Annotated in this window: 43 protein-coding genes (1 of these 43 running past the window's edge); 1 reads left to right on the top strand and 42 read right to left on the bottom strand. The window is 40.2% G+C overall.

What is annotated here, in order from left to right; all coding sequences use genetic code 11:
* From DMI82_RS04235 to DMI82_RS04155, 15 genes are all read right to left on the bottom strand, one after another.
* A protein-coding gene (locus DMI82_RS04235; RefSeq protein WP_110102585.1) for a hypothetical protein crosses the window boundary here: on the bottom strand, positions 1-79 show its 5' end (the start). The gene continues 494 nt to the left of window position 1, outside the view; 79 of the gene's 573 nt are visible here — the first part of the coding sequence; it begins with the start codon at positions 77-79; the stop codon falls past the left edge of the window.
* 11 nt (positions 80-90) lie between these two features.
* Entirely contained in the window at positions 91-378 is a 288-nt protein-coding gene (locus DMI82_RS04230) for a hypothetical protein (protein WP_110102584.1), read from the bottom strand.
* 12 nt (positions 379-390) lie between these two features.
* Positions 391-1365 carry a hypothetical protein gene (locus DMI82_RS04225; RefSeq protein WP_110102583.1) on the bottom strand — a complete coding sequence of 325 codons (975 nt, stop codon included), beginning with the start codon at positions 1363-1365 and terminating at the stop codon, positions 391-393.
* On the bottom strand, positions 1362-2522 hold the full coding sequence (locus DMI82_RS04220; protein ID WP_110102582.1) for a ParM/StbA family protein: 1161 nt from the start codon (positions 2520-2522) through the stop codon (positions 1362-1364). The genes DMI82_RS04225 and DMI82_RS04220 overlap by 4 nt, the downstream gene beginning before the upstream one ends.
* A gap of 168 nt (positions 2523-2690) precedes the next feature.
* A complete protein-coding gene (locus DMI82_RS04215; protein ID WP_146207130.1) occupies positions 2691-3365 on the bottom strand; it encodes a hypothetical protein in 675 nt (224 codons plus the stop codon).
* A 16-nt stretch (positions 3366-3381) separates the two neighbouring features.
* Positions 3382-5154, bottom strand: a complete 1773-nt coding sequence (locus tag DMI82_RS04210) for an NlpC/P60 family protein (protein WP_146207129.1) — start codon at positions 5152-5154, stop codon at positions 3382-3384.
* Between the two features lie 111 nt (positions 5155-5265).
* Positions 5266-12711, bottom strand: a complete 7446-nt coding sequence (locus DMI82_RS04205) for a phage tail tip lysozyme (protein ID WP_146207128.1) — start codon at positions 12709-12711, stop codon at positions 5266-5268.
* Positions 12712-12725: 14 nt separating this feature from the next.
* Positions 12726-13142, bottom strand: coding sequence for a hypothetical protein (locus DMI82_RS04190; protein ID WP_110102576.1), 417 nt, complete (start codon positions 13140-13142; stop codon positions 12726-12728).
* 401 nt (positions 13143-13543) lie between these two features.
* Positions 13544-14368: a hypothetical protein gene (locus DMI82_RS04185; RefSeq protein WP_110102575.1), complete on the bottom strand. Its 825-nt coding sequence runs from the start codon at positions 14366-14368 to the stop codon at positions 13544-13546.
* On the bottom strand, positions 14362-14886 hold the full coding sequence (locus tag DMI82_RS04180; RefSeq protein ID WP_110102574.1) for a hypothetical protein: 525 nt from the start codon (positions 14884-14886) through the stop codon (positions 14362-14364). Before DMI82_RS04180 ends, DMI82_RS04185 begins: the two co-directional genes overlap by 7 nt.
* The gene (locus DMI82_RS04175; RefSeq protein ID WP_110102573.1) at positions 14853-17048 is read right to left on the bottom strand and encodes an AAA family ATPase; all 2196 of its coding nucleotides are present in this window, start codon (positions 17046-17048) and stop codon (positions 14853-14855) included. Before DMI82_RS04175 ends, DMI82_RS04180 begins: the two co-directional genes overlap by 34 nt.
* A 64-nt stretch (positions 17049-17112) precedes the next feature.
* The gene (locus DMI82_RS04170) at positions 17113-19761 is read right to left on the bottom strand and encodes a type IA DNA topoisomerase (protein ID WP_110102572.1); all 2649 of its coding nucleotides are present in this window, start codon (positions 19759-19761) and stop codon (positions 17113-17115) included.
* A 14-nt stretch (positions 19762-19775) separates the two neighbouring features.
* Positions 19776-20027 (bottom strand): hypothetical protein, encoded by a 252-nt coding sequence (locus tag DMI82_RS04165; protein ID WP_110102571.1) that lies wholly within the window; start codon positions 20025-20027, stop codon positions 19776-19778.
* Between the two features lie 144 nt (positions 20028-20171).
* On the bottom strand, positions 20172-22721 hold the full coding sequence (locus DMI82_RS04160; RefSeq protein WP_110102570.1) for a VirD4-like conjugal transfer protein, CD1115 family: 2550 nt from the start codon (positions 22719-22721) through the stop codon (positions 20172-20174).
* Positions 22711-23811: a hypothetical protein gene (locus DMI82_RS04155; protein WP_110102569.1), complete on the bottom strand. Its 1101-nt coding sequence runs from the start codon at positions 23809-23811 to the stop codon at positions 22711-22713. Before DMI82_RS04155 ends, DMI82_RS04160 begins: the two co-directional genes overlap by 11 nt.
* Positions 23812-23945: 134 nt before the next feature.
* On the opposite strand from DMI82_RS04155, the gene DMI82_RS04150 reads away from it, so the two are divergent.
* Positions 23946-24599: a hypothetical protein gene (locus DMI82_RS04150; protein ID WP_110102568.1), complete on the top strand. Its 654-nt coding sequence runs from the start codon at positions 23946-23948 to the stop codon at positions 24597-24599.
* A 58-nt stretch (positions 24600-24657) separates the two neighbouring features.
* Here the strand turns inward: DMI82_RS04150 and DMI82_RS04145 are convergent, their stop codons facing one another.
* From DMI82_RS04145 to DMI82_RS04015, 27 genes are all read right to left on the bottom strand, one after another.
* Positions 24658-25809, bottom strand: a complete 1152-nt coding sequence (locus tag DMI82_RS04145) for a DNA polymerase III subunit beta family protein (protein ID WP_110102567.1) — start codon at positions 25807-25809, stop codon at positions 24658-24660.
* Positions 25810-25974: 165 nt separating this feature from the next.
* Entirely contained in the window at positions 25975-26844 is an 870-nt protein-coding gene (locus DMI82_RS04140) for a hypothetical protein (RefSeq protein WP_110102566.1), read from the bottom strand.
* A 180-nt stretch (positions 26845-27024) separates the two neighbouring features.
* Positions 27025-28122 carry a hypothetical protein gene (locus tag DMI82_RS04135; protein ID WP_146207127.1) on the bottom strand — a complete coding sequence of 366 codons (1098 nt, stop codon included), beginning with the start codon at positions 28120-28122 and terminating at the stop codon, positions 27025-27027.
* 100 nt (positions 28123-28222) lie between these two features.
* Positions 28223-29077: a single-stranded DNA-binding protein gene (locus DMI82_RS04130; RefSeq protein WP_110102564.1), complete on the bottom strand. Its 855-nt coding sequence runs from the start codon at positions 29075-29077 to the stop codon at positions 28223-28225.
* A gap of 158 nt (positions 29078-29235) precedes the next feature.
* On the bottom strand, positions 29236-30300 hold the full coding sequence (locus DMI82_RS04125; protein ID WP_110102563.1) for an SPFH domain-containing protein: 1065 nt from the start codon (positions 30298-30300) through the stop codon (positions 29236-29238).
* 1903 nt (positions 30301-32203) lie between these two features.
* A complete protein-coding gene (locus DMI82_RS04120; protein WP_110102562.1) occupies positions 32204-33220 on the bottom strand; it encodes a sigma-70 family RNA polymerase sigma factor in 1017 nt (338 codons plus the stop codon).
* On the bottom strand, positions 33183-33479 hold the full coding sequence (locus tag DMI82_RS04115; protein WP_110102561.1) for a hypothetical protein: 297 nt from the start codon (positions 33477-33479) through the stop codon (positions 33183-33185). Before DMI82_RS04115 ends, DMI82_RS04120 begins: the two co-directional genes overlap by 38 nt.
* A 127-nt stretch (positions 33480-33606) precedes the next feature.
* On the bottom strand, positions 33607-34683 hold the full coding sequence (locus DMI82_RS04110) for a hypothetical protein (RefSeq protein WP_110102560.1): 1077 nt from the start codon (positions 34681-34683) through the stop codon (positions 33607-33609).
* Between the two features lie 2 nt (positions 34684-34685).
* The gene (locus DMI82_RS04105) at positions 34686-35924 is read right to left on the bottom strand and encodes a BspA family leucine-rich repeat surface protein (protein WP_158526422.1); all 1239 of its coding nucleotides are present in this window, start codon (positions 35922-35924) and stop codon (positions 34686-34688) included.
* Between the two features lie 13 nt (positions 35925-35937).
* Positions 35938-36834, bottom strand: coding sequence for a hypothetical protein (locus DMI82_RS04100; RefSeq protein ID WP_110102558.1), 897 nt, complete (start codon positions 36832-36834; stop codon positions 35938-35940).
* Positions 36835-36896: 62 nt separating this feature from the next.
* The gene (locus DMI82_RS04095; RefSeq protein ID WP_110102557.1) at positions 36897-38765 is read right to left on the bottom strand and encodes a hypothetical protein; all 1869 of its coding nucleotides are present in this window, start codon (positions 38763-38765) and stop codon (positions 36897-36899) included.
* 264 nt (positions 38766-39029) lie between these two features.
* Positions 39030-39890 carry an LPXTG cell wall anchor domain-containing protein gene (locus DMI82_RS04090; RefSeq protein ID WP_110102556.1) on the bottom strand — a complete coding sequence of 287 codons (861 nt, stop codon included), beginning with the start codon at positions 39888-39890 and terminating at the stop codon, positions 39030-39032.
* A 74-nt stretch (positions 39891-39964) separates the two neighbouring features.
* Positions 39965-43393, bottom strand: coding sequence for a hypothetical protein (locus DMI82_RS04085; protein ID WP_110102555.1), 3429 nt, complete (start codon positions 43391-43393; stop codon positions 39965-39967).
* A gap of 453 nt (positions 43394-43846) precedes the next feature.
* Complete coding sequence (srtB, locus tag DMI82_RS04080) at positions 43847-44683, bottom strand: class B sortase (protein ID WP_110102554.1); 837 nt, start codon at positions 44681-44683, stop codon at positions 43847-43849.
* Positions 44684-44749: 66 nt separating this feature from the next.
* Positions 44750-45979, bottom strand: a complete 1230-nt coding sequence (locus tag DMI82_RS04075) for a hypothetical protein (protein WP_110102553.1) — start codon at positions 45977-45979, stop codon at positions 44750-44752.
* Between the two features lie 180 nt (positions 45980-46159).
* Complete coding sequence (gene lepB / locus DMI82_RS04070) at positions 46160-46732, bottom strand: signal peptidase I (RefSeq protein ID WP_110102552.1); 573 nt, start codon at positions 46730-46732, stop codon at positions 46160-46162.
* Between the two features lie 18 nt (positions 46733-46750).
* On the bottom strand, positions 46751-48133 hold the full coding sequence (locus tag DMI82_RS04065; RefSeq protein ID WP_110102551.1) for a peptidoglycan binding domain-containing protein: 1383 nt from the start codon (positions 48131-48133) through the stop codon (positions 46751-46753).
* 54 nt (positions 48134-48187) lie between these two features.
* Entirely contained in the window at positions 48188-48853 is a 666-nt protein-coding gene (locus tag DMI82_RS04060) for a hypothetical protein (RefSeq protein WP_110102550.1), read from the bottom strand.
* A gap of 217 nt (positions 48854-49070) precedes the next feature.
* The gene (locus DMI82_RS04055) at positions 49071-49460 is read right to left on the bottom strand and encodes a hypothetical protein (RefSeq protein WP_110102549.1); all 390 of its coding nucleotides are present in this window, start codon (positions 49458-49460) and stop codon (positions 49071-49073) included.
* A 226-nt stretch (positions 49461-49686) separates the two neighbouring features.
* Complete coding sequence (locus DMI82_RS04050; protein ID WP_110102548.1) at positions 49687-50415, bottom strand: NAD-dependent protein deacylase; 729 nt, start codon at positions 50413-50415, stop codon at positions 49687-49689.
* A gap of 94 nt (positions 50416-50509) precedes the next feature.
* Entirely contained in the window at positions 50510-51112 is a 603-nt protein-coding gene (locus DMI82_RS04045) for a hypothetical protein (protein ID WP_110102547.1), read from the bottom strand.
* Positions 51099-52922: an ATP-dependent metallopeptidase FtsH/Yme1/Tma family protein gene (locus DMI82_RS04040; protein WP_110102546.1), complete on the bottom strand. Its 1824-nt coding sequence runs from the start codon at positions 52920-52922 to the stop codon at positions 51099-51101. Before DMI82_RS04040 ends, DMI82_RS04045 begins: the two co-directional genes overlap by 14 nt.
* A gap of 664 nt (positions 52923-53586) precedes the next feature.
* Positions 53587-55047, bottom strand: a complete 1461-nt coding sequence (locus DMI82_RS04035) for an RNA-guided endonuclease TnpB family protein (protein WP_110102545.1) — start codon at positions 55045-55047, stop codon at positions 53587-53589.
* 424 nt (positions 55048-55471) lie between these two features.
* On the bottom strand, positions 55472-55690 hold the full coding sequence (locus tag DMI82_RS04030; RefSeq protein WP_110102544.1) for a hypothetical protein: 219 nt from the start codon (positions 55688-55690) through the stop codon (positions 55472-55474).
* A gap of 133 nt (positions 55691-55823) precedes the next feature.
* Entirely contained in the window at positions 55824-56579 is a 756-nt protein-coding gene (locus DMI82_RS04025) for a hypothetical protein (RefSeq protein ID WP_242981804.1), read from the bottom strand.
* A gap of 6 nt (positions 56580-56585) precedes the next feature.
* Positions 56586-56963, bottom strand: coding sequence for a hypothetical protein (locus DMI82_RS04020; RefSeq protein ID WP_110102543.1), 378 nt, complete (start codon positions 56961-56963; stop codon positions 56586-56588).
* A 110-nt stretch (positions 56964-57073) separates the two neighbouring features.
* Positions 57074-57253: a hypothetical protein gene (locus DMI82_RS04015; RefSeq protein ID WP_110102542.1), complete on the bottom strand. Its 180-nt coding sequence runs from the start codon at positions 57251-57253 to the stop codon at positions 57074-57076.
* Positions 57254-57671: the final 418 nt, after the last annotated feature.

The following is a 57671-nucleotide window of genomic DNA, read 5'->3' as shown; positions in this document are numbered from 1 at the left end:
TGCCAATTCCCTGCATCTTTCCAGGTTCGTATTTGTTTGCTCCTTTCTCAGCAATGATTATGATTTTTGTTTTTGCCATTTGTATTCACCTTAATTATCATCAATATCATCCATATAATCATCAGCATCAATATTGTCACCAGGTGGAACCGTCTGGAATCCATTTGATACATTTACATGTCCGCGTATCTGGTCATTTGATAAACGAATACCGTTTGATGTGCTGCCATAAATATAGTTTTTATAATCAGTAGAAACCCCGTTATCTTTAATGGCAAAAGACATAAAAGAAACCACACCAAGTGTTTTACAAAGGTCGTTTAACTCTTCTGCCTTTTTTTGAATATGCTTTTTAAATACATCCTGTCTGTTGTACATATAATCATCTCCTTAATATTGTTCTGTCATTTCGTCAAGGAACTCGTCGAAATCATCCTCATCGCTATAGGATTGAACGCTATTCGCTATATTTGGATGTGCGTCAGTGTGTGCGGTTGTCATGGTTTTATTGTTTGACAATTCGAATGAATCTTCTTTTATCTTGTTGTTATTATCTTTGGAGCCAGGCTCAATACTCTTTGCCTTATCATTTATCAGGGCCTTGTGTTCAGTATTTTTTACGATATCTGCTGGTTCTGCTTCATGCTTTTCTGTAGGCAGCTCAACATACCTGGATTCATTCTCATCTTTTACATTGTCCCATAAACTCCGTTCATCAGTGTCAACCGTGTCATCTGTTATTCCTTTTTTTTGTTTTTCTTTTAGTTTAGCTCCTCTGCTTGCTGCTTTTGTCAACTCGCCGGCTCTGCCGGATTCGTTACCAGATTCTATTGATAACTCGCCGACAAAGTCGGACTCGCTACCAGATTCTATTAAAGTTCTCGTCGTCACATCAGGGCTTTTGAGTTCTGTTTGGGTGCATTTATCTCTTTCTTTTTTTGTCTGTCTTATTTCTTTCTCATCTCTTCCACCCTGAAATTTTCGTGACATTTCATTGAAAAACGATGTATCCCCATTGACACAGTACTCTTCAAGAAAAACACCGCAAAGATATTGACGTAGTACGACTTTAATGAAATTGTTTCTGTATCCTGGTGTTATTTTATGCAGCAAGGAAATCGCATCAGAGTCTTCCTTTCCATCCAGTACCACATGATAGTGATAATACTTCCGGAAGCTCGTCTTTGGATACTTGGCGAGCCTTTTATCATTCGTGTGTAATAATTTGACTTTATACACTTCGCCACGGGCATAAGAATTTAGTACTTGCCTGGTTGTTTCAGGAAAGGAAACTTTCCCTGTTTTATACAGGCCAACCAGGTCCATGTCATGATAGGAATACAGTTTTACTTCTACCTTCATCATTCACTTTTACCTGTCCTCTCTTTTCTCAATCGTCTATAAGCGGACATATAATATCCCCTTGCGTTTGCGTAATAAATTGGAAGCTCGTTTCCATCGTTTCCAGGAATAATCTTCAAATCTTCCAATCCTGATAACGTCTCCCTGAAATATTGAATCCATGCTGCACCGGTTCCACCAGTCACAACAAGTACATCGTAATCGGTGAAATATTCTGCCATTTCATACAGTTTCTTCGCCGCCTGCGTTGCCACTTCCTTGCACGCCTTTTCAATGTATCCGTCCAACGGGATTTTTTTACTGGTCATCTGCCGGATATCAACCACCTTGAAATATCCGTCTTTCATGTATTTCCTCATTTGTGGAATACGGATATCCATCTGATAATCTTTAAAAATATACTCAGCCGCCGTCTCCAATACTCGTTTCATTCCGAGATTGTTGATAGATTCCTCCAAAACCTTCTTCCTATTGATGATTCCGTATGGGTCAAACGTGCCAAATCCAATATCAGCGATGATGATATTTTCCGCCATCAATTCTTTAGCTTCATCTCGTCGTTCTCCTTCATCATTGAACAGAATGGAATTTAAGGTTCCGGCTGGCTGAGACATGACGCTCACATCACTATTTCTTAAATTGTTTTCAAAACGAATCCATCTACCAGTACCGATTTTTACCTCATAAACACCCTGTGCTGTGAATGCGCTTTTGATTTTCGGCGCATCTGCTTTCAGGTATGCGGCTGGAAGTCCAGTTTGGATAAATGGCTTAATCTGTGGCCCTCCCTCTCTTACTTCATTGCTCATCAATCCGATAGCTACAGCCGTCCTGGCAAGAATGATGAATTCCTTTGTAAAATATCGGTTTCTGTCAAACGTAGAACCTGTATCGTTAGTATCATCGGCTCGGACAAGGTCCTGTGCTTTTGTTCCAATCATATACAGGCCTTCTTCATCCCTATAATAGATATCCTCTTCATCTACCGACATCAGATTGCTTTCAATCTGTTTAACATAAGACGGAAAGCAAAACCTTTTATTCGGAGACATTCCCTTTACTCCTGAAAAACCAATATCAACAGCAATGACCCAGTGTGACACCATTGGGTTTTTACATGCAATAATTTCCTGTGCTGTATTAAATGCTTTTAAATCCATTTTTATCCTCCTCTTTTTTCTGCAGTTGTAATTTCAAAACTAAGCAATATATGCTGTGCATTTCCTGTTCTCTTTTAATATGCAGAAAAAATTGCAGAGTGTTATATGATTTATTTTTTTTATACAAAAAAAAGAGAGCCGTATATTTTTGGCTCTCTTTTCCTTTTTTTAGAATTGTTTTTTATAAATAGAATATGTAACAAGTGCAATGCCTACTGCTAATAATACCATAAACACAAGTTTTATGCGGTTTGCAAGAGAACTTGGTTTTTCGTCTTCCTTCTCTGCTTGCTCCTCTTCTGGTGTTACTGTGATTGTATTATCATCTTTAGACGGTGATTCTGAAATCTCAGCATTACCTTCGCTTGAAGATTCACTTTCTGTTTGTGTGTCAGCGTTGCTTTCGTTTTTGCTATTTTTATTTTTGCTGTTCTCTTCTGATAACCTTTTCCATTCATCATATGAAATGTACGGATTGTCTATTTGTTTCATTTCGCCATCTGCAACCCTCTGTTCTACCGTTCCTTTGGCATCTTTATTAAGTGTTTCTAATGTTTCAGCATTCATGTTATCAATATAATTTTGAGCCGCTGGTGTCCAATTATAGTTCTCATCCATATATCCATGTCGGTACATTTCTTTGCAATATTCTTCATAATCATAAGAAGAAGTAAAAGTTGATTTAGGACGATAAAAAGTATCTGGTAACTCATCATCTTCATTCAAATCCTCTTCGCTTGTTTCACTTTCATTGCTGTTTGCAAATACATTCGTTGATTGTATGAAAAATAAGGCAACAAATCCAATTATCAGACTAAATCTCACTATTCTTTTTAATTTCATACATTTATCCTCCATATCATAGTCCTGGGTACTGTCCATACGCTTTAAAACCTTTATAGTCATTTATAACAACGCCTTTTCCTGGTGCATATTTTGTATTTGGTGCTTCTGGAGACCAGCTTGTACAGTGAAGCCAGTACATAGTACCATCGACCGTTCCAAGATATATTCCAATATGTTCATTGCCACCGCTACCTCCAGGTGTCCATGTCTTTTGTCCAAAGTCACCTGGTATCAATTGAGCAGCATCTATTTGCTTAAACCCTTTACCCGCTTCGCAAAAATCTCCGGTACACCAACTAGCTGCACTTTTATCAAGAACACCAGCCCTCCAATAACTTTGTCCAACGAAAGACGAGCAATCGAGATACTTTGGATTATCAATGTCAGTTCTGGCATAGTCCATCGAATACGTCACGCCATACAGCATAACTCCCTGCTGTATAATCTCACGCCTTTCTTTTGTCACCTTACTATCCCATGTCGCCATACACTTTTTCAGTATCTCTTTCATATCATCCGGTAATTGTCCCATATCCAGGTTTCCAGAACCACCGCCAGAGCATTTATAATTTTCAAATACCTTTTGATAAAACTTCTGGTCCGAATATTTATATTTGCCATTTTCATCATCAGCATTAGCTCTTTCTTCACCATGGGCGATTACTTTTGCATAAGCCTCAATGATAGAGTCATAATCCACCTCTTCTTTTTCTGCGGATTGGTTTTTACTACTTGACGCCTTGTTGCTACAATAGTCCGTAAATGTAACAAATCCGGTTTCTTCATCAAGTTTTAGTGGCGACCTATTATATTGATTTTTTATTGCTTTAGAACTTCCACCAAATTCAAATCCCTGGACAACACACATCAATGAATCAGTATTATAAGGTGATGGATAGACTGCTTCTTCCACTATATTCGCAAAGGCCTTTGCCGCGGCATCTATGGATTCCTGCACTGTGTATTTTCCAGCCTCTTTTTTCTTATTTGCTAGGTTTAGCCTTTCATCTTCTCCATATTCGTCTTTTGGCGAGACATTTGCTTTGCTGCTTACCGGAGTAACGTCTCCGTTGCTTGAATCTGCCAGCCATGAACCATTGATATGAAATAAATCAAACTTATCGCTGCCCTCTCCTTTTATATCTTTTTTCATGGCTTCATACTCATCTTTATGCTCATTAAACCTTGCTTGCGCAATTGCCTTAAATATCTCCTTATACGTTTTAAAACCATTATCTTCCGCCGCTTTGTCCATCAGGTCTTCATACTTCGCAACCTCATCAGACAAAACCGCTTCGCAGCTATTACTCAGCTCAACTGTTTCATACATTCCTTCAAATTCATTCCAATTCGTAGAAGAGTAAAAATCTTTCATTTCTGATTCTGTATCTTCATTTTTCCAAAATATTGGCGTTTTTGTTCCATCAGTATTTAAATCAGATATATTATAAATCCCCTCCGCCAAAGCGAACGGCATGCCTCCGACGGTTAATCCCGCCCATTCGTATGCTTTATAATGAAACGTAGATAATCCTTTCATTATTTTTTCCAATGCTTTTTTTTCTTTTTTTGGCATTGTCGTTGGTGTTGGGGTCGCTTTTTTTTGCCCGGATTTATTTGCTTTTGATTTGACGGTTGAAGTTCCTGTAGTAGAGGCCCCAGCCGCATAAACCGGTACGCGAGACGCGGCAATACTTGTGAGTATAAGTGCTAAAACAAGGATTATGGCCACGACTCCCGCAATTAAGCGTTCTCTATGTTTATTTTGTTTTTGTTGTTTTCTCAATTTTATCATCCTCCTACCGCTTACAAACACAGCTTGCGGTTTCCTTGCCTGACGCAATGACGGGCGGAGTGCTCCGCCCGTACCACAATCACGCGTCGAACATACACAATATTACGACTGTAACATTGCCTGAATAGTAGCGATATCTGAATCCATCTCGGCTAAACGCTGCGCTTTATATTGTGCACCAGGCCTTTCGTAATTCGTAATAAAGAATTCGCCTGCTTCTCTTGCAGTCGTACATGCATAGAATCCTTCTACTCCGCTCGGGGACCAATCACTCGTATCTTCCGTAAATTCGCATTCCAAACGTTTTAGCTGGCCTTCAAGCGTATTGTACTGATATCCATTTGCGTTACACCATTGAACAAGTTTTGTTCTGCGTCCAAACGACCATTGAGTTAAGCCATATCCAGTACCGCCAGTTTCTTCTTCTGTATAATTGAATGAGCATTCTCTATAGATATTTACCAATACTCCCATTGCCTGTTCAGAGGTTAATTTTCTCGACATTTTTGTTGTCAGGAATTCATATACTTCTTTAGCAACTTTTGCTTGGTCTCCATCCCACGTTCCAGGATTGAAACTGTCTGTGGTAGAGTTTTCTCCTTCTGAGCATGTTCCACTCAGACTCTTATAATAATCCGGCTTTTTAATATACTGGATTGTACGTTTTAGCGTATTCTCTTTAGCTCTATATGTATCTGCACTTGCGTCACTGCTTTCATAGTTAGGGTTTTCCTTATCAAAATCATCTACTCCATAGATGTTTTTCTCCCACCAGTCATCAAGATTTAACAGACTATCAAAATGCAGGGTAATAACTGCTCCACTGTACTTTGTATGGCCCGGACACGGTGCATACTTTGTTTCATAAACGATGTTTCCATCCGAGTCCGTTTTATATCCGGTGTAGTATTCGATTTGGATATCTCCGTGTTCGTTTCTGACTTGTCTTGTCTTCGTTTCCATAACCGGCACTTGATAAGACATACCATCGGTATTATTTTGACCAACAATCCTTCCATCATCGTTATATACTGGATTGATTGTTCCGTCTGGGCCTGCATGGTACTGCTTAACGGCTGTTCCCGTGATAATATGTGAAGCATTAAAAAGACCAATCAAAGCCGAATATCTCAAATCATCATAGCCGCCTGCTTTGTAATTTGTCAGGTCTAAGCCTTTTTCATTCAGGTATTCTATCAGCTTCCATTTATCATCAACTTCTTTATCCGTCATACCTTTTTGATATGTGTCGTTTGTTTTTGCCTCGTCAAAGCCGGAAGCATCTTTTTTGCTAATGATTGTGCTTTTTGTTGAAGTACTAGAACTTGCCTCAAAATCAAACATAGCCATTACCATAGAAATCAGCTCTTGATTATTATTATAGAATCCATACACTTCACCTTTTGCATCTGCTTTTACATATCCTTCCGGAGTAGGTGTTGGGGTAATACCATCTGGTACTTTTTGCTCTTCCGGAAAAGTGTAGTATATGTTTTTATCCCTATTTAAAATATCACGATAAACATCCTGGTCTATTTCCTGACGATACAGGATATCGGCATTTACGCTTACCGACGAAGCAGCTGCCCCAGTGCCAATCGTTGATGAATCAAATGTCCCATCCAGGATGCTTCCCATATTTGTTGCAGTAGTAGGAATCAATCCATTTCCATTCAATCCTGCAGGTTTAGAGCCATAACCAATAAATTCTGCAAAATCTCGGTGGCTTCCTAAGTGATGTCCATATATTCCTTCTTGCTCTGCTGGATAACCAGTATCTTTCCAAGCCTTTTCATCCGCAATAATAATGTACATAGTATTGGATGCAGGCTGACTGCCTATTGTGAATTCGTTATTAAATTCCACTTTAAGGACATCTCCTACTTTTCCCCAATACGAGCCAAAAGCCGCCATATACATCTTTGTTCCGTTCTGGTCGACGACAGCGTAATTTCCATTGCCTTCAACTGTTACCTTGTTATCCAACGCCTGTTGCCGTGTTCCGGAAGCCCAATTACCATGAATATATTGGTATGTAAACTCATAATTCCACCAGGTCCCCTCAGTCACATCATATAACCCCTGAACCTTAGAACTATCACCCTTTTGTAGCTGTGGTGCATTCATCGTTGAGCCATCTGTACCAGACGCCGAGCCTGTGCTTGACGTTCCACCAAAATGATTCGATAATTCACTTCTGAACGAATTGTGACACAAGGTTAAGACGTCAACCATTTCTTGTAAAACTTCAGTAGTGTCTTCATCGCCTGCATCATAATAGACTTCATTTCCTGCGTTCTTCACATATGAAATAATGCAAAGGATGATTGCCAATACAATAATCAATGCTATGATTATAGGCCCTAATGCTGCTACTAATGCTGAAATCAATGTCTGTATCAACTTTATCGCAGCCTGGATTGCTTTAATCGCGGCCTTTTGCGCTACTTTGGCAACTTTTAAAACGCCTTTTCTGACAACTTTCGTGCCTTTCATCCGTAATTTTTTTACACCTTTTTTTAGCGTTTTTTTAAGTCCGTTTTTTCTAAGATACTGGAAGCCTTTTCTCGCCGCTCTTCCGCCCATATGAACTGCATGAATACCGGCTTTTGCACCTCTATATCCTGCGACCGCAGCATTCCCTATTGACTTTCCAAGCCTGATTGAGGAATTTAGCAACCTTCCAGCGTTCTCTCTCATCCATTTTATTTTTCTTGATGTACGATACGCTTTCATAGCAGAGCCAACAATGATTGACTCCATCATGAGGAGTCCTCGCATCGTATAATCATCGCCCATATATCTATTAGCCAATGATTTTATTTTTCGGTATCCATTTTTAACCGCTTTGACAGCACCTTTGGCATATGCCGTTAATGTTGTTTCTGTCAAATTAAGCAAAAACATCCTTCTTTGCAGTTTAAATACATTTCTTATCAACTCTTTCGTTTCTTTTGAAGTTGTTCCTGCTTTTAATAATTTTTTTAACGCCTTTTTATCTGATGGAAGCCCCCTTGCCTGAAGCACATATGGCAGCGCAGCAGCATAAAACGCTCTTTCTACTTTGAAATCGCCTACGCTCTGGTCCCCGAGCACACCCTTTCGTATAATTTTTTCTCTTGTATTTTCATATACATTCAGATAATCCGTTATTGCACTTGCTGCTTCTGGAGACAATCCGCCGCCAGCCAGAAGTTCTTTTAATGTATCTGTATTCTCAGTAAGACCAAGGTGTTTAAGTTTTGCCTTTGCGTCAAACAGATATTGACGTTCAATATCGCTCAAATAGCGTGTTTCCAAAAACACATTCATTTGATAAAACTGCTTGCTGTTTCCACTGATTGATGTCAATATTTTATCGTAATTTGCAACCAGCGTATTTAGGTCTAATTTCAAATCAATCGACTTCATATTAGCTGCTGCACCTGCAAGCAGCTGTGCTCGAAAGACTGAATGCATTGCCATTTTTTGTTTAAAAATAAGTTGAGAGACTTTGCCTTTGTTTAATGCTTTCTGGTATAAAAGTCCACTATACGATTCTGTTACTTTGTTTGATATAAACTTATCTCCAACTTTCACAAAATCTGCGTCTGTAATAGGCTGGTTTAATGCCGGGGCTATTGTCATCGCCATTGTCATTTGTCTTGCATTGACCTTAACATCTCTTTTAATATGGAATTCCAGGCCAGCCAACGTTTTGGTCGTTCCTATGCTTCCATCCGTACTTATATCAAGGACAGTGCCTGTAGCCGTATAAATCTTGCCGCCATATACAGCCGCGTTTTTCCAACCAACAAAAGCTCTGTCTTTGTCTACTGAATATACGTTCAATACAATTCCATCTATTCTGATAGTCCCGTCAGAACGGACTGTGTATCTTTTTGATTTTCCATTTCTGGATATAGTTACCTGATTTCCTTCTTTTAGGACAAACATCCCAACGTCTGTGAAATTTGAGTTCTTTACGACGCCTGGAATTCCCAGTGTATGTATAGACGGTCTCGTTATATTAAAATTCTGTGTTGCACCAGATGAGGCTGGCCCCACTGGGCCAGATATAGCACCTGGAACGTTCAATCCGGAGCGAGTCCCCGCTGCTATCTCTCTCGCATTTGCAAGGGCCTGCTCTACATTCATCTTTATCGTTTCTGCATCAGCCTGACCTGCCAAAGCATAGGAATCGGCAATTTGTTTTCCGCTTATCTGCGTTGCTGCCTGCGCACTGTTCACTGCACTGGCATATGCAGCAAGTTCGCTAGCCGACATGATTGATGTATCTTTCAGCATCACCATACCTTCCGCTTTGTCTGTAGCAGTCTTTGCGGCATCAGAGGTGGCCTTTGCAGCTTCTCTTGCCGCTAACGCGGCTGCTACTGCAGTTACAGCTGCAGCTCCGGCAACAGCACCTCGTACAGTATGCGTCTGGCCTGAGCCTGACGGTACTGGGATTTCAATAACTTTCGTTTCGTCCTTTTTTTTGATAGATTGAAGGCCATTTTTACTTTCACTCGCAACCGAAGAACTTCTCTTTTGTGGATACACCACATCAGTTTTATCAGACTTTAAGACACGGTTTTCGGCGACTTTTCTGTCAGCCTGTCCATCCTTTCTGCCAACGTAGCTATAGGTCTCTCCTTGGCCGTATGGTTCTTTCCTCTTCTCATCTACTGGGGCCTGTCCTGAAGATTCATATGAATCCCTGCTATATGTCTGCTTTCGTTCAGTGATGCCGCCAGACGGCCTATCCGCATCTTGATTTTCTTGATTAGCAGCCCTATTCCTGAGAACCTCTTCAACAACACTCGCTCCAGGCTTTTCATCCCGATGGTTACCTACATCTTGCTGCCGGTCATACACCATTGCTTTTGCTTCGGAAGGCTGGTGACTGTCCCCATCTAGTCCTGGATATTGATTCGAGGCAGTATGTGAATCTGGCATCTGAGAGATTGGTCTTCGGACAATGTTATCGGCCTGGAACCTTTCACTTTTAGATAAATCATCTACTGCAGATTGACGCCTAGATGTCACCTCTGATGCACTAATTTCTCTTGTACTACTCTTTTCATATTTTTTTTCTACTTCTCCAATTCCGTCAGAGAATGGTGGCTGCACACTTCCTGTAGGCTTATCCACAAGCCCCTGTCTTTCCAGATTTTCATAACCACGGTCTTTACGCTCGGCTTCTTTCTGTCCAGCCATTTCATATGAACTGCCTACATATCTTTTTGCATTTTCTGAAGCCGGTTCAGCAGACGGACGTTTATCTGCGCCAGAGTTTAAGACAGAGTGTGAATCTCCATTTTCTTTTCTGGCGATGCTGTCTGTACTATTCGCTGTGGCGTCATAGGTTCTTCTTTCATTCCGTGCTACGAATGACGAAGATTGGTCTTCATTCTTAGTAGCATCATCGATGGACGGGAAACCGCGGTTAACCTTCGGTTGCCCGTCGGTCTGGAGGTCACCAGACGTGTACGTGGAGCTAGAAACCCCGTCCACGTCTGGTGAAGGTGAACGCAAGTTCACCGAATCATATGTCTTGGGTTTAAACGATGCGTATGTATCCTCACCGGTACCCTTGTGAGATTGAATATCAGCAGATTCCCGTTGTCCAGCCTGCTCATATGAATCATTAATGTATTTTTTACTTTCTGATGCTTCTCTTTTATATTGTGCGGTTCCATTTGATGCGTTTCCTGAGTCTGGATTACTGATGGCATTCCCGTCATATACTGATTCCTTTTCATGCTGAGGAATGCTGCTCGCTTTATACGGTTCACTGCTATTAGGCTTATCGAATCCCTGTGTGCTTCTATAATCTTCTGTGTCATGCTCTCTGCGTTTTTCTACAATAGAGCCCTCTGACTCCGTGTGTTTGTTTATACCGGCATCCTTCTTGTATATAAAACCTTCGTTATATTCACTGCCTTGATTTGGCCCAACCCTTTCAGTATTGCGATTTGTATGGCTATTCTCAGCTTCATATAAACGGTTTTCCTTATCAGTACCACCATAACCTTCGTCATATTGATGGCGCTTATAAGTTTCACCGGTATCTCTTTGTCCAGACTTTTCATACGAATCAGATATATATTTGTTTTCCGATTCAGTCCTTCTTGTATTATCTACTGCCGCTTCTGAGCCTGCCTCTGAATGATATTGAGCCGTATCCTCAGCCTTCTTCCTGTCAAGTATGCCAGCACCCACCGAACCCTCACGGATTCCCCGCGATGACTGGCACCTTGATTCGTTATGAACGTCTGCACGATTTCTTTCATCCCTTACCTCGGGTCTGTCCTGTTCAAAAAAATCAGAATAAGTATCTCCTTTTACAACATGACTTACATCCTGAGCGCTTTTCGTGTTAAGTTCTTCATGACCAGATATTTGTTCTACATTTTCCCGCTTTGGTTCAAATACTTGAGGACCAGTTCTATTTATGTCTTCTGTAATATGGGAATCTTTTTCCGCATAGTCATTTGTGATACGAGAAGAATACTCATTTGTCGCAGACCTGTTATTATCTTTCTTTTCAGGCTCCGGCCTTTCATCTCTCTTATCATACTTATGCGACCTGTCTTGTGCATCTGATAATGTGTCATTGTCCTTGGTCTGCATCTGCTGATACAAATCAGACGGCTTATTGATAGTTCGAGCTTCGCGCTCGTACCCAGACGCTGAACGTGGATTCAACCCCTCGTGAGAAGTTAAAATTGAAGTATTTGACTCATGGGCGGATTCTTGCCGGTCATGGATTTCCCGTTCTTCGTTAAACGTATCTGGTTCATAATACTGAGTTTTACTCTCATTGTGTTTTGTCGATTCGTCTGGAATATTACCTTTCACCACATTTGTAACACCATCTGCACTTTTACTCTTATCGTGTATACTTGTAATATTAACAGTTGTTTCAGGTCTCTCAGCCAGTTCCTTTTGCCTTAAAGCTTCTCTTTGCCGTTGCTGTTCTTCAGCCCTGGCTATGGCCTCTCCACGTTCGTCTTCAAGTTTGGATTCCAGAGACATACGATGTTCATTATCATATCGCTCCTGTTCCGCAGCACGAGACAATGCTTCACGGCGTTCTTCGTCAAGACGAGCCCGCATCTCGTCACCTTTTCGGTATTTCTCACTGTCTCTCTGGTTTCCGGTATGTTCTCCATCTACGATATTCTTTAAAACTCGGTCTTTCGTTGAAAGCCCCTGTGGCTCTTCCGGTCCTGGCTCCTCTTCGCCCTCTTCTACCTCTTCATCTGCAGAGACATCCTCAATGGTTCTTTCACCATGTCCATCTTCTTGTCTCTCAAGCTGAAGTTCTCGCAGATATTCATAAAATTCCGGATACTTATCTGGAATTTCTAAAATTTCCGCATTATCAAAAAGTTCATCCAGGTCAACTCTGCTTAAAGCCTCATCTGCCGCTTTAAAGCTAATCCTTTCCTCGTCTGATATATCTGGGGAATCCTGTTTTCCGTCTATATCTATCATATCCAGACATAAACCTCTCTGAAACAGATTGGCCAATAAGCTTATATATTCTTCTTTTGGCAACATCCTTTTCACCTCCCTTAATCTGAATTTTTTGCTGCTGCAATAATCTCCGACAGCCTTAGTGTATGGATATTACGACCTTTGAACATCTCGTATTTTCTCGGGTCATCCAAAATCACATCAATTTTATTTGTCATTGCATAAAGTATTGCATATGCTTCATCTTCCGATAATATTTCATCATTTCCGATAATACTTCGGAGAACTATCTTACTCGTTATAAGCTCTGCTCTTTTGATTTCGCCCCTGAATATCTTTAGACTGTCTAAATCCAGGTTCTTCGCAAAATAGTCGTATATCTCCGGAGTCGTGTAGACCTCATCGTATAGATTCAAAATCAGGTATTCATAGCCTGAACGAAATAAAGTCTGTATAATTTCTTTATCAGCAATGAGTGCAGATTTTGCTTCTGGCAAATCACTGTATTTTGTCAATTTCCTTTCCTCCTTGCCTTTGCTTTTTCTTTTTTTTGCATTTTGTGGTTGTCCCTGTTGCTATTTCAGAAACAGGAATTAATTACCGCTTATTCTAATATGCTAAATTTTTTAAAAAACGAATGCATTCTGTGCGCAAAAAAAAGAGAAAGATAAGACTTCGTCCTCATCTCTCTCCTTCCTTATTTTTTTCGTTTTTGCTATCTCGATAACTCGCCGGCTTCGTCGGAGTCGTTACCAAGCGGTTTTTGCCGCTGACAAGCGAAGCCGTAAGGCTGAGTGCAGAGATTAAAATTGATATCTCGCCGTTCCGGCTCGTTCCCAAGCCTCGCAGAGACTGACAAACGAAGCCGCAAGGCTGAGTGTAATGCACGAATGGGGATTCAGACCCGCGTGCGAAGTTAAGACCTGAACCTTTGACCCACGGACGGCTTTTTGTCAGCCAGGGATTTTCGCCCTTCGTAAATACTTTGTTTCATTGCTGTATCTAGCGCTATAGCCCATATCACTCCAAAGCACATTGCGCTTAGCATAAAAATACTTGCGCCCATATTCACGAACAGTCCTGAAATGCAAGCAACAGCAGAAACTAAAGTATTTGCCCAATTTCTTTTCAATAGAAAGATAAACAACACAATTAGCATCCCTGCAATTGGAAGATACGCCAACCATCCTTGCTGCAATGGGCTTAACATTAAATGACAGTCTCCTACATGTAAAATTTCAAAAATGGCTTTTTTTACTTTTTCGAAATACCATGCACCTTCTCCTGTATTATTAAAAACAGAATCCCACTGCTTATCGTTTAAATACAGCGCCATTTTAAACAATGATTTTTTATTCTGTACATTGTCTGGCAAATTTAATGCAAATAAAAACGCATGGCGGTTTGTTTTAAATGACAGCACGTATTCAAAATTCGACATCACGCGCTGTAGCTTACTGTTCCATGTATACGCTGTATTAACAAGATAATTTATAAAATACGTGATTAACAACATGATTCCAATATACACCGGAAAGAATAAATTTACTTTTGCTGCTTCCGTCTTTTTTTTATTCTTTTTTATCTCTATTACCCAAAATAGTCCCTTCACAGTTGACCCGATAATCACTGCCGAACAAAAAGCGACAAAAATAACAGACCATGCGATTGACGTTGCACCAAAATATTTTTCAAAGAAATAAGAAGACTCAGCAAGCAACGATTTTAATATTCTCAACACATCCCTGTCCTCCTTATGTCTTCGAAAATCTTACAAATTGACTCTCTGCATTTTGAGCTTGGATGCAGCGTGTCCAGATTTGAAAAATAGAATTTCGACAATTCAATTATCATAAGTTCAACATATCTTTGTTCCTTTTCTGTCATCTCCCCTCTTTCACTTATATCTTTAAACCATACAGCCGCATCCATATATTGTTTTACTTTTTCCTCCGCTGCAGCTACCTGTGCAGTTCTTTTTTCTGATTTTTTTCTTTCTTTTTCTTTCTTATCTTCGTCACTCCAGAGGTCGTCTTCTGTGGATTCATCTTCATCAACAATCTCATCATCTCTGTTATCTTTATACATCCACATGCGGTCCGTTTCGTCTTCGCACTTTTTATCAATCTTTGCCTGCGCATGAGATGCAATAAGAGCCTCTCCGCTCTCATTATCAACAAACTCCATGTCTGAATAATCAGCTATATGCTCTACCAATGGATTAATCACTTTTCTGCTTTTTTTTCTTCCTCTGGACATATTATTTCCCCCATGTTTTTTAATTTTTCTTTTAATCTTGTTATCCTGTTCCTCTTAAAACGATTACTTGCTGCAGTCTGTAAAGCGTCATTAACCACTATAAGAACAACGCTCTTGCGCGCCCTGGAAATCGCTGTATTCACCATATTCCTTGTTAACAATGAAACCGGCTTGTCCGGGAGCATAATATAAATATCATTATATTCGCTTCCCTGGCTCTTATGGATGGTAATCGCATCTGCGTGTTCCATGTCCACCGCATCATCTTTGTTTATATCTATTACTTTATCTTCACCCTGCATCCTGACTTTAACTGGATTTGTCAGCGTTTCAATAAATCCAATATCACCATTACAATACCCGGAATCGTAATTATTTTTTGTAAAAACAACCTTGTCTCCAATCTTAAAATGGTCTCCGTGAAACCAGATACCGGGTTGCTCCACATCCTCAAATTCTTTATTTAAAGCCATCGTACCGACCACGCCCTTTTTGGTCGTGGATAAAATCTGCGTATTGTGAGGGTCGCCGTGATACCGTGATTTTAAATAGGCCCTGGCTTCCTCTTCCGACTTACATGTTCTTACCACAAATGATTCATTTTCAATGAAATTGCTCTTGCCAGCAAGCACTTTCCCGCAGTTATCAATAACCGCTGAGCCTTCTCCCTGACGCATGATTTTTTTGAGTTTCACCTTTGGTATAACGTCTGAATCAATCATATCTCTTAAAACTGCACCGCATCCAACACTTTCAAGCTGGTCAGGGTCTCCGCTTAGAATCAGTTTTGCACCTGATTTGACAGCTTTCAAAAGATGATATATCAGGTCTGTATCTACCATCGACATTTCATCAACTATAATAAGTTTTTCATTTAATGGGTTTTCTTCATTCTTACCGGCATCATCCGGCATATATGGATTCAACTCAAGCATTATATGTATTGTTGAAGACTCATGCCCTGAATGCTCTTTCAGCACACCTGCTGCACGTGCAGTTGGTGCGCATAGCCGTATCTCTTCGTCTGGGTATCTTTTTTTAAAAAGGTCAATAGCGCCACAGATTGTATGCGTTTTCCCGGTTCCGCCTCGTCCAAGGAGCAAAACAACACTGTTTTTATCAAAACTTTTCAGAAATTCGAGCTGTTCTTTATTGTATTTATCTTTGATAGATTCAAATACATCTTCCTTTGTTCCCATCTCGGTATTTATCTGCATCAACCTGCTAATCTGGAACGCGATATCGGCCTCCTTATCCATTGTCCGGATAAACCCAAGCATGCCATTTTCACAATACACGCTCTTCATATCTACAAGAGTCGCCAAAATGTAATATGGAGACACAACATAATCCTTCCATGCTGAATATCGATGAAGCCTCGCGCAATTGATATAAAAATCTTTCAATTTGATTGCTGTGTTTCCAGACTGTTCGTTATTTACCAATACCTGATATATCATTGACCTGACCCGTTCTGTAGACAAATATCCAAAGCCGAGGTCCTTTGCAAAATTATCTGCGACCTGAAAATCCAGTTCCATTTTTTGCAAGACAGCATAAGGGTTCTGACACAACTTTTCTTCTGCTTCCAGCCCATACCATGCAGTCAGCATATCTATTTGCGGATACCCGATTCCATACTTTTGATACTTTTTTACGAGATGGTCTTTTTCCATCATCGCTCCCACTGTCTCTTTAAGTTCAGACAAGTAACGCTTTGAGCCCTTCAGTCCTTTCCAGAATTCCTTGTCATTCCACACATCAGAAAGCCTGCTTATGTCACCATCAACAGCATCCAGTATTCGGTTTGCAGTTTTACTTGATATTCCTTTCACCTTCACCAATAGCGTTTTTGCGTATTCTTCGTCGTTATAATTAATACACGTATATGCGACTCGGTTCATGTATTTTTCTTTTACATATTTTGTAATTTTTTCAATCTTCAATTCACGAAAATCTATCTTCAAAATCTTGTCCATATTATCTGCTGCAAATTCTGTAGTAATCGGGACACCTGGGACAACATCCGGGATTTTTCCGGCGCACAACGCTTCAAATCGCGGGCAGTCTTTATCGTAATCACTTTTAAATAAAAATTCAGCATACCCGTCACTACAACGGTCTATTAAAAAATCGACAATCCTACCTCTTACTGGAATCATTGATGATATGCTCCTTTCCTGTCCTTTCTGCAAAACCAGTATGCTGAATTTTTTTTCGATGATATTATTTTTGCGGTTTCTTTTTTCTCTCTGTGTCTGCGAATTCCATACCTCTTGTAAAATCGTCTTTTAAGGTTATATAGGCATTAAATGTGTTTCCACCTTTACTTTTCAAATCCTTTTTGAGGCCTGTCTTTTTCTTTTCAAGCAAATCCTTCATATCTTTTTCTGTCAATACGACCTTATCGCCTGGAAGCATTCTCCAAATCTGAAAATCGCACTTACCGTCTTTTTTATCTGCGCAGGAGAAAGCCTTGTCTGTTGCAACAATTGGCTTTCCGCATTTCGGACACTTGAGACCGGTATCTTTTGCAATGCTATGTTCCCATTCCAGTTTTCCATCTTTCATTATCAGACTGGCATTAAAGGATGTACCATCTTTTTTCTTAAATCCTTTGATTGCTCCGGTAGACTGCCCGGAAAGTAATTTTTTCACCTGTGTATCTGTCAATGTTTTTCCACAGATTTTTGTCCAGAATATGAAGCCGCACTCGTCGTCATCACATTTATAAGACATAGGAGTCTTAACCAGAGGCTTTCCACACTTTGGACACGTCAAGTCTGTCTTACTTTCAAATGGAGCCCATGTAATTTTATGTTCTTTATTTAGTATTAACGCGGCAGAGAAAGTGCTCCCATCTTTCTTCTTGAAACTCATAACTCTCGTAGCCTTTCCGTTCAACATATCCGCCATATCCCTATCTGTAAGGTCTGTTCCTGCAACACGTTTAAATACGGAAAAATCACAGTCAGGATAACCGCTGCAGCCGTATCCTTTTGGCAGGGCAACGACTGGTTCTCCGCATTTCGGGCATTTGCCGACCTCTTTTCTGTTTCCTGCAGTCACTTTCTGGATTTCCATCCCTTCCAGTTCTTTTAAAGCCTGATATACATAATCAATGACCTTTTCATAGACTTCATCATATGTCTTGGTGCCTTCACGTATATCATTCATATATACTTCCCACTGTGCAGAAAGTTCGGGGCTTACAATAGAACTGCTGCCAAGATTCTCTATGTAACGTTTACCGGAATCTGTAATATGGAGGCCCTTTCCTTTCCCAGACTTTACGTCATCAATATATCCAGTAGAAACCAGTTCTGAAATAATTGCGGCTCTGGATGACGGCTGGCCAATACCTCCGGCTTTTTTCATTGCTTTCTTTAGCTCTGTCTCATCAGCCGCCATGTATTTCTGGACATTCTCCATCGCTTTGATAAGTGTTGCCTGTGTAAAGCGCGCAGGCGGCTTGCTTATGATTTCGTGCAGGGATTTTTCTTTTTCTTTTAATTTCTGCCCTTTTTTAAGGTCTGGAAGCGGTGCTTCCTTTGGCTTTGATGTAAGGACTGTAAAGCCAGGATTCACAACTTTGGAGCCGGTGCAGGAAAACTTAATATTGTTGTCAGTCAGCACTGCTTTTGTTTTCTCTTCTTCCAATGGAGGGAAGAATATTGCAAGAAATCTTTTGAAAATCATTTCACAGATATGCATTTCGTCCATTGTTAAATTACCGAGTGCTGCTGTATCGCCTGTCGGGATAAGCGCATCATGCGAGGATTTCTGCACTTCAACATCATTCACAAATCGTTTATTCCCCTGTGCAGCAGCGATTGCTTCCGGAGTAACCGTTTTTACTGCTGCAGAAAGACTCGGCATAGCCTCTACCGCTTTCAGTAATCTGGCAAAGTCTTTTGATTTTTCGGTAGACACATACCTTCCATCAGTTCTTGGATATGAAATAAGCTTATGTCTTTCATACAGAGACTGAATCAGCTCCAGAGTCTTTTCCGGGGTATATCCATACTTAGAACCGGCTTCGACCTGGATGTCGGTTAATTTATATAACTGGTCCGGCTGCGTTTTCTTTGCTGTTTTTTCAAAATTCAGCACCTCCGCTTCACCGCTTAATGTAGTCAGAACTTTCTGGGCTTCATTTTTATCAGCATAAGACATTGCCTTGCCTTCATCGTCAATCATATATGCGGTAACTTCCGGGTTTTCTGTTACGATTGCCGGCTGATATGCCGTCTTAGAGCTAAATCCGTCAATTGCCTTACAGTTGTCATACACGAGTTTTAATGTTGGCGCCTTAACTCGTCCAACCTTCATCAAAAAACCTGATTTCACTGTATATGCGACAGTCATATTAAAACCAATCAGCCAGTCGAACCGGCTTCGGATTCTAAAAGACTGTGTCATTCCTACATCACGTGGATTTGTATGATAATCTGTCAGGTTATTCATTGATTTCATGATTCCAGCCGGCGTCAGGTCAGATTCAAAAAATCGGTAAGTCTTATAATTCTGCAGCCCAAGGTAAGTTTCAATCAGGTCATAGATTCCGTTACCTTCCACATCACTATCGGTGCCGACAATGATTGCATCGTATTTAACTTTTTTTAGCTGTTCTTTTAAGTCTTTTACTTTGTTATCTGTCAAGATTCCAACCCTAAACGGATTCGGAATCATTGGCAGCTTTCGGTCTGCCCATTTTACATCCCAGTCTTCATATTCTTTTGGTTCACATAAACGGCAGATATGTCCGGCGAGAGCGAAAAAATCAATATCGCCGAGCGGCTTATTGCTTGCATTATAAGCAGCCTTCACCGATTTCATAGCAGATGGCTTCTCCGCCAGATATAAATATCTCATTTTTTATTCCCTCCTTATAAAATCTTGATTGTCTGATTAGTTATCTTTGTAATTTTTTTTAAAATCTTTTTTTCTTCCTCTGTCTGAGGCTTCGGCTTATGTTCGCTATACCAAAGCAAATACAGGTAATATCTTTCTGGATTTTTTTCAATATAATCAAAAACGTCTTCCTCTGACGGAATATATCCATCGTTTTCCATTTCAATTTTTTCCAGTTTATCCATTAAGGCATCAAAGTCATGCTCTGTTATTTCAATATGTTGCATATCTTTCTCTCCTTTTTTTTATTTTTGCGGTTTGCCTTCAATATGCCGAATTTTTCATTTTTCGAACGGAGTAAAAATGCTTTTTTTTGCAAAAAGAAAGGACACCGCGTATTTTATACGCGGTGTCCTTTCTAACCAGCAATGTCAATCATTATCATCATCATAATCATCAAAATCTACATCGTTATTTTTTTGTGAAGCCATACAATGAGCACCATTTTTACATCCTTTTTTTAATTCTTCAAATTTATCTTCTGACAGGATATCATTAACTTTATATAAATCCTGCCTGGATATGTTTCCTCGTTTTTTCTTGGATATTGACAACTGTAATCGTTCTGCTACTTTAACGATATTACACTGGTCATTCTTTGCGCCGAACCAGCACACATGTCCATCACTGATTCCGTTGCAGGCAACGACTAAATCCTCAAATTCCCCGTCGTGTTGCTCAAAAGCCCTGTTTATCAGACCTTTTGCAAGAGCAATATCCATATTTTTTCCGTCAAACAATATCGTTGTTTCGTCGTTACCCATAGACATCTGGATTGTGTCTTCCAGCAATTCACTGTACTTTGTAATCATTGAATTCCTTGTTTTGTTATTATCTGCATCCTTAATCAGATAATATCCATCTTCTTCCGGATAGTTGACCAGAATTCCGTCCAGCACTTCTTCCAGTGTTTTAGGCTGGTACTTTTCGCTTACTGTATCATTATTTTCTTCCTGCTCGGCTATCTCCTCATATTCTACTGACTTATCAACGCACGAAAACTCTTCGTCCTGCTCCAGGAAATAAAAGTTTTCTTCATCCCCATCACCTGTTTTCATAAACTGTGGATGCTTTTCCAGTGGATATTTACTATCATAAAATGGGTCGATTCCTCGCATCATGACAATACATTTGTCAAACGGCATGGTCATTATCTCATCTGGAAGCATCAATTCACGTCCTGTTTGGTTAAACGATAGATTGCCTCCGCTCTTGCCCACGGGCGTGGATTTACTTCTCGACGTGATGGTACCTTTTCCAAGTTTTTTACTGAAATAATCTGCCGTAGTCTGCTCATTTGTACCAAGGCAGATTGCGGTGTCACAGTTACCGATGATTGTCTCATAGTCATCCTTATACAGCATTTTTATCTGTGCAATAGACTGCAGGACAATCGTTGTTGATATATTATATTTTCGGCAAGTGGAAATCTTCTGTGGGAATTCCGGAATCTTGCCGATGTTGGCGAACTCATCGAGCAGGAACCTTACATGATATGGAAGCCGGCTATTCGGTATTGTGGCACCCTTATAATATAAAGATTCAAACATCTGAGAGAACAGCATGGAAATCAAGAAGTTAAATGTGCTGTTCGTCTGCGGAATGATTGCAAAAAAGCACGTCAATTCATCGCCCACCTTCTCCAGTTCCACGTTATCATCATCTGTCAGATTCTGGATTGCCGGAATGCTGAATGGGTTCAGTCTAACAGCAGCTGAAATCAAGATGGATTTCAACGTTTTTGTTCCACCAAGTTTGAACGTCTTATAGTTGGTGAGGCAAAGTGAAGTCTCTATTTTATCACGCAGCCTTCCAATTTCTTTTTGGTCCGTAACTTCCACAGCATCCAGCACCGTCTGTTTCTTTCCTGTCTTTTTATCTGTAATCGTTTTTTTACCGATTTTTTTTGTTCCATCAAACAATTCATCAAGCGGCATATCTATAGAGAAGCCAAATTCAGACGATGGCTTTTGCCCTGGCCGGCCGTTTTCATCCATCTGTGCCAACTGTACCATCCACAAAATGGTTGAGAACTTCCTAAACTCTGCATCAGCAATATCAACAAGATAAAATACCAGCGCTGAGAGCAAAGCCTTTTCCGATTTATCCCAGAACGGGTCGCCGCTTTTTTGGTCCGGACCTGTTGTGTTTGAAATAAAACAGTCCACCAGAATACTGACATCTGTTTCGCTCCTGACGTATCGGAATGGATTGTACTTATTTGAATGAGACATATCGACCAAGTTAAATACTTTTATCTTATACCCATTCTCAACCAATACGTTATGCATTGATTTCAGAAGCTCTCCGGAAGGGTCTGTTACTATGTAAGAGCAGTTCATCTGTAATACGTTTGGCTTTATAAAAAATCGTGATTTACCAGTACCAGCACCACCGACAATAAAAACATTGTTATTCAAATGTGTTTTCATATCAGCTGTTGACAGCCTTACCAATTCCGATTCTATCATGTTAGGGTTCCCTGGTACTGGTGGTGTCTTTTTATTGTTCAGGTTTTCCCCACCCATTTTTTTTGTCAGACCAGGCTCGTCACTAAAAGTCTTTTCACCAAACGGCTCCGAATGTCCTTGGTTAAATTCTTCAACTTTCTTATTCCAATGAGCCGAGCCGGCCTCTTTACCGGCCGCATCATGTTTCCATTTTTGCTCATATATCATGAAAAGCGCTACACCAATCCAATATATAAACGTCCATCTTAAGCATGTACCCCAGCTTACCGGATTTAACCAATAGAAGATACCAAAATGGGATACCGTTTCCACTGCTGAAAAGATACTTGCTCCATCCTGTGTATGCTTCTGATAGCCAAATGCACCAGCTATCATCAGTCCAATAAACCACAAGATGCCATACAAGACAAAGGCAAGCTTTTTCTGTTCAAGTTCTTTATCATCTTTCATCTACCAGCCCCTCCCTGTCTTGTCTACATCCTTTCGCAAATTGTTTTATATGTTGTTCATGCATCTGTTTATAATCCTGCTTATCCTGCTTAGACATCTTGTACGCTTGGATATCTTCTATCTTGTAATCCCGACATACCCGCATCCGCATCAAAGAATAAATCGCTTTTCTTTCGCGGTCTCCATAGTCCTCAAGATTGTTTACCATCTTTCCAATTTCATCAACAGAAGGGATATCACTTAAATTTAATATATCCAATGCTTCTCTTTTTTTTAGCATCAGAGGGGATTCCCGTAAACTTTTACGTGTCATGTCCTTGCTCATCGCATCGGCGAGTTCTCCATAAAAAACTTTCACAGGAAATTCTTTTCCGTTCATCGTATTCAGAATTTCACTCAATACTTTACGCTCATAATCCGGGTCATTTTTTGGAATAAAACGTCCTTTTTTTAATGGATTCATACTGATTGCTCCATTTTTGTCAACTCTTATTCCACGTGTCCCTGCTTCACTTCCTAAAAATACAACGCCATCATGATTTAGCGCCTTTGAAGCCTGGTTGATGGCATAGCGCCAATACAAATTCTGTGATACGAAATGTTTTTCGCCAACTTCCGTGGTTTCTTCTCGCTTTATTGTATCTATCGCGTTTTTAAATATATATTCTTTATTTTCTGCAAGCAAAAAGCTAATCCTTCCATCCTCTCCGATAGACTGCTTATAATCCACTCCTGCTTCCTTAAGAAAATCTATCATACCTTTTGCTTCGCTGTGCGAAAATCCTCCATACTGCACCAGTTTTTCTCCAAGCACCAAATGTGGCTGAATTTCCATGTATTTTTCTCTTTGTTCTCGTGGATATATTAAAACCAAGTTTCCAGCAATATCCAACAGCCATGAGTCAAAAGCATCATTTATATCTGCTTCTTTTAATATTTTTTGAGCCAGTCCTTTATCTTTCATATCAAGGACCACTGCATCAACTCCGCGATTGTAATGGATGCATTGAGCAAGAGTTTCTGCATGTCCGTTTTCATTTACTTCCTGTCTGGCTTTAAAATATCTGTATAAAATATCTGTTGTCGCCATATATTTTTCCTCCTTTATCTTTATCTCCAATATGCAAAATAAAAAAAATATCGGCACGGCTAGGTTAAAAAGGGATTCATTTCGCATATTAAAAGAAAGAAATAAAAAATATCGGAAAAAGGAGTTAAAATACAATGGGAATATTAAACGATTATGAAGATGTCCTGCTTGGAAACCGGCAGCGCATACCGACAAGCTATTTTTTGTTTGATAAAAAGGGAAACGAGAGGATTGCACTTTCTGTAATCCGATATGCGATAGAGAATTTATTAGGATGGGATATCCACAATGCAATAAAGCTATTTAATAAAAATTACATTTCGTTTATGAAACTTGACCAGATGGTAAAATACATTGCGTTTCCATCTGATGTTACCAAGGATGATACAGAATATATCCTTTATCTTCTTTATCCTCGCTATGTAGATTACGACGTAAAAAGGTATACACTTCGTGTATATGATAAGGTAATGGCAGGAGAGGGGCGATACCCAAAGGACTATATGTACGGATACTTAGGTATGCTTCGCGCCAAAATATGTCTTCAATACGTAATCAACAAAACATGTATGTTCAAATCAGAAGATGAACTATACAGGTTTTTTTCTTCAAAAGAGTGTATTAAATATTTAAAACAAAATAAATTATATCAATTATATATCAGTTTTTATGCAACACCGCTGGAATACATGCACGACAGCATGCCGTCTGCAGTGAAAAATGATTTTCTTTTTCATAACTATATGTTCATGTCAAAATATGGACAATTAGAAAACGCGCAAGAATAAAAAAAGCAAGAGGGCTGCCCTCTTGCTTTTTTATTATGTTAACTTTTCTATTCTTATCTTATTCGCGTTTTCTTGGAAGCACACAGTAAACATATTCATTACTGTCCCCACAGCACATCCAGATTGGCGCTTTCGGTCCAATCACTCCGATTGTAATTTTGTCCTTAGGATAAATGCTTGCTGCTTCTTTCAGAAAATCCGGGTTAAAATAAGCAGGCTCTGGAACTTCTCCGACTGTCTCAGCCTCAATCTTTTCTCCATACTGAGAAAGACCGATTCCTCCAATCTCGAGTTCTTTTTCTTTGAATTTCAGCATCGCTGATGAGTTCACTCCAGATGCCCCGGTCTCCTGAAGTACATACTGAACACAGGAGATGGATTCAATAAAATCTCTCTTGTCAATTGTGATAGAGAATTTGCAAGCATCTTTTCCGATTTCTCCGTCAATCATTCGCTGTACGGCCGGATATTTTTTATCCAGGACCGGAATGCACACATGCTTTTTACTGTAATCCATATATAATTTTCCGCTATCGATAGTAATATCGATATTAGCATCATCATCTGATGCATCTACAATGTCAATCATTGTCTTAAACTGCTCAGGCGGAACAATCACAGTTCCGGTGTAGTCTCCATTCTTGACAGCATATGCAGTTCGCTGAGCCACGCGTAAGCCATCAAGACATGTAATCGTAAGAGCCAGCAGTCCGTCCTCATCTTCACGGATATTCAGATGTACGCCATACCCTGCATTTGTCTCCTCACGGCTTGCAGCAAAAATTGTTTCTGCAACCATTTTCTTTAATGTTGCAAACGGAAGCGCAACCTTCGGTGTATCTTTTTCAGGCTTGGCTACGTCATTAAATACAACATCAACTCTTGTGAGTACAGTCTTTGCATTTCCGTCTCTGTACATCATGGTCATAGCGTTGCCATCATCACTTGATGACGCAGAGATTTTTCCGGTGCACTTTCTAAGACTAAAGATGTTAAGTTCTGAAAATGACACGACAAACTCTCCATCTTCTCCATCTGTCAATTCAACCTGGACGATGCATCCAATATTACCATTTGTAGATAATTCCAGGATATTTCCTTTTACCTCCATCTTAACAACGGCCATTTCGTTGATACCGTTTTTCTTTACAGCTTTTCCAATTGTTGCGATTGCTCCTCTAAATGTCTCATAGTCTGTTTTAAATTTCATAATATTTTTTCCTTTCTTTTTTTAGCTATTTTAGCTATATTTTGTTTAGCATCTTTAATATGCCAAATTTGATTGTCGCTAAAAAACACCAGAGCAGCATCTCCAGCCTGAAACTTCTGTTCTTTGTTACTGACTTCCCGGATTTGCCGGACTTATTTCCAGATATCAGACTGCCATTCTTTTTTCTCTTTCTTCTGCTTTTTCTTTGAGCAGATTTTTAAGCTCCATCATGCTATTCACTCTATATTTATCCATCAATTGTTTTTTTACATCAAAAGTATCAACACTTTCGATACGCAGCCCATTTTCTTTTTCCTCTTTTTTGGTAATCCCCCATTTCTCAGTCAACGTGTCATAATAAATCTTCCCAATCGAAGTATCGCAAAAAATCCATTCTGCATAGTTTCGATACGAACTCTGCCAAAAATACGCATAGTTTACAACACAGGCCTTTTTATTTTGTTCCATCTTTTTCATCCTGCGGTAACTTCCGGTGCAGTCTATAAATGTTTCTTTTAGATTTTCCAGGCTGTTCTTATCTGTAAAATTTTCACCGCACTTTTTAGCCATTCTCTTTATATCAAAATATGAATTATCAATAGATTTATACTTGGATTCAATGATATCATTATTCAGCATCGAAATAATAGAATATGGTTTGCAAGAAACTATAATCCCGTCATATTTTATAAAATAATCAGACACAGCTCTTGCCATTTCCTTCTTTTTCATACCATTTCTTAATTCTTCAAGTGTTACTCCAACTTTTCTTAATGTTTCTGGTCTTCTCTTTCTTTCATCTTTACAAACGATGTTCAATTTGGCACAAGGGTCAGAGTTTGCAATGAATTTTCCGATTATATTAATAACATCGCCATTCTCAAGAACATCTTCCACATAATAGGTTTCTGCTTCGATACGCAGGATTTCTTTACCTACGCTAAATATATTCAAAAAAGTAATATTACGAGAGCCTCTAATCATATTTTCCACATTTTTTGTTTCATATTTTGCCGTTTCTGTCATAAATGCCATACTTTATTCCTCCATACCTTCTTATGCATTTATCTCGATACCTCACCAGCCCTGCCGGATTCGTTACCAATTTACGCAGCAAATGTCAAGCGAAGCCGTAAGACTGAGTGCAGAGATTAAAATTAGTATGCCAAAAAAGAAACCGGAGATATCTCCCCGGTCTTATATTTTTTGAAAACATTATCTTATCAGAGCGCGCCCTAGCTCCAACTCATAGCGACGCTTTCCTCCGTCATATCCGCTGCTTGTATGCTTTTTGTTTTTTATATTAAATATCCCTGTCTTTATTACATCTGAAGCCATAGCGATTGGTGTATCAGTGTTAATAGATGACATGTAAGTTACAAACCTCTCTTCTGCTTTTTTTGGAACAAGTCCTTTTTGCAGCACGTTTTTAATGATATCATTTGCTGTAATATTTAGATTTAAATCTGCCGTATAACATACTTCAAATCGCTTAATGATGTTATCGGCAATCTCGTCTCCGGACATCTTAGTACGATGGTTAACTTCCATGCTGTCAAGGATATACAGCCTGTTATCAATCTTTACTGCAAAATCGACGCGCATGCTCTTTCTCCCAGATAATGTATCCTGGAACAAAATACATACCGGGATTCCGTCGGAACGCAACCGGGCAGGTTTGCATCTAAAAGTAAAGCTTAATGCTGGCTGTCTTTTTATCTGCTCTAGGTATGCAGACTCAAACAGCATACTCCTTCCGCATTTATTATATAGACATCCAGCAATCTCTACCGCAGAAATCTGATTCTCACCATTCATAGATTTTAACCCAACAAGCCGTGCATATACTTTTTTTCTGGCACGGACCAGTTTATAATGAATACCGATAAGCTCATCTGTCCGCCTTAATCTTCCGGCCAGTGTTTTCAATGTGTCCGGTGATGAGAAATGATTTACCGTTATAGGAGGTTCTTTTGTTTTTCCTTTGTTCATACAGTCATCAACGATATTCTTGCGGCTGTAATCGTTCAGTGTTCTGCTGTTTACTTCGCGGCTTGGGATATAACGTATTCCGTCAATCTCATAAAAGCACTCGGATTTATTGATGATATAGCACATTTTATCAGGCAATTGCTCAAAAATCGTCTCCTGTTTTCCAGTACTTACAGATGTGACCAGCATTTCCAGCCCTCCTGTTTTTATTTCCTTTGCCTGATAGATTTTTGCTTTTTTAAAATCAATCTTTGTCGATTTTATTGCAGAAGAATAGTCTTCCCATAAATCTTTCAGGCCTTCCATATTAAATGTTCTCAAATTAATTTCCCCTTTCTTATTTGTTTTTGTTTCACATTTAATATGAATGTTTTTTGTTTCATCAAAAAAGCAGCGGAGTTTATGCCGCTGCCTCATATAGTTACTCTGAATCTTCGTTCTCATCATCGTCTTCTTCGTCATCCGGAGCCAGGTTCGGAAGTCTAAGATATTCTGTATCGTATGAAAGGACTTCCAGTGTCCTTCCCCTTACGTCATACTCTTCGCCGCATACTCCACAGGTGTACTGTTCTTTAAATTTTCTTGCCTGCAGGGCGCCATCTACAAATACGAGGGCACCTTTTTCAAGATTCTGGTAATCTTCGATAGATTTGTCGCCATAAGAATACACCCACGGATAGTCTGTCCTTTCGTACATTTCATTTCCGCCCTTTGGGCAATACTTACGGTTGATAGCCAGCTGGAATCTTGTATACGGCTTTCGTCCTCCCTGCAGCTCCCCGTGGATAGGAGAGTTTGTTAAATTACCAAGCACAAACACACGGTTTGCATCCTCTTCGTTTGCATGCAGATACTCGTACGCTGCCTGTTCGGTTTCAAACTTCTCCTCTACTCTTAGCGTAATTGGATATACAAAAATCTCATTACCACCGGATTTTGGCTTTCCGTTTCTTACGCATGCATCAACTCTTCGGTTGACCGCATTGCAAAACGGACACTCTGCTTTTTTATCTTTTTCTCTTGTTGCTAAAAATCCTGTCATTTTTACAACATCCCATAACTGCAATGTATCCATCACATCAAGGATTTCTTTTTCCTGTGTTCTGGCACAAAAAGAAACACTGTTTAATTGATAACCGCTTGTAGCCTTGTCGTACTCTCTTCCACTCATAATCGTTGTAAGACCAACGATTCCGGCTCTTCCGTCAACTGTGTCTTTGAATTTTGGTTCCTTTCGTACCAGCGCAAGAACACTCACATAATTATGTCTTGCCATATTTTTTCCTCCTCTTTTTTTTCTATAGTTTTCTTTCTTTTAGAGAGTCTTTTTTTTCTTTTCTCTATTCTCCAATATGCAAAATAAAATAAAAAAGGTACATCGTAGCATTTTGCGATGTACCTTTTTCTTATTTTTTTTGTCTATTGCAGCGCCTGTCAGTCAGTTTCGTCCTTATGCATATCATGGACCATTCCCGCATTAGTCATCGCCGACTGCATACTTACTTTCGTCCTTGGTGCTTTCATGCAGGCATCCTCAGACACCGTCTTTTTGACGCATCTTTCTTTTCGGATTTTTTCCGCTTCGGCATTTGAGAATTCCTTTTTAGGTTCCTTTGTTGCTCCCCAAAAAGCCTCGCCGGCAATCGCTGCAGGCCCGACACCTTCTGCCAGATTATTTGGGATAAAGATTTTTGTAGCCCGGCCATCGGCCACATCCTTCATCGCTTCAATAGATTTTAAACGTAAAATATTTTCATTTACGCCTGACTCCGCAAGCCTTCTAAGTCCTTCTGCTTCTGCTTCATATACAAGCCTGATAGCCTCCGCCTGACCTTTCGCAAGAGCAATTTTTGCGTCTCTCTCAGCTTCTGCGTCAAGCAGTTTCGCCTGCTTATCACCTTCTGCCCTGGATACTACAGATTCTTTATGTGCCTGTGCTTCCAATACGGTCTGGCGTCTTTCTCTCTCAGCCCTCATCTGCTTTGTCATGACCTCTTCAATCTCTTTCGGTGGCTTGATATTTTTGACCTCCACGCGTGATACCTTAATACCCCATTCATCAGTTGCTTCATCAAGCACATCCTGCATCTGGCGGTTGATATCTGCCCTCGAAGACAGTGTCTGGTCTAATTCCATGGCGCCAATAATACTTCTGAGAGTCGTGGCTGTCAAATTCTGTAAACCAGTGATAGGTTTCTCAATCCCATATGTATACAATTTTGGGTCGAAAACACTTGCATACACGACAGAATCGATACTAATTGTGACGTTATCTTTTGTGATAACATCCTGTGGCGGAAAATCGTACACCTGTTCCTTGATGGAGATTTTCTTTACAATCTTATCAATGACTGGAACTTTCACATGCAGGCCAGCCTCCCACGTTGTGCTGTATTTTCCAAGGCGCTCAATAATGTAGCATGCCTGCTGAGGGACGATACGTATCTGGTTCGCCAGGAATACAATGATTATTACTAGAATAACTATAACAAAAAACATATTTTATCCTCCTGTGTGTTTTGTTGCCGATAACCGAAACAGGAATTTGAAGTGCTGATACAATGGCCAGTTGTTGCAGACACGTTGTTTGTGTCCCGGTTCTCTATGTACAATATGATAAATATTTGGAAGAACAGTGTATTTGTATATAAAAAACGTATATAAAAAAACATGGAGGTCATCCTAATCGGCAAGCCGATTACTCTGACCTCGAGACAAGACATGCACTGCAAAATCGCGGAAGGTTCTATCCGCTCCGATACTGGATATCCTATAAGTTTTCTTAAAATTCATATATATCGTGATATCCAGTATCTTCGCGTTCCAGATATATGAAGATTTTGCAGTGTGCATGTCTTGTCTCAGCTTTTTCTTTCGTTAGTGCGGGCGTGATTCATATATTCTAAAAGTTTTGGCATGTTGAGTGTTATTACGATGCGTAATGTCGCTTTACCGGATAAATCACACCCTTCGTTAATGGGCTGCATTTCCTGTTGCCATCTCAACGTTACACTTTGAAAAAAGTAAATTTATATTTCGTAACCTTACGTTTTGAAAGGCGGCCAAAGGCCGCCATGCAGCCCAGAGGAGGAGGGAGCTGAGCAGATTGACATAGTTTCTCCTTGCGAAAAAGCGCAGACTCTCCCTATAATGGTATGCGTCTGCGCGGAAGAAGGATAACGCTATGCCATTCTGCTCAGATTTTATGTAGCCCGTCGGAATCGGTCGCTTCACATCATGACGGTCTTAGATAGCAGTCGCACTCATCGAAAAACTTATCGAAGAGCTTATCGGAAAGCGCAACCCTGCAGTTCAAATCAGTCGTGCTGATTTTGGCGTAGTCTAAATTATACATTTCTTCTGTACAATCTATGGCACATCCCACACGCCATGATGTTTCCATCATCCTACAGGTCCCGGCAGCCCGCAAGCTGTCTGTGCATCTGTGCTTCACTTCCTCCTGTTGCGGTTTTATTACATCAACTGTATATACAGTTTGTCTTTATTCCCGCGGATTCCGTTGTCCACAAACTCCCCCGCGTCCTACTCTTAACCAGGCTTTCACCCGTGCTTTCGCATCTTACGCATACAACTACGTATTAGGCAAAGGGCTTGCAACGCACTACACCCCCTTAGGTCATCGGATAGTCTAAGACCAAACTATTTTCTCCGCTCCCTGCTCGACTTTTGCCGCTCGGCAACACTTAACGTTGTTTTAGCAACCAGATTGGTCCTTGCTCTGCATTACTGCAGCATATGTCTCGTTCTCATCACGTTTTTTTATTATTTTTGCTGATTTTGTTTTTCCTCTCTTTATCTTTATGCAAAAAATAATAATTAACGTCCTCTTGGTAGAGGTGACACCTCAATATTCAATTTGACCGCGTGATATTTCCACGAATCTCCTGTCTCTTTTTATTTCTTTTTTTCGCTTCTTTGTACAATATCAGTAAGGTCCTTCAGGACTTTTTGCAAAATTCCTGGCTGTCATCTGTATCATCAGAATCAATATGCAGAATAATTTGTGAACCGGACGGATTTTTTTTATTTTTTTTAAAAACCATCGACGGGAGGAAAGCCCTCGTCCAACTTTGATAACTCGCCTGCCTCGCAGGACTCGTTACCAGATTTCATTGATAACTCCCCGGCTTTGCCGGAGTCGTTACCAGCATAAATTGATACCTCGCCGCTCGCCGTATTGGCTCGGCACCAGATTAAAAATGATACTTCGTGTTTCGCACTCAGTACCAGAATGAATATGATGCCTCACCGGCCTTGCTGGATTCGGTACCAGATTAAAAATGATAACTCAGGCTTAGCGCCTTCGTTACCAAGCCTCGCAGAGGCTGACAAGCGAGCATAGCTGAGCATAGCTCGCGGTATCATGAGCCTGTATGACAGGCTACTTATTTTTTTTCGTTCTTTTCCATCCTTCCGACATGTCCATGTCATCGAACTCCTCATACATGTCGTCATCTTCATTCCCATCATCACCCATGACTGGTATGTAATTATCCTCCAATGCTTTTTCCTGTGCGATAATATAAGGGTACAATTGTGCAAACTGTTTATTATTTTTTAGCTTTGTGGTAATGCGTGATATCTTACGTTTTACTTTTGGAATATTACTGCCTGGAATCTGTTCTGCAATCTCACGATAGCTGGAGTGCTTTTTACTTGAATTCTCAGGATTTAACAACAGTTCTAAGAGATTAAGCTCTTCATCCGTCAATACATCCTTAAGGATTGTTTTTAAGTTTTCCTCTGATTCTGATTCAATAACAGATTCTTCCGGTCCTTTAATTGATGCTGTATAGTCTGCGCCCGCATCAATTAATGCTTCGTATGAGACGCTGTCTTTTTTTGACATTAAATCAAGAGTATTCTTTACGGTCGCTTCTGACAGCCCTGTCAGGCTCATGATTGTCTCAATGTCATCTGCATTTAATCCATATTGTTTACAGTAATTCTGTGCGCCATTGATTTTTTTCATGGCATTCGCATAATACACAGAGGTTTTCCTGAAATTTTTGCTTGCATAATCGCTTACCACATGACGAATCCATGGCGCTATGAACGTAGTGATAGCACCTTTGTCAGGGTCGTAATTTTTTAATTCCGAAAAAATCTTAATCCACACATCTTGAACAATGTCTTCCTGGTGATATCTGTTCTGCATAAGTGTGCGATAGTTATCCCAAAGTGTTTTATAAACGTAATTTTTGATAAAATAGTATATCTGCGTAAATGCGTCCTGCACCGTTGCGTTGTCGCCTGCTTCAAGCGCCATATGGTATACTTTGACCAGTTTATTAATCTCTTGTGGGTCGTATTTTCCATTTGAACTGTAGACTACCTTCTTTTCTTCTAATAGTTGAGCATTATCGGCAGCATTCATCTTTGTCACTGACGTGTCCATCAAAAAACTCCTCCTTGTTGATTTCTGGCTTTAACATCTTTTTTATAGTTTCACGATAGCTCCTCTCCGGCACCGATTTGATGTCACTCTTATCTATCTGACATAAACTTTCTCCCATCTTTTTTAATTCTTTAGTAGTTTCTTCTAATGGTTTATATTTGGAACTCCATTCTTTCCAGATAGTTTCAAAGTCATAACTTTCGTTCCCGGCAATATATTCTGCTAGATTTTTCATTGCTGAATACATTGTTTTTCGCATATTCTTCGGCCTCCTTTTCAGGTCTTCGTGTTCTATGTTAATATGCCGAAAACAATATGAAGGATTACGTTTTTTTTGCAAAAAAAAGAGCAGGAATATAAATCTCTGCTCTTCGTGTTGCTTAGAATTATTCGATTGAATTATCGTCCTCGGTGTTATCAGTTTCAGCAGCATCAGAGCTGCTTGTTGAATTTTCCTGACTGTTAATTTGAACTTTTTTATAAATGCTGGTGACAACATCCTCCTCAAATAAAAGGTACTTTTTTCTTTCAATTTCATATTTCGAAAGTCCTTCTTTTTCCGATTTGTCTAGCTTTTCATACCTTTTTTCCAGGTCCGTTTTTGTCGCAACGCCATCATTCTTTATAACCGATGCGATAAAGAAAATTTTATAAAGACTATGCTTTGCCTGTTCATATGTTGCGTTTGGGTCATCTTTCTGGAGGACTTCCAACTCTCTTTGGATAAGGCTTTCCGGAAGCTGAATGAAAGTAGTCTGTTCCATCATCGTATCAATCAGTGAATTTATCGTATGTTCTCTTGCAATTTCCTTAGCCTCTCCGCTTGCATCGTTTTTTAATGCGGAGCACATATCATGCACACTGTCGTATTCTGTGTTGTTCTGAATGTAATCGTCGGTAACTGGATATGGCATATTCAAAATATCAGATATCGTTATGTCTACCGATGCATCTTCGACACCATTAAAAGTTGTATCCGTTACTCTTACAGTGTCTCCTTTTTTAGCGTTATTTAATGCAGTATAGACATCGTCACTGTATATCTTCGAGTTGTCGCTATATGCCATTTTAAAATTACTTTTAACTTCTTTTACTTTGCCTTTTTGCGTTACTGTATAATCCACAATAAGGGTGATATTATCGCTACGGTCTGATTGCACTGAACCTAACCGGTCTGCAGTTTTATCGAGCTGTTCATACATAACATCTTGCACATTATCATCTGTGACCTCGATATTGTCCAAGTCTTCTGTAATGTCAATGTCTGAAAATGATTCTGGAAGCGAAACATATGATGTCATGTCAATCTCTGATAACAGTTCTGGACTTTTCACCTTTGAAACTGTTTCCTCTGTCTTTTGCGGCTCAAGTCCAGCATTCTGCCTGTTTATGTATAAACCGGCAGAGATAAAGCATGTGGCTCCAGCAAAAAAACATAAAAACACAACTATTTTTTTTACCATTTTTATTGACTCTCCTTCTCTCTGTTTAATCTTTCGTTCTGTTTTGACGCTGCTTCAGGGTCAGCCATCACGATATTACTGTTTGAAGCATTTTTTTGTATTGCAAGAAGATTACCGCAGTTTCCTGATATACTTAATTTGTCGCCGTTTGTTGTTGCCCCCATCAGTACACCTTCAAATGAATCCGAGTCTGAATTGATTTCCAACTTGCCATTTAAGGACTCACAGCCATTGTAACAATCGGTAAAATTTATTACGGATTCTGGAATCGTTGCTCCCGTCAGCAATCCGGTACATCCTGCATATGCTGCGCTGATTTCTTCTATACTTTTCGGGAATTTTACCGCTTCTTTAATATTGATACAGTCTTTATATGTTTCGTTCATGTAGATAACACTATCAGGTATTGTCGTTGCCTCCCTCAGGTTTGTGCACCCAGAATATAGTCCAGAGACGTTCGTCAGATTACTTGTTTTATCAAGACTGATTGGGCTTTGGAGTAAAATGCAATCGGCATATGTGTATTTCATTGATGACACATTGACCGGGATGATGTCTGCTTCTTTTAATGCAGAGCAGCCAGAGAATGCATAATCCATAATTTTTAAATTCGAGCACTGAAAATAATCAGGAGTCTTCTCTATTGCCGTACATCCTGCGAATGTACTCTTCATTGTCTTTAACGTTTTTGGCAGATTGTCGCAGTATACCAGATTTTCATTCCCCTCAAACCAGTTGTCCATATTCTCGATTTTTAGTGAATCGTCAATATACACATGGGAATATGTACTTGATGACCACGGAAACGTTGTGAAGTTTGTAATGTCCCCCTTTCCTGTGAATTCCAAATCTCCATTTGAATAGCATGTCACTTTTGCGCTTTTCTCATTTGGATATCCGATATTTTCTTCAAGTACCGGCTCTCTTGTGATGTCAACAATGACTGTTGCCGACTGTCCTTGAGCCTCAATATTCACTTCACAAGATGCTCCGTTTTCTGCAGCAGTAGTTGTTTTTGAAGAAAAGTCATTTATCTGCACAACCTTACCCGCCTCAGTGGTTCCAGTCACTTTAAACATGTTTTTAGATAACGACCCTCCCGGTCCTACCTTTCCAACGAATTCAGCCTGCAGTCCGGTTATCTCAGGGTCTTTGTTCATTTCTTTTGATATTTGTGTGTATCCAATCATCCCAACTGCAACAACGGCAACGGCGATGATTGCTTTTATTTTGTTGTCCATCTCCATCCTCTCCTTAGCCAATTTTGAAATCATCTAAGTCGTCATCTTCAAAAGATTCACTTTCGATTTCCTGATTTCTTTCTTTTTTGATAATGTGCGAAGTTAAAACCGGAGCGCTTGACCCGCGGACGACTTTTTGTCGGCCGGGGATTTCCTGTTCTCCATTAATAATCCGCGCTTCCCTCCTGTGGCCAGTTCTTAGACTCGGTGCCTCCTGTTTCTTATCAGTATTAACGTTATCTAAAAGTTCCTGTGTGCTGTTATACTCTTCGTCTTCTTCCTCATCTTCTTCCTCGTCTTCTTCATACTCATCCTCTTCATTCGTCGGCAATTTGTCAGCAAAACTTGATTCGTTATCGAACTCAGGGCGTGAATTTAAGCCTTCATGAAAAGCTGAAACCGCAGGGCCTGGCTCACAGACGATATCATCGGCCGAGTCCCCTTCGCTTTTTGTTGATTTATTGTGACTCTCTCTCGCTTTTTCTCGTTCCGGTTTCTCTTTAACATCTTCATGAGCGTTATTTCTATTTCCAATGTTTAACGCCTTTTTTATCGCGTTATTATGCATCTTCATGATACTTGTATCACTGTCAACATTGATACCCTCCAATGCAGTCTCATAATCACCCTGGTCTTCTTTAAGGAAGTTAAGGGCATTGATAATCAGATTGTACATATACTGATTTCCAGTATAAATATCAGCCAGCTGTTCAAGCGTGTCCTCAATGTTTCCAGTGTTTTCAAAACATTCCTGGAAATTTTCTGCATAATCGTCTGCAAGCAGTTTCTTGTTTCCTGATGCTTCACTCTCTTCCTGTGAGCCCATTTTTGCCAATTTAACAAACAGAGCGAAACCAATCACGACGCAAGAAACACCGGCTCCGATTAAAATAATCACTGTATTGTCCATTTTTCTACTCCTCCTTTATGCGTGCCCATCAGTAATGAGTAAATTACCGATGGGCTGTACTATTATTTTTTGAAATTTTCAGACAATGATGCTACAATGTCGTCGACATCTTCAGCAGCGGCATTTTTCTTAAAATATGACCTTGCTGCAATCCTGTCATCTTTTGTACTGTAAAATTTGACATCATTGTACTTTGTGTTAAGTTTCCTCAGAATCTGGTCTTTTAGCGCTGCGCTTCTTGATACTTCAACGTAGTTTGTCTCTCCGATACGGATTCTAACTTCAAGAGCCCCGTCATTGTATACAACAAATTCTGCATTTGGGGCATGGAATTTTTTGATTTCAGCATCGGAATACTGCTCATAATAAGAAATCAGGTCCTCCGGCGTCAGGATATGCCCGATTTCGTCCAGCTGCTTCTGGATACTTTCCGCGCGTTCTTCTACTTTTTTAACTTCATCTGCTACCTGGCTTTTGACCATGTCTTCAATATTGCTTTCAATCTTTTTGATTTCACGGTCCTTCTTTCCAATGGAATCAGAGAGTTCTTTGATTTTTGATTCTTTTGTGACAATTTTTTCTGTTAATTTTTTCTCCAAGGCAATCTTCTGTCCTACCAGCTGCTGTACTTTCTGCTTCATTCTGAACACTTCTTCTTCCGCTTCGTTATCAGTTTTTCCCAGGGCATTCTGTCTATCCTGCAATGCAGCCAGCTGCTTTGCGAGCTGCTGCAGATTCAGTATATTTTTTGTATCCCTTTCCTCATATTCTTTGATTTTATTCTGCATCTCCTCTTCATGCTCTTTTACTTTCGCCTCTTCTGATTTGATTTTCTCCTGAAGTGCAGCCCTTTCTTCTTCCAATACAGCAACCTGTTTTTGTAGTTCTGCCTCTTTTTTCTGCATCTCTTTTTCTTTCTGTTCCATTTCATTTTCACGCTCAGCGACAGCCTTCTCTCGCTCAGATACCATTGCTGTCTGTTCTGACAAAATCTGCTGTACGTCTGACGCAAAGTCCGCGGAATCTTTCTTTTTTAGCGTTCTTTCATATTCCTTCATGCATGCAACTAGAGCCGTTCTACATAAATCCAGACGCTCTTTTGTTTCATCCGGTGCGTATTTGTCTGGGCTTGAATACGTTCTTACTTTGAATACTTCATTGTCTGCGTCATAAGCAGCCATCAATTCAGGATAATTTGCATTGATGTAGGAAACATATATCGTGCCGGCATCATTATCTGCCGGAGTAGATACGGAAACCAGAATCTCCGCATCCAGAGGTAAAAAAATACAGTCTGTTGTAATTTTTTCTTTTTTGTCGGCGAGGATAACTTCATTTCCATTTAATGTCCCACCAATTTCAGCTGCTAAATCACAGAAAATTTTTTCCGCAAATTTGCGATGTTCTTCCTCATAGTCCTCTGTATCCTGCATCGTAGTTGATACCGCATGGTATGCATTATCCACGTGTACAAGATTTACGTTTTCTTCCGGGTTATAGTCTTCCTCTTTGGCCTCAACATCTTTTTCAAGAAAGTTTACGCAGTCGTTCTCAAATGTCACCACTGCGTCCTGCATCGCATCGATGATTTCTTCTGTTGTTTTTACTGCTTCTTCTACTGTCTGGTATGAAAAAAACTTTGAAAATGCAAATACCTGGCCGCTTACATACACATTGCATCCGGAATATTTTTCCATCATCTCCTGCTGGAACTCTTCTACGGATTCTTCGGAAATCGGATACTTATATTCCTGCGTACCTTTGATTTTTACTGTATTTGGGGCGCACTCAATCGCAACGCTTATACCTTTAATGCCTGTCTTTAATTCTGCATTAATCGTAATCTTGCTGTCCCCCTCTTCAATATTTGATGTGCCGGGAATATATGATTTGATTTCCTCTGCCATCCCAATTAAATAATTTTCTGCCATTATTTCTTTCTCCTTTCAAACTATCTAAATCAAAATTAATTTTCTCTAAGATAATATGCCAAATAATTTCAAGAATCGTTGCTTTTTTGCGCATTTTTTTTGCCGACAAAAAAAGCCCTCATCTGTGAATAAATGAAGGGCTTTTTCTATCTATTTTTGCTGGCTTCCTGTCGGCTGAGCGCTTTCTGTTTGATACCTCGCCGTATCGGCTCGGCACCAGATTAAAATTGATAACTCTTCGTTCGGCCCGGTACCAGATTAAAATTAATTTTTCTTTTTCTTCTTATAAATCAGCACTCCTGCGGCAGCACCAAGGCAAACAACAATCAGTGCTCCGATTGCGATGATATTGTTCTCATCTCCTGTCTCTACAACATTATTCTGTACTTCTACGTTTCCTACTGCTGTATCAGCGGCTGCCTGTTCAGGCTGTGAATTACCTTCTGCTTCTGTCGTTTCAGGCTGTGCTGTATTGTCTTCCGGTTTTGCCTCTGGGGTAGCGGTTGGCTTCGGCGTTGCAGTCGGTTTTGGAGTTGCCGTTGGGGTTGGCGTTGCAACTTCGTTGACGGTACAGGTGTAACCTTCTACTGTCTTCATGTCTCCATCTGCACCAAGAACCGTGTAAGAGATGTCGTAAGTTCCAGCCTCTTCATTGTCTACCTCATCGGTATTTAATGTTACGGAACTTACATAATCATCGAATGTACATCCGGATTCTGTAGGCAGTTCATCCCCTTTGTCAATCTCGATATCCTGCATGCCCTCAACATGTGATGCTAACTCAGGTTTTACGGTGCATTTTACAGTTGCAGTCCTGTCTGCGCCATGGCTGTCTTTAAAAGTGTATTTAACATCATATTCACCCGGCTCGCTTGTATGTACACCACTGATATCAGGTGTTATAGAATCAATATTGATATTTGATTCGGTGCCTTTGAACTCTTCCTCTACGGATGGGAGGTCTTCTTTTTCGTATACCGTGATAGCCGGCAGGCTTGATATCGTTTTTGTCATATCCTGCTCATATTTTTTTTCTACTACTTTTTTCTGGTATACAGTATAGCCCCCAGCGCCTCCAGCGGCTAAAACTGCAACAAGCACTACAGCAATTAATCCTTTTTTCATTATGTTTTCCTCTTTTCTATGAATTTTTATGTATGAGGCAGCACAGGCTGCCTCATGTAATGGTTACATCGTTCTTATCTTTTAATGAATTTCTTCAGTGAAATAAATGCTGCTGCAAGTGCCGCCGTGATTGCAGCCCCTGCTATTGCAATGATACCCATATTATCGTCGCCGGTTTTTACTCCGCTCGTTGTGGCAACATCGCTTCCCTTCTCTGTTGCTCCTGAACCGGAACCATCAAGAGTCGTAGATGTATTTCCGTTCGGGGTTGGGGTATTATCTGTTACATCAGACGCTCCGTATTTCTTTAATTTGGTCTTGCCTTCTTCCAGGTCATTTTTGATGGCATCTTCTGTTGTGTCTGAGTTAATCTTTTCTACGTAAGAATCAAACACTTTCTGTGCATCTTCTTTCTTGTCTGAAGGGACCGTGTCAAGCATTTTCTGGAGTGTACTGATTGCGTCTGCCCTTAACTGCGCAAGTTTTGATGCATCTGCCGTGCTGCTCGCATCAACCCCTGCGTCTTTCAGTGCCTGCTGACATCCATCAACAAGTTTATTGATATCATCTTCTGATGTTGCTTTGTTGATTTTGTCTGTGTAAGTATCGATAATCTTGTTCGAAGTATCTGTAGGATTTGTTACCATTGCTTTGATTTTTGCTATCGCATCCGTTTTTGCTTGTGCAAGTTTTGCTGCTGCGTCCTGCGCGGTTACAAGCTTCGCAAGGTTGTCTTTAGCAAGGTTGTAACATTTTTCCATTGCTGTTTCATTTTTTGCTTTGTTAATGTTCTCTTTCTGCTTGTTGATTACTTCCTGTGCTTTCTGAGAATATGTATCATCTGTAAATTTGTACTCTGTAAGGAGTGCATCCAGCTTATTGTTAAATACAGACCGCATTGATGTCAGGTATGCATTGTTGTAATCCGTTTTTGCCTGGGCGTAAATCTTAGAGCATTCAGATGCAGACTGTGCATTTTCAATGTTTGCTTTCGCAGTGCTGATGATGCTGTTCATATCTGCTGTTACATACTCAGACTTCACTTTTGACTCAAGAACAGACAATTTACTTAATGTGTCTGCTTTCACTGATGCAAGTTCTTTGTCTTTTTTGTAAGCATCTGTAGTTGTCTGTACGTCAGATTTAAATCCCTCTACGATATCTTTTACTTCATCCTCTGTTGTAGCATTCTCTATTTTTTTCAGTGCGGCACCAGCCAGCTGCTGAATTGAGGCTTTCAGTTCTTCGTCAGACTGATTGTCTACAGTATTCTGAATCTCTTTCTTGGCGCTCTCTTTCACTGAACTCAGACCCTCATTATTTGTAATTTCATCTTTCAGGTCCTTGATTTCGCTTTTAGCATCACTGACAATAGTCTCTACTTCTTCTGCAGATGCTGCGGCATCAATTTTTTTAAACACCTCGTCTTTAATCTGACCTTTCTTGTCTGTTACTTCTTTATTGTCACTTGTAATTTCATCAAGTGCTTTCTGGATTTCTGACTTTGCATCTTCTTTTACTTTTGTGAGGTCTGCATCTGGGGTTCCGTTCGTAGCTTTTACGTAAGCGGCATAAGCCTCTGCTTTTGTTTCCCCAGAAATTGTTTCACCGGCGCGTCCGGTAAGATATGCTGTAAACTCATCCACGTCGCTCGTGATAGCCTTATGGATATCTGAAATCTTATCTTCTCCATCAGAAATATCACTTGGTGTGCCGAGTAATATGATTTCGTCAATTGTTTCCGTTGTATCGCTGTCTGGAGCAATTCCCTTAAGGTCTTTATACAGAGCAAACATTGAATCCATGTCACCTTCAATCGCAGCTTTCACATGGGCAAAAGCGCTGTCTGCGGAATTTGTTACGGAATCAATCTCTTTCGCTGTTGTGCATGTATCGAGTTTGAAGATTAATGAACCGTATACATTCTGCAGTACGGTTGTTTTATCCTTGATTCCATCCATAGCAGCATTGATTTTCTTCTTCGCCTCGCTCTTCAGCGCATCAATAGATGAATCATCCTGCGCAGCGATTTTTTCGATGCTTTCAATTCCTTCATCCATTGCCTGCTTAGCGTCTTCAACTGTTTCGGATTTCTTGATTTTTGCGACTGCGTCTTTTAAGACATCGTTTGCCATGTTTTTCTGCGCATCAGTGACAAATTCCATGGACTCAAATTTACTATACATTTCGCCAACATATCCGTTTTTAGTTACATAAAGCTGCTGGTCATTAAGGATTGATGCGGCTGTTTCTGTCAGTTTATCCAACACTGCCTGCATCTCTTCTTCATTTTTCTTCTTGTTGATTTCTGCTTTTGCTGCTTTTACGGCTTCATCCCATTTGCTTTTGAAATCTTTTTCGGTAAACTTACCTTTTTCAATCTCGCCGGCTTTTTCACACATCTGTTTTCTCAGTTCCTTAAGGACCGGGTCTTCAGATACTGCACACTGTTTATTTACAATCTTAGTGGTACCATCAACTCCTTTGATGATGTAAGAAATCGTATACACTCCGATTGTGTTTTTGTCTACTTTTGAAGTGTCAAGTGATACAGACACGACTTTTGTATCATCATAGGAAACGCGTGGACTCGGAAGGTCATCTCCAAGCTGGATTTCAATATCGTCAAGCCCTTCCACGTATTCATCAAGGCTTTTCTTTTCTTCCTCTGCAGAATCTGAATCTGTTGTTACGTCTCCTGGGGTATCCGGGTTTGTTGTATCAGACGGCGTTTCTTCTGTAGTTGAGTCATCTGCTCCGTTCTGGTCTTCGTCTTTAGTAACTGAATCTGTGTCGTTTGGTGAGTCTGTAGCACCTGTCTCATCTGGATTTTCCGGTTGTTCGGATACCGCTTTAAAAAGAGTAGTCGGAATCGCTGTTGTTCCGCCTGCACTGATGTATACCGTATCAGCCTCTGCAATTGTTCCGCATACAGCAAAATCTTCATCTTTACTGCTATCTGCAATCAGTGCACGTCTGATATCCCGTCCTGGCATAAAAGCGTCCTCTCCATAAACACTTTCAAATGTCAGAGCAACCTGGTATTTTGATGCAGCAATCGCTTCTGCACTTTCATCTTTGGTAAGTTCGGCTACCTTATCTACCATATCCATTTCGCAATTGTAAATAGAATCTGTATCTATCTCGCTTCCATTGATGTACTCATTTAATGAATCCGCATATTTTCCAAATACATCATCAGAAAAAACAATGTTGCTCAGTTTAGGTCCGAAATCGTCTGGTGTATCTGCGACTTTTACACTCTCGTCTGTTGCATAGTCAATCATTTTCTGGACAGCTGTATCGGTATCCTGTTTATCCTGGCTCTCCTCATCGTTCTGCTCTGCCTCAGACTCTCCTCCTTCTGCTTCTGGGACCTCAGCTGCGGTCTCCTCTACTGCGGTAGACTCGGAACCGTCTTCCGCTGCCATAACTACTGTGCCTGGCACAGCCATTGTTGCTGACATGCCTAAAAGCATGGCTGAAATAACTTTATTTTTCATTTCTTTTATCTCCTATTTTTTTTGCTTTCGCATATTTTTTTGCTGGTTCTTTTAGAACTATCTGCAGGTATCATTTGTCAGCGGCTAAAGCCTACTGCGTTCAGCCTTTACGAGACTTGGGTAGACGCGAGCACAGCTCGCGGTATCATCGATTGATAACTCGCCAGCAGAGCCGGGCTGTTACCTGACTTCGAACGGGGATTCCGACCCATGTGCGAAGTTAAAACCGGGACATTTTACCCGCGGACGACTTTTGGTCGGCCGGAGGCTTCTCGCTCTCCGTTGATAACAAAGGGGTTTGTTCCGAGTTACCGGTCGGCCGTATAGGCCATGCCTGCATGTTCTCTATATTCAATATGCAAAATAAATTTTTTTTTGTAACACTTTTTCTTGACAATTTATTTTTGTCAAAAAAAAGATGACCGGACATTATATCCAGTCATCTTTTTGCACTCATTCCGGTTCTACTCTTACGCCCTGTACTACAAATCTTGTTGAAGAATCGCCTGTACATGTTGAAAGTGTAACAATCTTATCAGTTTGTTTAAATTGATAATCTCCTGTATTTATCAGCGATTTTGCCTTCATACTTTCACCATATTCAATAGTCTCTTTTCCCGGGCCCTTAATCAAAGTGTACGTATCGCCATCCACATTGGCCACATACATCGCAAAAATCTTATATTTATATGCTTCTTTTGGCGTGATTACCCAGAAGTATGGACTTTTATCAATGGTCTCCTGCAGCTTATATTGTTTTAATGTTCCGAACATAGAACCATTCTTCATATTGTGCCCATAAACTATGGTATTCTGGTCGGAAAAATCTTTTGTGTTCTTGCAGTCAACAAAAATAGAACCTGCGAAAATAGATTCTTTTTTGTATGTGTGATGTAAATAAAAATCATTATCACTTCCCTGGACAATCGGGTAATTAATGTTTGGTAAAGCCTCCATATAAAGCCAACCTGCTACATCTTGATTAATGCTCTTCAACTCATCAAAATTAATTTCCAACGGTGACGTCCAATGTTTGGTCTCATGTCCTTTTGCGTCTTTCAGTTTTTTTACTTCCTCCGCGTCTGCATCTCTTTCTTTGACAACCGTGTCTGCAATTTCATTGTACTCATCGACACCCGCTTTGTATTCCATCATGATAGAATATAATTTATAACCGGAGACAGCGGCGACCGTAATCGCAACGACAAAAATCACAATCAAGACAACGTCGCTGGCTGTCATCTTCTTTTTTTTCTTTTTTCTGCTTTCTTTCGCTCCTATCTTTTCCATTCAGGCAGCGTCCTCCTCTCGTCTGTTTTCAGAAAAAAGCAGGCTGAATATATCAGCCCGCGCTGCTTATCTTCCGATAAGACTATTCAGATAATTATATAGTTCAGTGCTTGTTGCCTCGTCATAATCTTGTCCGTCTGTTGTACTAAATCCAGAACTTACAAGATGATTGTAAGCATCAATAAACGGAATGCTCAGGTTCTGATACATGTAGGTATTAAATGTTGAAATCTTCTGGTTTGAAGTGGTGCTTTCAGCAGATACCGGCCCTACTGCTACAAAATAAACAGAGGCTCCCTTGTCCTGCCACTCTTTCGCTTTTGTATTGATGGAAGATGCGTAAGCCTGGTAGTTATCAAGGTCGTTAATGCCCATACTGATAAATATTTTTGTTCCATTTCCAATCTTTGTATCTACATCCGGGTATGCCGTGTCTGTCATCCATGAAAAATCACCAGATGCAGAGCACTCCCATAAATCAGATTGCCCGCTAGCGTAGTTTGCCATTGTTCGGAATCTCTCATCACCAAGGAAAATTACCCCTGCCGGCTCTTGTGACTGTGAGTCTGAGTCCGCAACAGTAGTATCACCGGTGTTCTCGGCTTCCGTACTGTCTGTTTCATTATTTGCATCAACAACATCCGTGTCCTCTTCTGTATTTGGTGTGTCTGTTGGCATTGGAGTGGCAGTCGGTAATGGCTTTGGCGTTGAAGTCGGCAGGGCATCGTGTTCATCTGTACTGCCATCTTCATCAGTAGAATCACTGTCTGCATCAGCACTGTCTGTACCGTCGTCGGTCTCCGTACTGTCGTCACCGAAGTCTTCTTCGTAGTCACTGTCTTCACTTGCGCTGTCAGCCTCAGGCGTCGGTGTCTCTGTTGCTTCGGCTGCTTGCTGCTCCTGATGCGCTCCTTCATTATTTCCTTTTAATTTCTGGTATGTACATACGCCTGCCGCTGCTACGGCCGCTGCGACAATGATTGCAATGACAATGATTTTCTTCTTTCCGCCGTTTTCTTCTTCATCGTCATCGTCGTCATAATCATAGTCGTCTTCTTCCTCTTCCTCGTCATGGATTATTTCTTTTTTCTCCTTTTTGGTATTTGCTCTTTCAGCGTCCGCTGCGTTGTTGGGCGTAGTCTTTCTTTCAGGTTTTTTATTAACCCGGGCCTCTGTTTCCTCCTCTCCTTCCGGCTCTTCCGGTTCTTCATCAAGGTCGTCATCGGTTCCGCCTATCATAAAGTTCTCGTCTTCATCATCTTCTTCGAGATTGTAATTCTTATCTTCTTCTCTCATTATTTATTTTTTCCTCCTGTTCTTTCTCTGATATCGTTTCGATGTATGCAAAACGGCCAGCGCAACAGAAAACTGTCGCGTTGGCCGGAAGGAGTCCTGCATATCGACATCTTTTATTTTAGCATGCCCGTATAAACCGTGCCCTGCCCATCAGAGAGTCGTTACAGGGTTGTTATTTTGTTACTTTACCACCTTGAACCCCTTCCAATACCTGAAAGAAGCCTTGGCTACTATTTGGTCAGCGGATACATATGGATTATCCCAATACCGTGAATCTGCGGATTCATTCCTGTTGTCTCCCAACATGAAATAGCATCCCTCAGGGACATTGAATTCCATATCGGGTTCTGTCTCCATTTTTTCACGGATAAACGAATCATCGAGTGGAGTGGAACTGTCATTGATGTAGACCTTTCCTTTTTTGATTGTTACTTTTTCCCCGGGGAGACCGATGATTCTTTTAATATAAATCATGCTTGGGTCATCCGGGAAATGAAACATAACAATATCAAATCTTTCCGGGTCGTGTCCAAACTTATAGGCGAGACGGTTGCCGATTACCCTATCGCCAGTCATCAGTGTGTTTTCCATTGATTCGGATGGAATATAAGCATTCATAAGTACCTGTGTATATAATACGACCATTGCAACCATTGTCATAACGGCTATCGTCAGGTATACAACTATAGTATGCCGAATATTTTTTAAATCGTTCGTTTTTTCTTCTTCTTTTTTAACTTTATCTTCTTCCATAAAATTTTCCTCGTCTTTCTATTCTGTTCCTTGTGTAGTCTGTCCCGTGATATTGGAATCATCGTAGACTATAATCGGCCAGTTGTCCTGAAATGTGGTGAATATTGTATTCATAGATGTTTCATCAACAGCAATGCATCCCTGTTTTACACCATTCGATGTTGCCGTTGCTGAAATATCTTCGTTTCCGGAGAAACCAGGCATCGCCGCAGCCTCATCAAACTGATAAACAGCACCATCTCCGAAATACATGATATTTTTTGTACCGTCTTCTGCTGCTGCCTCTCTCAGCTTTAATCTATAGAATCCGGATGAGATGTCTGTGCCAAGTCTTGCTTGACATTGAGCCACTGGATTTCCATCTACGTATAAAATCACGCTTCCATGTGACTTATCGATTTCCAGATAAGAATGACCGATGTCGTCTGAATTCCTGCTGACTGTACTCTGACTGTATGTTGGATTCACAACATCAATTGTCTTATCTGTAATCATCTGTTTTAAATCCTGTGCCGTCTTTTTTATATCTATCTGCCACCCATAATCGCCTCCGGAAATGCTGGAAGTCCGATTATCATAGGTAACAAAGCTTCTTTCATTTCCAATTGTATCATATTTTTCTGCCAATGATTTCACATACTCTTCAATCTTTTTCTGGCTCAGTTTAAAATCTTTACTGAGCATATTCTTTCTTATCGTCTCAACATCCACAGTTTCTTTTCTATCCCCAAAGTCATATGTTATGATAACATCTTTGATTGAGTTTAAAAAATCACACTGCTTTTGCAATTCTTTTTCATCTGTTCTTTCTGCCTCTTTGTAGCATCCTTTGTCTTCAAGGTTTACGCTTTTGTGCCATTGCCTTATGGACGTTTCTATCACCTGTTTTGCTTTCTCCCTGTCGAGTTCAGTCCCTATGACCTGCTGCGCTACCTGGTAAAATCCATCCGTGTCAACGATACGCGCACTCTCAGGACTCACCATATTGTGCATACATTTTAATTTCGCGATTGATTTTTGTATCTTTGCTGAATCTATCGCATAACTTTCCTCATCAAGATTATGTTCCTTTATTTCTGGCATAAACCATAATCTATAATCTTGATTGTTGATGATGTTCACTAGTCCTTCTTTTCCATTGAACGTCATTCCTACATCTTTTGCAGTTAGTTTTTCGACCCCTCCATTCCTCGTATCTATGGCGATTGCGTAACTACTGACTTCTTTTGATAGCAGCGCCTCGGCCTCGTTAACCGTCTTAAACGCACAATGGAAACCGTTGATTGTAGTGCCTATTTTAAAATGTGTCTGAAAATACGCCATTCCCAGAAAATAGGATGTGCCCAGTATAATACATAGCACACATAACATTGTAATGATTATCTTTCTTGTTGTCTTCATTTTTTCTGCTCCTTTGCATATCGTTTTCTTACAGTATGCAAAAAACAGTCTGGTTTATGATGCGTATTTCTTTAAAATCTCATAATATTCATTAATCTTTTCTGCCTCTTCATTGCTGCCGCCGGCATCCGGATGTGCGGTTTTCATAAATTGTCTTCTACGTTCTTTCAGTTCTTTTTCTGTAAAAGGCATCTGAAGTTTATAAAATTCAAGTGCCATCTCATAATCGCTCTTCATATTTGTTCTTCCAGAATAGTTATAAGAATAATCTCTCTGACCGGTTCCGGTATTGCTGTAACCATAACCGGCATTTCCGGAATTATATCCGTAACCGCTATAACCATAATATCGACCACTCTGCTGCTGATTTTGGTATCTTTGGTATCCATTTTCAGCGTTACTATATGCGTTATTGCTATCGCTATTATTGTCATATGTATATGAATAATGGTCTTCTGCATTTGCATCGTTTCCTAATGCATACAAAATCATTCGGCAAATAAATGAAGGGATTATTATCAGAACTGAAAGGACGAGACCAAGAAGAGGATAGATAACCAATACAGAAAACAGTACGATAAAAACGTTCATGCCGTCTTTATTCACAGCAATCCAATGGCCGGTCATAATGATGCACATGACGATAGTGACAATTCGCGCAATATCCGGCGAATGATAGCCGATTACAGTGAGAATCTTTTTTAGAATATTTTTAGCCATCTTCTTTCTCCTTTCTTTCTATTTTCTAGCTATATTATACGTCATTTTTGAGATTGCTGCAAATTTTTGCGGGTTTTTATCTAATTGACAAATCTTATTTTAGTAAATGTGTATTATCTCGTGGAATATCAAAATAAAATATTTAGACTACTTGTGCGTTTAGATGTAAACAAACAAAAAAAGCAGGCTTGAAAGTTAGCCTGCTTTTTGTGTTAATTTATTTACCACCGCCGGTAGAACCTAATTTATCATCTGTAAAGTCATTGCCATTGCCGTCAATCGCCTTACCGATACCAAGGGCATTTACAATAACAACAATGCCCATAAGTGCGATTCCGCAAACAGCTGTCTGCACTGCATCAGCCTTAGAATCAGCATCAGAACGTTTTGTGGCAAGAACGAACTGAATAATCGCCCATACAAAAATAGCGGCACCAACATATTTGAACATTGAGCACATTAAACTAATTAAATTGTTCATAGTTTGACTTGCACTTACCGTGTCAGCAAATGCCGGCATAATAAACATCATGCTTCCCAGCACCATCATCGCAAGGCACCATGCCACCTTCTTGTAGTCAATCTTTCTTTTTGCTTTATTCTGCATTGGTTTTTCCTCCTGTTAGATTTTTTTGCGCTTTCTTTTGCGCATCTATATATTTATTTTGCAAAATCCAGGTGCTTTTAAAAATCGGGCCGGAGGATTACCAATTGAGGCAAAGCCCTGTTTTTTATCCCGCTTTTTTGCATCTCTTTTGCATCCATATACAATATGAAAAATAAAAAAATTTTTGTAACACTTTTTTGACCAACTTTTGAAAAAAAATTTTTTCTTATTTTTCTAGCTGAATCTGAGCGAATGTTTCTCCAATTGGCTCACGGATAACCAAATCTGCATGCATATCACGCGGTGACGGGGTTTTGTTAATCACCACCAGATGATTACCGTAAAAATAGTCAATCAAACTGGCGGCAGGCCAAACAGAAAGTGATGTTCCTCCAATGATTAGCACTTGCGCTTCACGGAGTGCCCTTGCAGCCTTGGCCATAATACCGTCATTGAGATTTTCTCCATATAGTACTACATCAGGTTTAACGATTCCGCCGCATTCACAATGCGGTACTCCATCAGAATCCTTAATGTAATCAAGGCCGTATGCCTTTCCGCATTTCGTACAATGGTTGCGGTATACGCTTCCATGCAGTTCCAGTACATTTTTACTTCCGGCCATCTGATGCAGATTGTCAATGTTCTGCGTAATAATAGCCTTAACTTTTCCAGCTTCTTCCAGCTCAGCTAATTTTAAATGTGCAGCATTTGGCTTTGCTGCATCGCATAACATTTTATCACGGTAAAATTTAAAAAATTCTTCCGGGAATTTTTTAAAGAACTGTTTGCTTAAGATTGTCTCTGGTGAATATTCGTATTCCATATTATACAGCCCGTTTTGGCTCCTGAAATCCGGGATGCCGCTTTCTGTTGAGACCCCTGCGCCTCCAAAAAATACAATGTTATCGTGGTTATCGATTAGTTCCTGCAACTTCTCTACTTCTTTCGTCATTTCTTTTCCTCCTTCTTTTTTATATTTACAATATGCAGAATTTCTTTCCTGAAATACGCACAATTTTCTCTGTATGCAAAATAAGAGGCAGCCGCTATTCTTCGGCTGCCTCTTCACTTTTTTCTTTTTTCTGCTCTTCTTTCTTGCTTAAAAGACTGTATATATTTTTATTTCTATCCAGTGCTATCAGGATAAATGCTGTATCTGTGTCGTTTTTGTACATCTTTGCCATTTTTCTATTGAGTGTAAATTCCTGATAATACACATTTTCCTGTTCATCCTGAATCTTTACAGTTAGTTTGCCAAAATTTGTTCCATAGCCCGGCATCACATGATGCACTTTAACATCTCTTATCGTGTACTTTCTTTCTTTGACTATCTTGTCAAGTTTTTTATCCACAACAGCAAAGCGGTATGTATTTACAATAACAATCATGACAAACACAGCAAGAGTGATAAAGAAATAAATGGTTATTTCTGATTTCGATTTTACATGGATATAAATATATACGATAATAAATGCAATCCCAATTATTGACCATAGAACAGATGCCAAAAGCTCCCTGCTTATTTTTTTATGCATTATATCTTCTATATATTCATGCTCTTCGTCATCTGGGGGATGAAGGCCAGCCACTTTGCTGATTGGCAGTTCACCCCTGCCGGTCATTCTGTTAAAAAAATTATCTTTCTGCAATTTTTCTAATTTCCTCCCCTGTGAGTGTTTCCTTTTTCATAAGTTCTTCTGCAATATCCCGCAGCCTGTCAATGTTTTCTTTCATTAGTATCAGAGACTGCTCCTGAAGCGCCTTTGCGAGTTTGACCGCCTCTTTTGTAATGACTTCCGGCTTTACATCGAGATTATCCAGATTCAGCAGTCCGAACTCATCATTCATGCCATATTCTACAATCATTTTCTTGATGATGTCTGTAGCCTTTTCAATATCATTTGATGCCCCGGTTGTAACTCCTTCCTCTTCGCCGTTGCTCTCTGTCAGCAGTGCTTCAGCGTTTCTTCCTGCATACAGCATGATTACCTGCTCTTTTAATTCTTTGACTGTGAATAATCCAAGTTTCTTTGGAGTGATAAAGGTTGCGCCTCCAGCACCAGATGTTGACGGGATGATGGATGCCTTTGTCAGGTCCTGACCAAGCAGGAGCCCTGCCAGCGCATGTCCTGCTTCGTGCCATGCTACGACTTCAATATTATTTCTTTCACCGTTCCTTCTTAAATGCCCTTCCATTAACTGTTTCATCCATGCTTCATCAAGGATTTTTCTGTCGATGATTCCGTTATTATCTCTTGCTGCAATAATAGCCGCTTCGTTTAATACAGTCTTGATTGTCGCCGGGCTGCTGCCCATGGTTTCTTTTGCAAATGCATCAAAATCAACGTCCTCGGCAAATTTCTTGTTATTCGTATAAAGGTCAATAATAACCCTTCTTTCTTTTGCGCTTTCCGGAAGGCTGACTGCAAAATGGTTATCAAATCTTCCTGGTCTTGTCAGCGCCGGGTCCAGGTCTTCCAGTCTGTTTGTTGCTGCAATCACCACAACACCATTGCTTCCGTCAAATCCGTCCATCTCTGAAAGCAGCGTGTTCAGCGTCTGTCTGTCATAATTATTCTGTTTGGAGTGCCTACGGCCGCCCATGGAGTCAATCTCATCAATAAAGATGATGCATGGTGCATTGTTCTTTGCGTCGTCAAAAAGTTTCCTCATTTTGCTCGCTCCAACACCGACATACTTTTCATCAAAGTCTGAACCGGACGTTGCAATAAACTTTACTCCGGCTTCTCCTGCCACAGCCTTTGCCAGAAGTGTTTTTCCTGTTCCTGGAGGGCCGTAAAGCAGCACACCTTTCGGTATATCTGCGCCTGCTTCTTTATATTTATCCGGATTTTTCAGGAAGTCAACGACCGTCATGAGGTCTTCTTTTACCTCATCCAGGCCGGCAACGTCTTTGAATTTAACATTGCTTTTTTGTTCTTTCTTTCTGGTTGATTTTATGGAACCAATACCCATTATCTTTGTCATTGCATAGAATAAAGCGGCATACATAAGTAACTGAACTGCCATCATAATCGGCGTTTCATATTTCTTGAGCATTCCTGATTCTTTAACTTCTACGCCCTGCTCCAGCATATCTACTTTGAAATCATCGTATTTTGGATTTGACGTTGTATATTCTTTATCTTTTTTGTCATAGGCAGTGATGGTCTCGTCATCTTCATTCCACTTGATTTCCTTAATCTGCCCCGCATCCACCATATCCAGGAATTTTTCATATTTTATTTCTTTTGGCTTTCCTTGCCTTCCAGGACCCGAACCGACATAAAGCCCAGCTCCAGCGGTAACTATCAGAACGGCCAGTATGATATATGAAATAATTTTTACTATCTTATCTTTCCCGGGACCCTTTCCTGCTGTTCCATCGTTCCTGCCGTTATCTCTGTCTGTTACGTTTGACTTCACCGTATCTTTTTTTACGTTGTCTTTTTTTCTCATTTTTCTATTGTTTCCTTTCTGCTATATTTTTTTTCTAACTGTAATATGCAGAATCTTTTGATTTCCGTTCGTTTTTTGCGAACAAAAAACCTGGAGATGATTCTCCAGGTTAGTCTTTGCACATAGCGAGAATTCTTAAGGCTTCAGCAAATATGGCAAAAAAGCTGCCGCGAAGCGGTAGCTTGCAAGAAAGTCAAAATACTTTATGCAAATGTATATGTTTTTGCAGTCTTTTCTCTGCATATCCTTTTTTTCTTTTGATTTTCCTCATTATTTTTCTTCCTTTCTTTTGCTTGCAGGTGCGGGAATCCCTCGACTTTAGTTGTGTGGAGGTGTGAAGAACCCATGACTGAAGTCACGGGCTTCCGACAGTCCGTCAGGCTTTTTCAGTCTTGCGACCCGGTTGCACCTTCCATTCTATCTTCTTTCCTGCTTCATCTGTCCGATGCATTGCCTTCCGGCCGTGTCTTACTCAGACTCTCTGTCAGCGTCCTTACGCTGACAGTCCTACTGCGGTGCAGGCTTTAAAAGTGGACTTTCACCACGGATTCCACGCTTCCCCGAGATACCGCTGCTTCGTTATCTGGTTATTCCCGTTTCCGGAGTGCTTGTTTATATGTGACCGGTTTTACCTGTTGCTGGGTTAACAGTTATTTCTGAAGAATCAGTTTGCAGGTTTGTTGGTTACAGGGAGGCCGATAATCTGTATCCCTTCGTCCTGGAACAGCTTCGCACCAATTTTATATATATTCTGCTGAGCATTGACATCTCGGTCATGCCAGGTTCCACACTTCGGGCATTTCCATTTTCTGACGCCCAAATCCTTAACATCTGTATTTTTATATCCGCAGCAGCCGCATGTCTGTGATGATGGATACCATCGGCTGATTTTTCTGAAATATTTACCAGCACGCTCCATTTTATACTGTACCATTGTTAAGAACTGGGACCAGCCAACAGATGCGATTGACTTTGATAAATGGTGGTTCTTCATCATATTCTTGACTGCAAGGTCTTCGCATATGAACGCAACGCAGTTATCTGTAATTGCTCTTGAAAGCTTGTGGTGGAAGTCCCTTCTCTGGTCCGCAATCTTACGCTGCTCTTTGGCGACCTTAGCCCTGACTTTTTCCCAGTTCTTTGAACCGGTATGTGTTTTGTAATCATACTGTTTTCTTGAAAGGCTCTGCTGGAATCTCCGCAGTCTTTTTTCATGGATTTTAATCCACCTCGGGTTTGGTATGGGGATTGATTCTTCCAGATTTCCAAAAACGCCAAATTCTTTCAGGCCAAGGTCAACAGAGATTATCTCCCTTGCATTTATAACAGTTGGAAATACAGGCTTATCAATCACGCTCTCCATTCTGAGGGCGATGCGGTATGAGCCATCTGGCTCCTTGTTTACAGTTGCCGCCTTGATTGACACTCCATGCGGTTGGATATCGTTTAATTTTTTTTCCTTTGGAAGGATAAACCTCACATTTCCGATTTTTGGAAGCTTAACATACGGGGTGCCTCCAATCATCTTCAGCTCAATGTTGTTGTTTGTGAAATTTGTTGTAAAGCTGTTTCCGTTTGGCTTCGTTCTGGAAGCATATTTCGGAAATCCAGACAACCCCTTAAAAAATCTGTTGTATGCGTCATCTACATTCCGGCAGGCATTTTCGTAAACAAACTTGTCTGTATCCTTAAGATATTCCTTTTCTTTTTTTAATGCCGGAAGGTATTCTTTTTTATACTGTGAGACCGTTAAAGCCTTTTTGGTCTCCTTATAGTATTCCTCACGTTTAGAAAGGTAGTCATTATGTACTACACGGGCATTCCCAATCTGCTGGTTAATCGCAGTCTGTTTGTCTCCTGGAATCAGCTCTAAAAGGACGCCATAATTATGTATGCATTTTCCGTAAGGCTCTAATGCTTTATTCTTCTGCTTAATGATATTGAATCCGCCTTTGCCTCCGTGAAACTCAAAAGTACCGTCAGCCTGTTGTTCTGCTGTGACAGTGTACTTTATCGGTTTTTCTTCGGCAGGCTTTACCTTCTTAACGGTCTTCTCTTTCTCGGCGGCTTTCGTCTTCTTGGCAGTCTGTAATTTACGGGCTTTCTTTCTGTTTGAGTTTGCCATATCGTACCTCCTTTCTGTAAATTTCTTATACGTTTAATATGCCGAAAAAATTAGAAACGGGACGATTTTTTGCGAAAAAATTTGATGGAAATAAAAAAATCTCTACGCCGAAACGTAGAGAAATAAAACGTCGTAAACGATATTTTTATGTACTCAAAAAAAAACGAGCCGCCTACCTCATCGACGGACGGGAAACCGCGGTTAAGCTTGCTTGCCCGTCGGTCTGAAGGTAATTGAACGCATACGAGGGAATAGAAACTCCGTCCGCGTCTGGTGCAAGCGAGCGTAAGCTCGCTGCATCACGACTGAAGTCACGAGAATGCGACGGCTAAATTTTTTTCAATAAAAATTTTCATTCTTAATATGCCAATTCTCCATTTTTGTATCAAAAATACAGCCAAAATTTCTGGCTGTATCAAAAAACTTAAACCTGCTGGCAGATTTCTCCATATCCATAGCATCCGCCCCCCTCTGCATCCACAGTCCAATGTGGCATATTGTTGTCATCTACCCAAAAATATGCATCATGTGCCGCAGTTATGATTCTGGCAGCATTCGGATTGAATTCGCCATCCACAAAAAATTTGTCTCCTTTTCTTATTTTCTGAATAGCCTCTTCCGGCATTAGAATGTATTTTACCATTTCTTTTTTCTCCTTTCTTTTTTTATATAAATAATATCATATATCTATAATAATATGAAGGATTTCTATTTTTACAAAAAAAACAAGCGCTACCGAAGGCAGCGCCCGTCTCTAATCACATTAAAAATTTCCCTCAATCCCACAACGCGAAAAAATATTTCTTCGTTAAATCAAACACCTCATCTTTGCATTTTTCTCTATACGCCATCAGTCGCTTCTCCTCTTCCATATGCAGCCGGCTGATTTCTTCGTACTCTGGCAGTTCACTCATAAAATGCATCCTTCTGGAGCCTGTCTTTTTTGCTTTTTCTTTTTCTTCTTCTGTTTCCAGGCCTTCCCCGAAGAAACCGTATTTATCAAAGAATTCATCAGAGGCTTTTGAATATTCTTTTTCGTATTTATTTTTCTCACTGCATGTCTCTTCGTCAAGTTCCCGCCAGAGGAAAATCATCCGGTCAAGGATTTTGTCCCATTCTTTATGGCAAGCATCGTTCTGCATTATGCCATGCTCGTCAGTATAATTTTCACCGAGCATCGCCGGGCTTCCCATCCGGTTATCTTTCAGATACTGCAGCATTGCCGGCATCAGTTCTTCTAGATATGTGTACATACTCCACACATCAGAGTCAGCAAAACCTCTTTTTGCTCTTTGCTTTGACCATTTGATGCATCTGAAGAAATGTTTGATTTTTGCTAACATTCGGGATTTTTTTCCAAGCCCGCACATTACGAATCCATTTCCATTCCAGATATTCAGCAGAGAGTCATCTTCGTACATCTTCTTATTGCGGCGCTGCTTGCGCGAAGGCCGTTTGTAGGTGGAGGACTTTGTCTTTAGACTTCTCTTTGGTTTGGTTTTTGTTTTTGTTTTGAGCTTCTTTTTAAGCATTTTGAATCATCTCCTTTTCAGGGTGTATGTATCCTTCGTGTTGCCGTGTATGTCGCATATATTCAGCTTAGCAAAAGAATTTCTTTTCAGCAAAACTGTAATATCGCTGGACAGAAAACATACTGTTTCGGTGTGCGTGTTACCGTTCTGACGGTATTGAAGTCCAAGATATTTGTTTTCGGCATGCTTAGCAATCCAGTCTGCATCCAGAACAATAGTTTCACACGTGTGGTCTGAGAGAATCTCCTGGTTTGCTGCATTTTTGCCGTCTGACAGGAACCAATACAGGTTCTGTGCATTTCGTATACCTTTCTCGTCTTCTGCTACTGCGTGGCAGATTACGAAAAAAGTTGAGCTATCCAAGACTAGTATTTTTTCAGGCATTTTTTGTCTCCTTTGTTTTTTCTATATATAACATGCGGGATTTTTTGGAGAGAAAAAAAATTTGCGAAAAAAGCCTACAGAATTTCTGCAGGCAAAAATATTTCCCGGAGTTATCTTCCGTATTGGAAATCTCCGTTAGAATCCACGAACTCATCCCACCAGTCCTCGCCGTCAAAGACCTCATATCCGGTTGCATGGCAAAGTTCAGAGTTTCCGTCCACATCAAAACGCTTATCAAACGGCATTTCCTCAAGGTGGCGGCGTTCTTTCCAAAATTCATGTTCGTTCATATCTTTTTTTCCTTTCTTGAATGGTATTGCTAGATACATCTAATATGCGGAAAATTTTCTCTACTGAAAATTCAGAAAGTTTTAGGATTTAAAGCGGGAATCCTCGGTTATTCTATATCCGAGATGAAAACGCATAAAAAATAAAAATATCGTATACGACTTTTTTATCTCCGCATCTCATGCGGAGATTTTTTTCGCAAAATTTTACATTTTATCACAAATTTGGCATATTAAATATAAATAAGAAATTCAAGGAAGGAGGAATCTATATGCTGCTATCACAAAAAACAACTATCAAGTTAAATAACGCAGAATCTAATATCATTGGGCATATGTGCTATGCAGCATATAAACTTTGGAATGTCTGTAACTATGAGCGACAGAATTACAAAGGCTTATCACTGCCAGTAAAATATCC

This window comes from Blautia sp. BCRC 81119 (genome assembly GCF_003184505.1).
In the GTDB taxonomy this organism is placed as follows: domain Bacteria; phylum Bacillota; class Clostridia; order Lachnospirales; family Lachnospiraceae; genus Blautia_A; species Blautia_A fusiformis.
The sequence above is the reverse complement of the archived record's forward strand: the minus strand, read 5'-3'. Positions and strand labels throughout refer to the sequence as shown.

Bases quoted from the DNA above. Each gene is read 5' to 3' on its own strand.
- DMI82_RS04055 (WP_110102549.1), bottom strand. From the start codon at position 49,460: ATGCAGAATAAAGCAAAAAGAAAGATTGACTACAAGAAGGTGGCATGG.
- DMI82_RS04090 (WP_110102556.1), bottom strand. From the start codon at position 39,890: ATGAAAAAAGGATTAATTGCTGTAGTGCTTGTTGCAGTTTTAGCCGCT.
- DMI82_RS04125 (WP_110102563.1), bottom strand. From the start codon at position 30,300: ATGTTTTTTGTTATAGTTATTCTAGTAATAATCATTGTATTCCTGGCG.
- DMI82_RS04020 (WP_110102543.1), bottom strand. From the start codon at position 56,963: ATGCCTGAAAAAATACTAGTCTTGGATAGCTCAACTTTTTTCGTAATC.
- DMI82_RS04165 (WP_110102571.1), bottom strand. From the start codon at position 20,027: ATGCAACATATTGAAATAACAGAGCATGACTTTGATGCCTTAATGGAT.
- DMI82_RS04015 (WP_110102542.1), bottom strand. From the start codon at position 57,253: ATGAACGAACATGAATTTTGGAAAGAACGCCGCCACCTTGAGGAAATG.
- DMI82_RS04155 (WP_110102569.1), bottom strand. From the start codon at position 23,811: ATGGCGACAACAGATATTTTATACAGATATTTTAAAGCCAGACAGGAA.
- DMI82_RS04140 (WP_110102566.1), bottom strand. From the start codon at position 26,844: ATGGCATTTATGACAGAAACGGCAAAATATGAAACAAAAAATGTGGAA.
- DMI82_RS04060 (WP_110102550.1), bottom strand. From the start codon at position 48,853: ATGGCTAAAAATATTCTAAAAAAGATTCTCACTGTAATCGGCTATCAT.
- DMI82_RS04130 (WP_110102564.1), bottom strand. From the start codon at position 29,077: ATGGCAAGACATAATTATGTGAGTGTTCTTGCGCTGGTACGAAAGGAA.
- DMI82_RS04095 (WP_110102557.1), bottom strand. From the start codon at position 38,765: ATGGCAGAAAATTATTTAATTGGGATGGCAGAGGAAATCAAATCATAT.
- DMI82_RS04160 (WP_110102570.1), bottom strand. From the start codon at position 22,721: ATGAAAGATGATAAAGAACTTGAACAGAAAAAGCTTGCCTTTGTCTTG.
- DMI82_RS04105 (WP_158526422.1), bottom strand. From the start codon at position 35,924: ATGGACAACAAAATAAAAGCAATCATCGCCGTTGCCGTTGTTGCAGTT.
- DMI82_RS04050 (WP_110102548.1), bottom strand. From the start codon at position 50,415: ATGACGAAAGAAGTAGAGAAGTTGCAGGAACTAATCGATAACCACGAT.
- DMI82_RS04225 (WP_110102583.1), bottom strand. From the start codon at position 1,365: ATGATGAAGGTAGAAGTAAAACTGTATTCCTATCATGACATGGACCTG.
- DMI82_RS04170 (WP_110102572.1), bottom strand. From the start codon at position 19,761: ATGAGATATTTATATCTGGCGGAGAAGCCATCTGCTATGAAATCGGTG.
- DMI82_RS04180 (WP_110102574.1), bottom strand. From the start codon at position 14,886: ATGTCCAGAGGAAGAAAAAAAAGCAGAAAAGTGATTAATCCATTGGTA.
- DMI82_RS04205 (WP_146207128.1), bottom strand. From the start codon at position 12,711: ATGTTGCCAAAAGAAGAATATATAAGCTTATTGGCCAATCTGTTTCAG.
- DMI82_RS04230 (WP_110102584.1), bottom strand. From the start codon at position 378: ATGTACAACAGACAGGATGTATTTAAAAAGCATATTCAAAAAAAGGCA.
- DMI82_RS04115 (WP_110102561.1), bottom strand. From the start codon at position 33,479: ATGCGAAAAACAATGTATTCAGCAATGAAAAATCTAGCAGAATATATT.
- DMI82_RS04145 (WP_110102567.1), bottom strand. From the start codon at position 25,809: ATGAAATTTAAAACAGACTATGAGACATTTAGAGGAGCAATCGCAACA.
- DMI82_RS04220 (WP_110102582.1), bottom strand. From the start codon at position 2,522: ATGGATTTAAAAGCATTTAATACAGCACAGGAAATTATTGCATGTAAA.
- DMI82_RS04085 (WP_110102555.1), bottom strand. From the start codon at position 43,393: ATGAAAAATAAAGTTATTTCAGCCATGCTTTTAGGCATGTCAGCAACA.
- DMI82_RS04035 (WP_110102545.1), bottom strand. From the start codon at position 55,047: ATGGCAAACTCAAACAGAAAGAAAGCCCGTAAATTACAGACTGCCAAG.
- lepB (WP_110102552.1), bottom strand. From the start codon at position 46,732: ATGGAAGAAGATAAAGTTAAAAAAGAAGAAGAAAAAACGAACGATTTA.
- DMI82_RS04120 (WP_110102562.1), bottom strand. From the start codon at position 33,220: ATGGACACGTCAGTGACAAAGATGAATGCTGCCGATAATGCTCAACTA.
- srtB (WP_110102554.1), bottom strand. From the start codon at position 44,683: ATGGAAAAGATAGGAGCGAAAGAAAGCAGAAAAAAGAAAAAAAAGAAG.
- DMI82_RS04110 (WP_110102560.1), bottom strand. From the start codon at position 34,683: ATGGTAAAAAAAATAGTTGTGTTTTTATGTTTTTTTGCTGGAGCCACA.
- DMI82_RS04030 (WP_110102544.1), bottom strand. From the start codon at position 55,690: ATGGTAAAATACATTCTAATGCCGGAAGAGGCTATTCAGAAAATAAGA.
- DMI82_RS04215 (WP_146207130.1), bottom strand. From the start codon at position 3,365: ATGAAATTAAAAAGAATAGTGAGATTTAGTCTGATAATTGGATTTGTT.
- DMI82_RS04100 (WP_110102558.1), bottom strand. From the start codon at position 36,834: ATGGACAATACAGTGATTATTTTAATCGGAGCCGGTGTTTCTTGCGTC.
- DMI82_RS04150 (WP_110102568.1), top strand. From the start codon at position 23,946: ATGGGAATATTAAACGATTATGAAGATGTCCTGCTTGGAAACCGGCAG.
- DMI82_RS04075 (WP_110102553.1), bottom strand. From the start codon at position 45,979: ATGAGAGAAGAAGATAAGAATTACAATCTCGAAGAAGATGATGAAGAC.
- DMI82_RS04175 (WP_110102573.1), bottom strand. From the start codon at position 17,048: ATGATTCCAGTAAGAGGTAGGATTGTCGATTTTTTAATAGACCGTTGT.
- DMI82_RS04065 (WP_110102551.1), bottom strand. From the start codon at position 48,133: ATGAAGACAACAAGAAAGATAATCATTACAATGTTATGTGTGCTATGT.
- DMI82_RS04025 (WP_242981804.1), bottom strand. From the start codon at position 56,579: ATGCTTAAAAAGAAGCTCAAAACAAAAACAAAAACCAAACCAAAGAGA.
- DMI82_RS04040 (WP_110102546.1), bottom strand. From the start codon at position 52,922: ATGAGAAAAAAAGACAACGTAAAAAAAGATACGGTGAAGTCAAACGTA.